Annotated in this window: 52 protein-coding genes and 4 pseudogenes; 34 read left to right on the plus strand and 22 right to left on the minus strand. The window is 64.1% G+C overall.

Translation table 11 applies throughout. The annotated features are described in order from the left end of the window. Positions 1 to 888: 888 nt before the first annotated feature. The 3 genes from AC3A35_RS24490 to AC3A35_RS24500 all read left to right on the plus strand — a co-directional run bounded on the left by AC3A35_RS24490 (position 889) and on the right by AC3A35_RS24500 (position 2,621). On the plus strand, positions 889 to 1,392 hold the full coding sequence (locus AC3A35_RS24490; RefSeq protein WP_487439158.1) for an ACT domain-containing protein: 504 nt from the start codon (positions 889 to 891) through the stop codon (positions 1,390 to 1,392). A gap of 276 nt (positions 1,393 to 1,668) precedes the next feature. Further along, a complete protein-coding gene (locus AC3A35_RS24495; RefSeq protein WP_487439225.1) occupies positions 1,669 to 1,893 on the plus strand; it encodes a hypothetical protein in 225 nt (74 codons plus the stop codon). A gap of 239 nt (positions 1,894 to 2,132) precedes the next feature. After that, positions 2,133 to 2,621, plus strand: a complete 489-nt coding sequence (locus AC3A35_RS24500; RefSeq protein ID WP_487439159.1) for a SixA phosphatase family protein — start codon at positions 2,133 to 2,135, stop codon at positions 2,619 to 2,621. A 442-nt stretch (positions 2,622 to 3,063) separates the two neighbouring features. Here AC3A35_RS24500 and AC3A35_RS24505 read toward each other — a convergent pair whose 3' ends face one another. Beyond that, positions 3,064 to 3,864: a DUF29 family protein gene (locus AC3A35_RS24505; RefSeq protein WP_487439160.1), complete on the minus strand. Its 801-nt coding sequence runs from the start codon at positions 3,862 to 3,864 to the stop codon at positions 3,064 to 3,066. Positions 3,865 to 4,579: 715 nt separating this feature from the next. Between AC3A35_RS24505 and AC3A35_RS24510 the strand changes: the two genes are divergently transcribed. Then, positions 4,580 to 4,960: a DUF7673 family protein gene (locus tag AC3A35_RS24510; RefSeq protein ID WP_487439161.1), complete on the plus strand. Its 381-nt coding sequence runs from the start codon at positions 4,580 to 4,582 to the stop codon at positions 4,958 to 4,960. A 15-nt stretch (positions 4,961 to 4,975) separates the two neighbouring features. Here the strand turns inward: AC3A35_RS24510 and AC3A35_RS24515 are convergent, their stop codons facing one another. After that, complete coding sequence (locus tag AC3A35_RS24515) at positions 4,976 to 5,620, minus strand: SOS response-associated peptidase (RefSeq protein ID WP_487439162.1); 645 nt, start codon at positions 5,618 to 5,620, stop codon at positions 4,976 to 4,978. 113 nt (positions 5,621 to 5,733) lie between these two features. Here AC3A35_RS24515 and AC3A35_RS24520 point away from each other — a divergent pair, with 113 nt between their 5' ends. Continuing rightward, a complete protein-coding gene (locus AC3A35_RS24520) occupies positions 5,734 to 6,816 on the plus strand; it encodes an IS110 family RNA-guided transposase (protein ID WP_487439163.1) in 1,083 nt (360 codons plus the stop codon). Positions 6,817 to 7,393: 577 nt separating this feature from the next. Beyond that, complete coding sequence (locus AC3A35_RS24525) at positions 7,394 to 7,582, plus strand: hypothetical protein (protein WP_487439164.1); 189 nt, start codon at positions 7,394 to 7,396, stop codon at positions 7,580 to 7,582. Positions 7,583 to 7,639: 57 nt separating this feature from the next. Here the strand turns inward: AC3A35_RS24525 and AC3A35_RS24530 are convergent. Then, positions 7,640 to 8,278: pseudogene (locus AC3A35_RS24530) on the minus strand (DUF6904 family protein). 223 nt (positions 8,279 to 8,501) lie between these two features. Between AC3A35_RS24530 and AC3A35_RS24535 the strand changes: the two are divergent. Beyond that, the gene (locus AC3A35_RS24535) at positions 8,502 to 8,894 is read left to right on the plus strand and encodes a hypothetical protein (RefSeq protein WP_487439165.1); all 393 of its coding nucleotides are present in this window, start codon (positions 8,502 to 8,504) and stop codon (positions 8,892 to 8,894) included. A gap of 171 nt (positions 8,895 to 9,065) precedes the next feature. Here AC3A35_RS24535 and AC3A35_RS24540 read toward each other — a convergent pair whose 3' ends face one another. Beyond that, complete coding sequence (locus tag AC3A35_RS24540; RefSeq protein WP_487439166.1) at positions 9,066 to 9,431, minus strand: peptide-methionine (R)-S-oxide reductase; 366 nt, start codon at positions 9,429 to 9,431, stop codon at positions 9,066 to 9,068. A 554-nt stretch (positions 9,432 to 9,985) separates the two neighbouring features. Between AC3A35_RS24540 and AC3A35_RS24545 the strand changes: the two genes are divergently transcribed. Genes AC3A35_RS24545 through AC3A35_RS24565 form a run of 5 tightly spaced genes read left to right on the plus strand, consistent with a single transcriptional unit; the run spans position 9,986 to position 15,838 of the window. After that, on the plus strand, positions 9,986 to 12,547 hold the full coding sequence (locus AC3A35_RS24545) for a response regulator (RefSeq protein WP_487439167.1): 2,562 nt from the start codon (positions 9,986 to 9,988) through the stop codon (positions 12,545 to 12,547). Then, positions 12,544 to 12,933, plus strand: a complete 390-nt coding sequence (locus AC3A35_RS24550; protein ID WP_487439168.1) for a response regulator — start codon at positions 12,544 to 12,546, stop codon at positions 12,931 to 12,933. Before AC3A35_RS24545 ends, AC3A35_RS24550 begins: the two co-directional genes overlap by 4 nt. Beyond that, positions 12,930 to 13,328, plus strand: a complete 399-nt coding sequence (locus AC3A35_RS24555) for a response regulator (protein ID WP_487439169.1) — start codon at positions 12,930 to 12,932, stop codon at positions 13,326 to 13,328. Before AC3A35_RS24550 ends, AC3A35_RS24555 begins: the two co-directional genes overlap by 4 nt. Beyond that, complete coding sequence (locus AC3A35_RS24560; protein ID WP_487439170.1) at positions 13,321 to 15,654, plus strand: EAL domain-containing protein; 2,334 nt, start codon at positions 13,321 to 13,323, stop codon at positions 15,652 to 15,654. Before AC3A35_RS24555 ends, AC3A35_RS24560 begins: the two co-directional genes overlap by 8 nt. Before the next feature lie 34 nt (positions 15,655 to 15,688). Beyond that, complete coding sequence (locus AC3A35_RS24565) at positions 15,689 to 15,838, plus strand: hypothetical protein (RefSeq protein WP_487439171.1); 150 nt, start codon at positions 15,689 to 15,691, stop codon at positions 15,836 to 15,838. A 172-nt stretch (positions 15,839 to 16,010) separates the two neighbouring features. Here AC3A35_RS24565 and cysN read toward each other — a convergent pair whose 3' ends face one another. Together cysN and cysD are read right to left on the minus strand one after the other, a co-directional pair. Next, complete coding sequence (gene cysN / locus AC3A35_RS24570) at positions 16,011 to 17,930, minus strand: sulfate adenylyltransferase subunit CysN (RefSeq protein ID WP_487439172.1); 1,920 nt, start codon at positions 17,928 to 17,930, stop codon at positions 16,011 to 16,013. Beyond that, positions 17,930 to 18,829, minus strand: coding sequence for a sulfate adenylyltransferase subunit CysD (gene cysD / locus AC3A35_RS24575; RefSeq protein WP_487439173.1), 900 nt, complete (start codon positions 18,827 to 18,829; stop codon positions 17,930 to 17,932). Before cysD ends, cysN begins: the two co-directional genes overlap by 1 nt. A gap of 269 nt (positions 18,830 to 19,098) precedes the next feature. Here cysD and AC3A35_RS24580 point away from each other — a divergent pair, with 269 nt between their 5' ends. Beyond that, positions 19,099 to 19,434 (plus strand): hypothetical protein, encoded by a 336-nt coding sequence (locus AC3A35_RS24580; RefSeq protein WP_487439174.1) that lies wholly within the window; start codon positions 19,099 to 19,101, stop codon positions 19,432 to 19,434. Here AC3A35_RS24580 and AC3A35_RS24585 read toward each other — a convergent pair. After that, positions 19,337 to 19,564, minus strand: coding sequence for a PAS domain S-box protein (locus AC3A35_RS24585; protein WP_487439175.1), 228 nt, complete (start codon positions 19,562 to 19,564; stop codon positions 19,337 to 19,339). The genes AC3A35_RS24580 and AC3A35_RS24585 overlap by 98 nt on opposite strands. Between AC3A35_RS24585 and AC3A35_RS24590 the strand changes: the two genes are divergently transcribed. The 10 genes and pseudogenes from AC3A35_RS24590 (at position 19,533) to AC3A35_RS24635 (ending at position 29,983) form a co-directional block, all read left to right on the plus strand. Continuing rightward, positions 19,533 to 21,341 carry a sensor histidine kinase gene (locus AC3A35_RS24590; RefSeq protein WP_487439176.1) on the plus strand — a complete coding sequence of 603 codons (1,809 nt, stop codon included), beginning with the start codon at positions 19,533 to 19,535 and terminating at the stop codon, positions 21,339 to 21,341. The genes AC3A35_RS24585 and AC3A35_RS24590 overlap by 32 nt on opposite strands. 19 nt (positions 21,342 to 21,360) lie before the next feature. Further along, a complete protein-coding gene (locus tag AC3A35_RS24595; RefSeq protein ID WP_487439177.1) occupies positions 21,361 to 22,053 on the plus strand; it encodes a methyltransferase in 693 nt (230 codons plus the stop codon). Further along, complete coding sequence (locus AC3A35_RS24600) at positions 22,050 to 23,282, plus strand: hypothetical protein (protein ID WP_487439178.1); 1,233 nt, start codon at positions 22,050 to 22,052, stop codon at positions 23,280 to 23,282. The genes AC3A35_RS24595 and AC3A35_RS24600 overlap by 4 nt, the downstream gene beginning before the upstream one ends. Further along, the gene (locus AC3A35_RS24605; protein ID WP_487439179.1) at positions 23,273 to 24,118 is read left to right on the plus strand and encodes an arginase family protein; all 846 of its coding nucleotides are present in this window, start codon (positions 23,273 to 23,275) and stop codon (positions 24,116 to 24,118) included. Before AC3A35_RS24600 ends, AC3A35_RS24605 begins: the two co-directional genes overlap by 10 nt. A gap of 40 nt (positions 24,119 to 24,158) precedes the next feature. Continuing rightward, a complete protein-coding gene (locus AC3A35_RS24610) occupies positions 24,159 to 25,202 on the plus strand; it encodes an ABC transporter substrate-binding protein (protein WP_487439180.1) in 1,044 nt (347 codons plus the stop codon). Between the two features lie 10 nt (positions 25,203 to 25,212). Continuing rightward, positions 25,213 to 27,750 carry an ATP-binding protein gene (locus tag AC3A35_RS24615; RefSeq protein ID WP_487439181.1) on the plus strand — a complete coding sequence of 846 codons (2,538 nt, stop codon included), beginning with the start codon at positions 25,213 to 25,215 and terminating at the stop codon, positions 27,748 to 27,750. A gap of 34 nt (positions 27,751 to 27,784) precedes the next feature. Further along, positions 27,785 to 27,922 (plus strand): annotated as a pseudogene (locus AC3A35_RS24620) (HrpB1 family type III secretion system apparatus protein); the annotation flags it as partial. Continuing rightward, complete coding sequence (locus AC3A35_RS24625; protein WP_487439182.1) at positions 27,865 to 28,254, plus strand: Uma2 family endonuclease; 390 nt, start codon at positions 27,865 to 27,867, stop codon at positions 28,252 to 28,254. The pseudogene AC3A35_RS24620 and the gene AC3A35_RS24625, both read left to right, overlap by 58 nt. 340 nt (positions 28,255 to 28,594) lie before the next feature. Continuing rightward, the gene (locus AC3A35_RS24630) at positions 28,595 to 29,023 is read left to right on the plus strand and encodes a YybH family protein (RefSeq protein ID WP_487439183.1); all 429 of its coding nucleotides are present in this window, start codon (positions 28,595 to 28,597) and stop codon (positions 29,021 to 29,023) included. A 495-nt stretch (positions 29,024 to 29,518) separates the two neighbouring features. Beyond that, the gene (locus tag AC3A35_RS24635; RefSeq protein ID WP_487439184.1) at positions 29,519 to 29,983 is read left to right on the plus strand and encodes a hypothetical protein; all 465 of its coding nucleotides are present in this window, start codon (positions 29,519 to 29,521) and stop codon (positions 29,981 to 29,983) included. Positions 29,984 to 30,417: 434 nt separating this feature from the next. Here the strand turns inward: AC3A35_RS24635 and AC3A35_RS24640 are convergent. From AC3A35_RS24640 to AC3A35_RS24690, 11 genes and pseudogenes are all read right to left on the minus strand, one after another. Then, positions 30,418 to 30,581: pseudogene (locus AC3A35_RS24640) on the minus strand (transposase); the annotation flags it as partial. A gap of 87 nt (positions 30,582 to 30,668) precedes the next feature. Beyond that, positions 30,669 to 31,304: a sigma-70 family RNA polymerase sigma factor gene (locus AC3A35_RS24645; RefSeq protein WP_487439185.1), complete on the minus strand. Its 636-nt coding sequence runs from the start codon at positions 31,302 to 31,304 to the stop codon at positions 30,669 to 30,671. 2 nt (positions 31,305 to 31,306) lie between these two features. Then, positions 31,307 to 31,564, minus strand: a complete 258-nt coding sequence (gene nrtS, locus AC3A35_RS24650) for a nitrate/nitrite transporter NrtS (protein WP_487439186.1) — start codon at positions 31,562 to 31,564, stop codon at positions 31,307 to 31,309. 298 nt (positions 31,565 to 31,862) lie between these two features. After that, entirely contained in the window at positions 31,863 to 32,471 is a 609-nt protein-coding gene (locus AC3A35_RS24655) for a DsbE family thiol:disulfide interchange protein (protein ID WP_487439187.1), read from the minus strand. After that, the gene (locus AC3A35_RS24660; RefSeq protein WP_487439188.1) at positions 32,468 to 33,406 is read right to left on the minus strand and encodes a F510_1955 family glycosylhydrolase; all 939 of its coding nucleotides are present in this window, start codon (positions 33,404 to 33,406) and stop codon (positions 32,468 to 32,470) included. Before AC3A35_RS24660 ends, AC3A35_RS24655 begins: the two co-directional genes overlap by 4 nt. A 66-nt stretch (positions 33,407 to 33,472) precedes the next feature. Next, positions 33,473 to 34,216 (minus strand): cytochrome c biogenesis CcdA family protein, encoded by a 744-nt coding sequence (locus AC3A35_RS24665; protein ID WP_487439189.1) that lies wholly within the window; start codon positions 34,214 to 34,216, stop codon positions 33,473 to 33,475. Positions 34,217 to 34,379: 163 nt separating this feature from the next. After that, positions 34,380 to 34,961: a TlpA family protein disulfide reductase gene (locus tag AC3A35_RS24670; protein WP_487439190.1), complete on the minus strand. Its 582-nt coding sequence runs from the start codon at positions 34,959 to 34,961 to the stop codon at positions 34,380 to 34,382. Continuing rightward, a complete protein-coding gene (locus tag AC3A35_RS24675) occupies positions 34,958 to 35,623 on the minus strand; it encodes a c-type cytochrome (protein WP_487439191.1) in 666 nt (221 codons plus the stop codon). Before AC3A35_RS24675 ends, AC3A35_RS24670 begins: the two co-directional genes overlap by 4 nt. 86 nt (positions 35,624 to 35,709) lie before the next feature. Next, complete coding sequence (locus AC3A35_RS24680; protein WP_487439192.1) at positions 35,710 to 36,309, minus strand: SCO family protein; 600 nt, start codon at positions 36,307 to 36,309, stop codon at positions 35,710 to 35,712. Then, complete coding sequence (locus tag AC3A35_RS24685) at positions 36,306 to 36,800, minus strand: copper chaperone PCu(A)C (RefSeq protein ID WP_487439193.1); 495 nt, start codon at positions 36,798 to 36,800, stop codon at positions 36,306 to 36,308. The genes AC3A35_RS24680 and AC3A35_RS24685 overlap by 4 nt, the downstream gene beginning before the upstream one ends. Positions 36,801 to 37,091: 291 nt before the next feature. Further along, positions 37,092 to 37,490: a hypothetical protein gene (locus tag AC3A35_RS24690; protein WP_487439194.1), complete on the minus strand. Its 399-nt coding sequence runs from the start codon at positions 37,488 to 37,490 to the stop codon at positions 37,092 to 37,094. 1,193 nt (positions 37,491 to 38,683) lie between these two features. On the opposite strand from AC3A35_RS24690, the gene AC3A35_RS24695 reads away from it, so the two are divergent. The 11 genes and pseudogenes from AC3A35_RS24695 (at position 38,684) to AC3A35_RS24745 (ending at position 53,303) form a co-directional block, all read left to right on the plus strand. Next, positions 38,684 to 39,886: an EAL domain-containing response regulator gene (locus AC3A35_RS24695; protein ID WP_487439195.1), complete on the plus strand. Its 1,203-nt coding sequence runs from the start codon at positions 38,684 to 38,686 to the stop codon at positions 39,884 to 39,886. Next, positions 39,883 to 40,353: a chemotaxis protein CheW gene (locus AC3A35_RS24700; protein WP_487439196.1), complete on the plus strand. Its 471-nt coding sequence runs from the start codon at positions 39,883 to 39,885 to the stop codon at positions 40,351 to 40,353. The genes AC3A35_RS24695 and AC3A35_RS24700 overlap by 4 nt, the downstream gene beginning before the upstream one ends. Further along, complete coding sequence (locus AC3A35_RS24705; RefSeq protein WP_487439197.1) at positions 40,350 to 41,861, plus strand: CheR family methyltransferase; 1,512 nt, start codon at positions 40,350 to 40,352, stop codon at positions 41,859 to 41,861. Before AC3A35_RS24700 ends, AC3A35_RS24705 begins: the two co-directional genes overlap by 4 nt. A 28-nt stretch (positions 41,862 to 41,889) precedes the next feature. After that, positions 41,890 to 42,432, plus strand: a complete 543-nt coding sequence (locus AC3A35_RS24710) for a chemotaxis protein CheW (RefSeq protein ID WP_487439198.1) — start codon at positions 41,890 to 41,892, stop codon at positions 42,430 to 42,432. A gap of 88 nt (positions 42,433 to 42,520) precedes the next feature. Further along, a complete protein-coding gene (locus AC3A35_RS24715; RefSeq protein ID WP_487439199.1) occupies positions 42,521 to 44,299 on the plus strand; it encodes a methyl-accepting chemotaxis protein in 1,779 nt (592 codons plus the stop codon). Continuing rightward, on the plus strand, positions 44,296 to 46,710 hold the full coding sequence (locus AC3A35_RS24720) for a hybrid sensor histidine kinase/response regulator (RefSeq protein WP_487439200.1): 2,415 nt from the start codon (positions 44,296 to 44,298) through the stop codon (positions 46,708 to 46,710). The genes AC3A35_RS24715 and AC3A35_RS24720 overlap by 4 nt, the downstream gene beginning before the upstream one ends. After that, complete coding sequence (gene cheB / locus AC3A35_RS24725; RefSeq protein ID WP_487439201.1) at positions 46,707 to 47,810, plus strand: chemotaxis-specific protein-glutamate methyltransferase CheB; 1,104 nt, start codon at positions 46,707 to 46,709, stop codon at positions 47,808 to 47,810. The genes AC3A35_RS24720 and cheB overlap by 4 nt, the downstream gene beginning before the upstream one ends. Positions 47,811 to 47,827: 17 nt before the next feature. Next, positions 47,828 to 50,521, plus strand: a complete 2,694-nt coding sequence (locus AC3A35_RS24730; protein WP_487439202.1) for a response regulator — start codon at positions 47,828 to 47,830, stop codon at positions 50,519 to 50,521. A 646-nt stretch (positions 50,522 to 51,167) separates the two neighbouring features. After that, a pseudogene (locus AC3A35_RS24735) lies at positions 51,168 to 52,201 on the plus strand (IS110 family RNA-guided transposase). Positions 52,202 to 52,550: 349 nt separating this feature from the next. Then, complete coding sequence (locus tag AC3A35_RS24740; protein ID WP_487439203.1) at positions 52,551 to 52,922, plus strand: hypothetical protein; 372 nt, start codon at positions 52,551 to 52,553, stop codon at positions 52,920 to 52,922. 6 nt (positions 52,923 to 52,928) lie between these two features. Further along, positions 52,929 to 53,303, plus strand: coding sequence for a hypothetical protein (locus AC3A35_RS24745; RefSeq protein WP_487439204.1), 375 nt, complete (start codon positions 52,929 to 52,931; stop codon positions 53,301 to 53,303). Between the two features lie 396 nt (positions 53,304 to 53,699). Here AC3A35_RS24745 and AC3A35_RS24750 read toward each other — a convergent pair whose 3' ends face one another. The 4 genes from AC3A35_RS24750 to AC3A35_RS24765 all read right to left on the minus strand — a co-directional run bounded on the left by AC3A35_RS24750 (position 53,700) and on the right by AC3A35_RS24765 (position 56,690). After that, positions 53,700 to 54,134, minus strand: a complete 435-nt coding sequence (locus AC3A35_RS24750) for a TA system VapC family ribonuclease toxin (protein ID WP_487439205.1) — start codon at positions 54,132 to 54,134, stop codon at positions 53,700 to 53,702. Between the two features lie 3 nt (positions 54,135 to 54,137). Then, positions 54,138 to 54,377 carry a DUF6364 family protein gene (locus tag AC3A35_RS24755; RefSeq protein WP_487439206.1) on the minus strand — a complete coding sequence of 80 codons (240 nt, stop codon included), beginning with the start codon at positions 54,375 to 54,377 and terminating at the stop codon, positions 54,138 to 54,140. Between the two features lie 211 nt (positions 54,378 to 54,588). Next, the gene (locus AC3A35_RS24760) at positions 54,589 to 55,878 is read right to left on the minus strand and encodes a two-component system response regulator (RefSeq protein WP_487439207.1); all 1,290 of its coding nucleotides are present in this window, start codon (positions 55,876 to 55,878) and stop codon (positions 54,589 to 54,591) included. Positions 55,879 to 56,462: 584 nt separating this feature from the next. Further along, on the minus strand, positions 56,463 to 56,690 hold the full coding sequence (locus AC3A35_RS24765) for a hypothetical protein (protein ID WP_487439208.1): 228 nt from the start codon (positions 56,688 to 56,690) through the stop codon (positions 56,463 to 56,465). Positions 56,691 to 56,731 lie beyond the last annotated feature (41 nt).

The raw sequence follows: 56,731 nt of genomic DNA on the forward strand, positions 1-56,731 counted from the left end.
TGACCGGCAGGTGTCTGGGTCGAGCTGACGCCCGACAGACCGGTCAGTTGGGGTGATGACCGGCAGCAGTTGGCCGGGTCCTGAAATTATCACGATCAATTTGATCGCCGAAAACCATCCATTCGATTCCACCTGGCACGAGAAATTTAGATGTAACCGCCACGGGCAGCTGATGGCCGAGGCTGTGTAAAAACGTGACGTTCATCACCAGCCGTGGGAAACGCGGTTCAAACGGACGACGTCTACGCGTTTAAAGTGGGGACTTTTACCGCTCATGCCGGTCAACTAAAGGTATGGGTGGGAATTTCTTCAGCCAACGAGCCCGATTTTCACGTTTTTACACAGCCTCGGCCGGGTCCTGACCTCGCCGAACGATATTCCAATGGCCGGTGCGACTTCAAACCTGCCGCTCAGGCGCCCACATCGCGTTGGCGTAACGAACGGCAGCTTCCACTGCGTCGGATGTTGCGACGAATGGCCGCTTCGAAAAAGCTCGACCGGCAGGTCTGAGTCCTCCTGCATGTCATGCCTCGCAGGCGCAGCCTTGCACTGCTGCTAGGTGAAAGCCGTCGCGTACCTTAGCGTAAGATTTCTTCCGTTTCGTGCGCGGACCCCATATAGGTCGCCAATGACTTCCGGTATAGCGCGAATTCCGATGGAGACCCATGCGCAAATGCACGCGGCCCGGCGTTGCCCGAATCGGCCTTCTCGCCGCCCGGCAAAGGCGTGCTGTGCCCCGGCCGGCCCGATCCGGTCGGCTCGCCTCGCTTCCGGCTTCGCAACGGGGCGCAGGTGCGCTGCGCCCTGGGGGGTGCCAATTGTCCACTGCGGACGTGGCATGTCGGGGCGTCGCTTGCCCCGCGCGTTCGCAGCAACCCCAGGTACGACATGGATATTCCCGCCCGCGGGGCTATATTCGAAAAGGGCGGTGCGGCGGCACCGGCAATCAGCAGCCAAGGAGGAGATGTCATGGATCTACTCGTAGAGCGTGTGGACGTCTGGGCGGCGACCATCGAGGACCGGCCCGGGGGATTGGCGGAGGCGCTGTCTGCGCTGAAGGACGCGGGCGCCGATCTGCAGTCGATCATCGCGCGGCGCTCGCCGGGCGAACCCGGCAAGGGCGTCGTATTCGTCACGCCGCTGGTGGGCGACAAGCAGATCGCAGCGGCCGCGGAGGCCGGATTCAACGTCACGCGAACGTTGCACTCGGTGCGCGTGGTGGGCCCCGATCAGCCGGGGGTCGCCGCGGAGCTGATGCAGAAGCTCGCCGACGGCGGCATCAATCTCAGCGGGTTCTCGGCTTCGGTGATGAACAGGCAGTTTATCGCGTATGTCGCGGTCGACTCGCTGGAGGACGCCAACAAGGTATTGAGCATCCTCGAACGCGCCTGAACCGGCGGTGTCGCCGGCGCGGGGTGTGGGGGGTCGGTGCGCCCGGAGTTGCGGGGAGGGCGGCATGCACCCGTTGCGCTTGCGGACAGTGCCCGGTCCTCGCAAGCGAGCCGGATCCCGCCTCGCGGATGTGTCGCCGGGCCGGACCGAATGCGGGGCGGCCGTCATGGCCCGGTGGTTCGGCGATGACCCGCGCCGCGGTGTCGTCCCCTATTCCGTCGCCTCCGCCGTCTCGCCGGCCGCAGGTGACGCGCGCAAAGGCGTACCGCACTTCGCGTGGCCGCCGGCCTTGCCGGCGCAGAGCCGCTGAAGATGCTGGCCGGGGTGCCCTTGTCCCGCTGGCCTCCCGGTTCATTCCGCGAACGGCTCGTCGCTCTTGGGAGCGTCTCGATGAAGACCCGCATCAAGACGAAGCGACTGCTCGCGGCGACTTCGGATGAATTTCGGGCCACATTGCTCGGTTTCGAACTCCCTGAAGAGGATGATGAAGACAATGAATGATTGATGCGTAGCTGCGGGAGCCCTGCTGCGCAAGCTCGGCGTTTTTCGCGGCATCTGACCCCCTCCAGGCCGCCTGCGGCACACCGCAATAGCGATCCGGGCCGGACGTTCGCTTGCCGTATCGCACCGGCCATCAGGCGAGCGGCTCTCGGAATACGCGAGGCAGGGAAGCGGGTACAGTGAGCGGGTTGGTTGGCAGATATCGGGAATGGGCTCTCCCCACACGGAAGGGAACTGGCATGAAGACGCTATTCATCATTCGCCACGCCAAGTCGAGTCGGGACGATACGGCGTTGGCCGACCGGGACCGGCCGTTGGCCGATCGGGGCAAGCGCGACGTGGTCGAGATGGGGAAGCGCTTGGCGAAGCGCGACGTGAAGCCCGATTTGATCATGTCGAGCCCGGCGGTGCGCGCGCTCGCGACGGCCGAAGTCATCGCAACGAGTCTCGGTTGCAAGCGCAAGGACATCGTGGTGAATGATCGGCTCTATGCCGGCGAGGCGGACGACTTGCTCGACGTCATCCGGGAGATTGGCGACAAGCACCAGCGCGTGATGCTGGTCGGTCACAACCCCGAGATGACCGAACTTGCGCATGACCTTTCAAGCGAGATATCCCAATTGTCGACGTGCGCCGTCGCCGAGTTCACGTTCGATGCCAAGTCGTGGTCGGATGTAGGAAAGGTCAGGCTTGCGCACGCGGCGCTCGACTATCCGAAGAAAGCATAAGGCCAGCCATCGGTGCCGACGAGGCGCTGAAGCTGGCCGAGGGGCGACGATGAGGAAAATCGGTGCATCGTTAGCCATTATGACTGCTCCACAACTCCTACGCCAAATGACCGGTTGCAGAAGCGCAGTTGTCGCCAGTACGGACTGGCGGCGTGGCTCGCCATCGGCCTTATGCAAAGCTTTCCATAAGGCCGAGTTGCAGGAATTGACCATCCGGCAGGTTTCAAGGTGCAGCAGTCGATCAGGTGGCGGCTTTGTGGATACGGCGTGCGGCAGCTGCTGGCTGGAAGTGTGAGTTCGAGGCGGGCACCATGAAGCTGACGTTCGCAAGGCGGCGAGCGGCATGCTGACCAGCCCCTCCGGCCGAGAACGTTGCGGTCATCCTGAAAATCCGATTGACAGCTTTAAGAGCAGGAAGCCGACTTCGACCTTGCAAACATCATCAGGCGAAGAGCTTTGGGCCGAGTGCTAACGGCGCCCGCAAGATAATCCTCAATGTGCTGCGCGAGGCCTTGTCCCACGGGTTGTCCTCAGGCAGGTCCTCAACAGGAAACCCTGCAGCACCCAAGCCAACCACCGCGTCTGACCGACAGTGGGATAGCCACCTCGAGTCCGATAGGCATTTCTCCAGGCTTGGGCAATCGGATAATTGCAGCAACACGAGTCTTCGCTGCTCCCGGACGAGCCGTGCGTCGGCGGAGCCTGCAGCCGCGTCGCGTCTATACTGCCTCGCCAAGATGGCCATCAGCGCAGATACGCGCTTGCCAAACTCCCTCTGCTCGGCTCTGGCCAAATCCATTATTTCGTCGGCCAGATTGTCCCAGTCCAACTTCGCCACCGCACGGTTTCGAAGCGCTTGGGCTTGGTCCACCGCCCATGCAGCAGCATCACCTGAGTAGGTTGGCCACGCTTCGCGGGCCACGTCGGGCATCGCCTCCCATTTCGGGTCGCGCGGGTAGGACAGGTCCTCCGACACTTCGAACGCCCCGTTCGCAATCCCGAGTCGCCGACCGGTGTCGCGGGACTCCGGAACCGACTGTCGGTAAATCAGCTCGGGGTCCAGGCGGATGTCGCCCGGCCAGCACACCGCGCCGCTGGCGACGAACGCCTGGGCGAACAACTCCCGCTCCCGCAGTGATGTGAAAACGCCCGAAGAACGTCCCACTAGGCCGGACATCTCGAAGAGGCCAATCTCGCCACTCTCGAACATTACCCTCAGCGTGTAACCGGGCAAGGCTTCCACTGCGACAACGTCGAGTCGCGAAGCAGGGCGCGAAGGATTGCTATCAGCGGACCGCTCCACGCGTGCGACGCGGGCGCTCCCCTCGAGAGGCAGTTGCACGACACCAAGCTTCAGTCCCAGGACGCCGAGCAAACTGCTGAGCTCTTCAATAGTCCCCGTGGACGTGCCGAGCTCGATGCCCTCGATAACCGGGGCGGGGACCCGATAGACCAGCTGATACCGCTCGTTTCTCCGCTTCTTCTGTTGCTGCTGGTAAATCGCCTCGATGGCCGAGTCGAAGGTCTTGACCTTTCGGATCTTGGGGCTCTTGATGGAGCAGTACCGTCCGCGCGGATTGTCACCGAAGGCCCAGCCGGCTTCGTCCGTGCTCCACCCGCGTGTCCCCCTGCGCTGCGGGGGGCTGTTGTGATTGGCGCATCGGAGTCTTCGACGAAGTATCCGAAGACGTAGACGACGAGGTAGCCCTTCATTTGGTGGCACCTGAGTTGGACGTTGCGGGGAGCGCTGCGGGCAAGAGGCCGGCTTCACGTTGTCGCCCTCGGACGGGAGGGGGCCGCGATCCCTGGCTTTCGGCCCGGACAGCAATCATAACCGGAGGACCAGCGAAATCCATGCTGCATTACCCGGACCGCTTGAGGAATGTCTGAAGTGCGGTATCGTTGAGCCGCGACATCTGCGTTTGACGGTCTTTCGAAGCGTAGAAGAGGAGATGTGAATGGACACGAAGCATGGGCCCGCCGGCCCGGATGAGAGGCTGTTCGAGCTCTACGACGAGGTCGCCCGGGCTGCTCTCGAGCGACCCGCGATCTTGAAAGCCGGCGAGGAGGCGCTACGACGCTTGCTGCCGGTGGCTCAAGGCAACTCGGGTCAGTGCAGGGTGGTCGCCGGTTTTCTTCTTGGCCTGTACAACGGGCAGCGTTTCCGTTTCGACCTCACCGATTTGAGGCTCCTCGACCGACAGGTATTCGAGGACTGCTTGACGGTGCTTCGCATGGATTACGCCCCGGCCCGGGAAGTGCACAGCTACTTCCCCAATGGCAGTGAGATCTTCGAGCGCCTGGTGCAGGACTGGCGTCTGGGTAAGCGCGAAAGCTGACCGTCAGTCTGTCGGTCAGGCCGCAGCCGTCAGGTGATCGGCGGGGTAGGGCAGCATGAACGAGGCTGATCGGTCGGCGGGCGCATCGAGCCAGTCTTCGTATCGGTCCTCGGGCAGGATCACCACCATGCGCTTCTCGTCATCGGGCTTGTGGTAGTTGCGCATGAGCGGATGCGCGTCGGCGTTGATGGTGAGCATGGTGAAGCTATGGATATCTTCTCCTGTTCTGGACCTCCACAATGCCCACAGGCCGGCGATGCCCATCGGTTTGCCGTCGGCCCGAGCGATCCTGGTCGGAACGGCTTTCCCGGAGCGCCAGTCCGGCTCGTAGATCGCCTCGGCCGGGATGATGCAGTGTTGTGCCCGCTTCCACACATCCCGAAAGCTGGGCTTGGCCGCGACCGTCTCGGATCTTGCGTTATACGTGCGCCTGGCGATCTTCGTGTCCGGTGCCCAGTGAGGTACCAGGCCGAAGGAGCCGAGGAGGGCCTCGCGAGGCGGTACCGCATCATCCCCGACCTCTCCGAACTCGTCTCGCCGAATGAAAGGCGCCAGGTACCCGGGCCACACGTCGTACTTCCACGATGCGAGGGCATCCTCGATCGCGAACTGGACCTGGAGCGTTTGACTGTCCTCCACGGACTGGTAGTGGCTGCACATGAGTGACTACAAGGGGACTTACCACTTCCGCCGGTGGCCTGTTCGGCCCGGCATCGAAGTGCCAAGATTGAAGTGTTGAATTTCAATCTGGAGAAGCGAAAGGGGAAGTCCAAATGAATGCTACGACGGTTGGGGTGGATCTGGCAAAGAACGTGTTCGTGGCCTGCGTGGCCGACGCGGTGGGTCGTGTGATCGAGACGCGTGAGTTCAATCGCGCGGGTTTCCTGGCGTGGCTGTCGACGTTGCCCCAGGGCACGGTGGTGGGTATGGAAGCCTGTGGTGGGGCGCACTGCTGGGGACGAACGATGCAGGCGCTGGGGCTCGAGCCCCGCTTGATGGCAGCCGAGTTCGTGCGTGCCTATCGCAAGCGCCAGGCGGTCAAGAACGACCGCGCCGATGCGGCGGCGATCGTGGCCGCGCTGTGCGCGCCGGGCATGCGTTTTATTCCGATCAAGACTGAAGCCCAGCAGCAGCGGCTCGCCTGGCACAGCTTGAGGCTGGGCTGGATCGAAGAGCGCACCGCGCTCTTGAATCGTATCCGCGGCGCGCTCGCCGAGTTCGGCATGGTGGTCGAGGCCGGAGCGGCCCGCCTGCGACGCTGGCTCGCCGAGCATGAGTTCGACACCGCACAGCCGGCCCCGATTCGTCTCCTGATCCAGAACGTGCGCGATCAACTCGACGCACTCGATCTTCGCGTCGCCGACTGTGATCGGCAGATTGCCGTCCAGCAGGCCGAAGATCCTGCCGCCCGACGTGTGCGCGATCTGCCCGGCGTCGGGGGGCTCACCGCCGACGCGGTCACTGCCAGCGTGGGCAATGCGCAGCTGTTTCACAACGGGCGCCAATTCGCCGCTTGGCTCGGGCTCACCCCGAGCCAGTACTCGAGCGGCGGCAAACCCAAACTCGGACGCATCACCCGACGCGGTGACGACTATCTGCGAACCTTGCTGGTGCAGGGCGCGAGGAGCGTGCTCGCGGCCACCTTGCGCAAGGCCCGCCGCGCGCCCGACGCGCTCACCCGTCTGCAGCAGTGGTTCGTGAGCCTGAACGGCCGGGTGGGTTACCACAAGACCCTGGTGGCGATCGCCAACAAACACGCCCGCCAGTTGTGGGCGGTATTGGCTAAGGGCGAAGACTACAACCCCGAGGCCTGGCGCCAGTGGGGCGAAGTGGCCGCGCCGAAACCGTCCGTGTGAGCATGGTGCGGTACGTTCAGTAATGACAGCCTGACTGCGCAGCAGCGATAGGCAAAACAGGTCAGACCGACCGGCTGAGAGCCTGGCTAACCTGATGGCCGACCAACAAGGGGGTCGCGGCTGATCCCCGCGCCCCGGTCGAGCCGACGAGTGATTGAGGCCAGCCGGTGCGGTTAATCGCAGGGCCCCGGCGCACATGCGTCGAACAAGGCCGATTGGGGAAAGGCAGTCTGTTCTGTCCTTGTCCATCGCGATGCCGTCAGTCGAGAACCGGTCACGCCCGGGCGTGATCAGCAGGAGATGAAGATGAGCGCATGATCAACGGGCGGCTCGGCCTGCGGCCGGTCTGCAAGGAAGAGGTTGACGGGAAGTCCCTTGGGGAAGTTTAGGACAATGAGGTTGAGATGTTGTTTCCAAGCTTGTCAGAATGGTAGCGAGCTCGAGCGGTGCGGGGGAGGGCTAGGATCGCACACCGTCACGCGATGCCCACGGGGCGATGGATGCCCCGCAAAGTAGGCGCGAGCCCGGCGCGTGACTACCGCGACACTGCACGCTGGGCGGAAACGCTGCATCGGCAATGCAGGATGTCGACGGTCTGCTATGGATGTCGGGCCGGCGGGACCGGGACCGCGCCGTCGTGTTGTTTGGAGACCGGGTTGCCGATGCGCTGACAGGCCATCGGATCGGCGGTCCGCTGCGGCAAAACGATGCGCTGCGACAGGCCATTCTTGCCGTCGCACTCAAGGCCGGGATCGAAGCCTCCTAATTGTGGGTGGGTGACGACGTCCATTTGCAGCGAACATCGCAGTAGAGCTCGCTCACCCTACCATTCGAAATCTGGCCAAGTCTCTCCCTTTCCCACGAATGCCTCGGGCGTAATAACACCGCGCGGGGCGCTGACGCCCGGCTGAAGCAGTAAGCTGTACATTGGATCAAACGTCTCCAGCAGCTTCGGAAGTACCTTCAGTCGCTGTTTGGCGGGCAGTTCGATGAAGTAGATGCACCGGCTGTCGAGGACAGTGTCGAGATGCGTGTAGGTCGCGGCTCCAATGCACCGGATCCGATGGATAACTTCGTCAGCAAACACCGGCATGGCCCCGCGAACGGCAGATTCCACAACGTGCTCAAGCTCGTACATGATCACCTGGTCGAGCTTGTTGGTCGGGATATAACCCATGGCCCGGCGCAGAACACCAATCTGGACCAGAAGCGCAGGCCATAGAATCTCGACCCCGTAGATCCGGCAGCGGTCGCTTTCGGAGTCGCTGCGGTCCTGGCTGCGGTGGCCTTCGAAAGCCTTGCGCAGATCATAGGCCAGCCCCATGACGAAGCCTTCCTTGTCCTCGATCTAGTCGCTCCCGTCAACGATATGAACGATGAACGAGCGTAGACGATCGAGTGCAGCAAAGTCGCCCCATAGCGCGATGCCCGCATGATGCGGCGTTAGTTTGTATTCCAGCATCTTCCTTATCCGTTTGGGTGCCTGCCTTTGTGTGCGCAATACCGCAATATACCGCTCATTTGTCGCATCATCGTTCGTTCCGGTTGGTCATTCTGCATGTTCCAACTGTCATTAAGGGTTTGCTTGTCGTGGATAAACATGAGACCTGCTGGTGTAAGGGGGTGGTGCCGGCAAGCGACCAATTCCCAGAAGCGATGATCGCGATACTGTCGAGGAGGGCGCCGTGAGACCTTTGCAAAACGACGTCGGACGACTCGTGCGGCGGCGGCCGGCGATCTTCGAACGCCTCACAAGCGCGGCCCGCCGCCGCGGTGCGGCGGTCGAAAACAGCTTCATCGTCACTTCCGCGCGGGCAGACTGCAACAAGCTCATCTGCTGCGGGGCGGACCGCTGCCTGCTCGTCCGCGGTCCCCGGTGTGGCGGCGAAATGCGGATCATCGCCTTCATTACCGAAGGCGCGGCGATTCGCGAGGTCCTCGGCCATCTGGGCGAATCCACCTCGCCGCCGCACCTTCTGCCGGCACGCGGGCCGCCCCTGTGGGAGATGCCAGGCGGGTTCGATCCCCAGTTTCAACCTGCATCGGACTACGAGTTCGATCAACGGATCGCGTGCTAACTGCTAACCGGTCAAAAACCGACGAGCGCGCATCGCCCGCCTTGAGGAGTTCGTGCCTGAGGGCGTCCAAGCGATCAAAACCACCGCTCGCACGGTCTCAGGCACGATGCAGCAGACTCCCAAACGGGGGTTTCAGGGCTTGCGCTCGTCAATTCCGCGATTGACCACGGTTCAATGGCCCCGGATACTCTTGGAAAATGGCATTGAATTTCCTATCCTTGAACACCCCCGGCAGCGTGGAGTGGAAGTTGGGCCAGCCGGTGCCGCTGTCGTGAACAAGGCCAGATCGCACGCGACGCACACATAGGGGCCCTTGCGCTTCTCGTCGTTGAGCGGGCTGGTCCACGGCGCCTCGGTGCCCTCCCGGCGCAGCACGTCGAACTGCGCCGGCGAGAGCAGCGCCTTCCATTCGGCGTCGGACTTCTCGATCCTCCCGATCATCGCCCCCTCCGCCCCGTCATTGCGCGCGGCGAAGCTGCGCACGAAGGGATCGCGCGCGGCGCCGATCAGGCCGGTCAGGACATAACGTTGTTTCATGGTCCTTCCTCCTTCCGGCTCGGGTCCGGTACCACACTCCCTGTATCCGACAGCCGGATCGCCCCTTTGTCACCGCCGGGTGCAACGGCCCTCAATTCAGGATGAGGTTCGCGTCGGGCGGCGGCGCCGACGGCGGATCCAGTGCGGACGGCAACGAACGATCACGGTGACGGGCCATGCGCGCAAGGCGGCATTCCGGCAGGTTTTTGCAACGCAACAAACGGCCCACGGATGCGGTCGCCAGGAATCGGGGCCAGGCCGGGCGGCGGCATGCCGGCGCAAGCCCGCCAGCACTATTGCTTTAGTATTATTTCTGCGCACAAATGGCGTAAAATAAGAATAATCCGATGGACGCATGGCGTTGCGGCCAGCATTCAGTAAGACTATTCTTAGATTGAGGATAGCTCACAGCCGGAGTCTCCGTAAGGGCCAGGAAGAAACGCTGCAACGCAAGATGCATCCCCGTCCGCTCGCGGTCGCCCGGGAGGCACCATGCCCGGCAGGCGTCGTCTCCTTGCGGCAAGCGGCGGTTTTGCACACAACGGGAGTGGCGGTTGAGCATAGGCCAGATGGGGCTCGAGTTCGGAAACGGTCGCGCGGCCTTCCTCGCCACCGTACCTGCGGGGCGGAATCACCGTCAGCTCGCACTCGCCGCCGTCGCGCTGTCGTTCGCGTTCTTCGTCGCCGCGGCGCCGTTTGCGAAAGTCCAGCTGGCGCAGGTGTGGGCATTCATCCCGGTGTATCAGTCCGCACTCGTGGTCAATAACCTGATCACCGCGGTGCTCGTGTACGGCCAGTTCAGGATCCTGCGCTCGCGGGCGCTGCTCGTGCTCGCCGCGGGCTATCTGTTCACCGCCTTCATGGCGATCGCCCACGCGCTGAGCTTTCCGGGCCTGTTCGCGGCCGGCGGCCTGCTCGACGCCGGTCCGCAGACGACGGCGTGGCTGTACATGTTCTGGCACGGCGGCTTCCCGCTGTTCCTCATCGCCTATGCGCGGATCAGCGAGTGGCCCGCAGGCGACGCTCATCGCCACCGGGCCGGCCGCGAAATCCTGCTCAGCCTCGTCACGGTGCTGCTACTCGTGTTCGCTGCGGTCCTGCTGGCGACGAGCGGGCGCGCGCTGCTGCCGAACATCATGAGCGGCAACCGGTACACGCCGACGATGATCGTGGTGGTCTCGAGTACCTGGGCGTTCAGCCTGCTGGCCCTGGCCGCGCTGTGGCGCAAGCGTCCGCATTCGGTGCTCGACCTGTGGCTGATGGTCGTCGCCTGCGCCTGGCTGTTCGATATCGCCCTTGCCGCGATGCTCAATGGCGGCCGCTTCGATCTCGGTTTCTACGTTGGGCGGATCTATGGCCTGCTCGCGGCCAGCTTCGTCCTGGTGATGCTGCTGCTCGAGAACGGGGTGCTCTATACGCGACTCGAGCAGTCGCATGCGCGGGAGCGTGAAAGGTCCGCCGATGCGCGGCGGCTCGGCACCGAACTCGAGGCCGTCAACCGCACGCTGGCGGAACGGAACCGCCAGTTGGAGGAAGCCAGCGTGCGCAAGTCCGAGTTTCTCGCCAGCATGTCGCACGAACTGCGTACCCCGCTCAACGCGATCATCGGCTTCTCGGACGTCCTCAAGGATGGCTTGAGCGGCCCGCTGAGCGAGCAGCAGCGCGACTACGTCACCGACATCTACACCAGCGGGCGGCACCTGCTGGCGCTGATCAACGACATCCTCGACCTGTCCAAGGTCGAGGCCGGCAAGATGTCGCTCGACCTCGAGGTGGTCGAGGTCGGCATGCTGCTCGAGAGCAGTCTGTCGATCATCCGCGAGAAGGCCGCGAGTCACCGGATCGAACTGGTGCGGCAGATCGAACCCGGTCTCGGCGCATTGCAGCTCGACCCGCGCAAGACCAAGCAGATCGTCTACAACCTGCTCTCGAACGCGGTCAAATTCACCGCCGACGGCGGCCGTGTCCGCCTGTCGGCACGCCGCGTCGGACGCGATGCGGTCGTGCACTGGCACTCCACGCAACCCGCGCGGGTCCGGGGCCCGCTGCCGGACAGCGAGTTCGCCGAATTCCTGCAGATCACGGTCGAGGACGACGCGATAGGCATCTCGCCGGCCGACGCGTCGCGGCTGTTCCAGCCCTTCTGCCAGCTCGACGCATCGCTGTCGCGCCGCTACGAGGGCACCGGCCTCGGGCTGGCGATGGTGATGAAACTCGCCCAGCTGCACGGGGGCAGCGTGGCGCTCGCGAGCGAACCGGGGCGCGGCAGCTGCTTCACGGTGTGGCTGCCGTGGCGCAGCGTAGTGTTCGACAAGGTCAGCCGCCCGCCGCCGGTGCAGCCCCGCGACGACGGCCGCCCGCTGGCGCTGGTGATCGAGGACGACCCCTCGGCGGCCGAGCTGCTGCGCCTGCATCTGGACGGCGAGGGCTTCCAGGTCGCGCTCGCCGGGGATGCCGAGGCGGTGCCGCTGTGCGTGGGCGAGCGCCGGCCGCAGCTCATCGTGCTCGACGTGCTGCTGCCCGGCATCGACGGCTGGACCTACCTGGCCGCGATCAAGCGTGCCGGTTCGCCGTGGGTCGACATCCCGGTGGTGATCGTCTCGATCGTCGCCGATGCGCGCAAGGGCTATTCGCTCGGTGCGGCGCAGGTGCTGCAGAAGCCGGTGAGCCGCGACGAACTCACCGCGGCGCTCGATCGCGTCGCGCTGCGCAGTCCACCGGCCCCGGCGTTGACCGTGCTGGTGATCGACGACGACCCGAAGGCGATCGACCTGCTGACCGCCTGCCTCACCGGCATCGTCGGCCGGGTGTTGCCGGCCCATGGCGGCAGGCAGGGCATTGAGCTCGCGCGCCGCGAACGGCCGGACCTGATGATCCTCGACCTGCTGATGGCCGACGTCAGCGGGTTCGACGTCGTCGAGGCGCTGAAGGGCGACCCCGAGACCGCCGCGATTCCGGTCATCGTTGTCACCAACAAGGACATCACCGCGGAAGACAGGCGCCAGATGAACGGCCATGTGAGCGCCATCCTCGAGAAATCCGCGTTTACTCGGGAACGCTTCGCCGCCGAGGTTCGCCGGGCCCTGTACAACGAATGGCAGCGTGAGGTCACATGATGACAACGACCGTGCTCGTGGTCGAGGATACCCCGGCCAACATGAAACTGGTGGTGATGCTGCTCGAGCACGCCGGCCATCGCGTGCTGTGCGCGGAGAACGCGACCGACGGCATTGCCCTGGCGCGTGAGCAACTGCCTCCACTGGTGCTGATGGACATCCAGTTGCCGGGCATGGACGGACTCGCGGCCACCCGCATCCTGAAGGCGGACCCGGCCACCCGCGACATCCAGGTGGTCGCGCTGACCGCCTTCGCGATGACGGGCGAGGAGGAGCGGATCCGTGCCGCCGGGTGCGACGGCTACATCGCCAAGCCGATCGACTACAAGCTGTTCCTCGCCGAAGTGACACGGCGGCTGCGGCCAGCCGGAGGGCCCACGCCGTGACCGAAGCCGGATCCAGGACCGTGCTCGTCGTCGACGACGATGCGTTCAACCGCAAACTGCTCGAAACGATCCTCGCGCTCGACGGCTACCAGGTCCGCAGCTGCGATTCGGGCATGGCGGCGCTCGCGGCGATCGCCGAGCACTTGCCGGACGCGATCCTGCTCGACGTCATGATGCCGGGCATGGACGGCTTCGAGGTCGCACGCCGGCTGAAGGCACACCCGACGGCGAGCAAGGTGCCGCTGATCATGGTCACCGGTCTCGACGACGAAGCCTCGCGCAGGCGACTTGCCGGCGCGGGGGTCGACCAGATCCTGACCAAGCCGGTTGATCGCTGGCAATTGAAGACGCGGCTGGCGGCACTGCTCCACCGTGCAGGAGACCCTGATGACTGATGCCAAGCTTGCCCGCGATCTGCTTGCCGCGCCGGAGAAGCTCGAACGCCTGCTCGGCCTCCATGCGATGCTAAGCCGCATCAACCGCAGCATCGTCCGCGCCGAGAACCCGCACGACCTCTATCTCACGGCCTGCCGCATCGCGGTGGAGGACGGCGGCTTCACCGCCGCCTGGATCGACATCGTCGAACCCGGGAGCGAGCGCATTTTCGCGGTCGCCCGGGCCGGCGCACCGATCATGTCCGCGCGCGGCCCGGACCACGCCGGAGCCGAACGCGCCGGCCCGCAACCGAGCCTGAGCGCAATCCGCGACCGGCAGCCGTGCGTGATCGACGACGTCGGCGGCGACGAGCGCCTGCAGCCCTGGCGCACCGAGCTCGACCAGGCCGCGGTCCGGGCGCTGGCCGCCTTCCCGCTGACCCAGGATGGCGACACCATCGGCGCCTTCGTCATCGCCGCCGACGAAGCCGATGCCTTCGACGCCGAACGCACCCCGTTGCTGACCGAAGTCGCCGGCGATGTGTCCTTCGCCCTCGAGGTCATGCGCCGCGAGGAAAAGCGCGCCGTGGCCGAAAGCAAGATCCAGTACCTCGCCTACTACGATGCACAGACCGGCCTTCCCGGCCGCGAACTGTGGATCCAGCGCTTCGCCGCGACCTGCGCCGCGCGCAGCCCGGTCGCGGTGTTGGCGGTCAACCTGCGCAGCTACCACGGCGTGCTGCAGGGCCTGGGCCAGGCGCAGGGCCCGGACCTGGCCCGGACCGTCGCCGCCCGCCTCGAACAACTGTTGCCGACCGCCGCGGTCGGGCGCATCACCGAATCGGAGTTCTGCGTCGTCGTCGACGATGCCGACGCCCTGCACCTTGTCGAGGAAGCGGCCTGGTCCATCGGCACCGCACTCGCCAAGGCGATTCACGTCGGCGGTCACGAGGTCTTCCTCGACCCCTTCATTGGCATCGCGCTATTCCCGAACGACGGCGATGCGCCCCACGAAACGCTGAATGCGGCGCTGGTCGCCGCCGGCAGCCCGCAGGACTCCGCCGACCGTTACCGTTTCTACGCGCCCGAGCTCGACCGGCGCTCACAGCAGCGGCTCGAACTCGAAGCGGCGCTGCGCCATGCCCTCGAACGGGGCGAGTTCCTGCTACATTACCAGCCGCAGGTCGATCTCGAAAGCGGCCGCATCGTCGGTGCCGAGGCCCTGGTACGCTGGCAGCGCCCGGGCAGGGGACTGGTGCCGCCGCTGGAGTTCATCCCGCTGCTCGAAGAGACCGGCCTGATCGTGCCAGTGGGCGCTTGGGTGCTGGAGGAAGCGTGCCGCAGCGCAAGGCGCTGGCAGGATGCCGGTCTGCCGGCGCTGCGGATCGCGGTCAATCTGTCCGCCCGCCAGTTCCAGGATTGCGACATCAGCGCCCTGGTGCAGAAGGTGCTGGGCGAGACCGGGCTCGAGGCGCACTGGCTGGAACTGGAAATCACCGAGAGCATCGTGCTGCGCAATGCCGACGCCGTCACCCGCACCCTGAACCAGCTGCGCGGGATAGGGGTCAGCCACTCGCTCGACGACTTCGGCACCGGCTACTCGTCCCTGAGCTACCTGCGGCGCCTGCCGGTGTCGCGGATCAAGATCGATCGCAGCTTCATCACCAACGTCACCTCCGATCCGCACGACGCCGCCATCGTCCGCGCGGTGGTCGGCATGGCGCACAGCCTCGGCATCAGCGTGATCGCCGAAGGGGTCGAGACCGAGGGCCAGCTCGGTTACCTGCGCGGCCTGAGTTGCGAGGAGATCCAGGGCTATTACTTCAGCCGGCCACTGCCGGGCGACGACTTTGTGGCGCTGCTGAAGAGCGACCGCTGCCTTGCGCCGAAGACGAGAACGGTCGGCTCCGAACGCCTCCTGCTGCTGGTCGACGACGAGCCGAACGTGCTCGCCGCCGTGCGCCGGCTGTTGCGCCCGACCGAGATCGAGGTGCTCACCTGCGCCAGCCTCGCCGAAGCCTTCGAAGTGCTCGCGACCCGACAGGTCGGCGTGATCGTGTGCGACCAGCGCATGCCGGCGATGACCGGAACCGAGTTCCTGCGCCGGGTCCGCAAGCTCTACCCCGCCGTGATCCGCATCGTGCTGTCGGGCTATACCGAACTGAACTCGGTGATCGACGCGGTCAATCGCGGCGCGATCTTCAAGTTCCTGACCAAGCCATGGGACGACCAGGTGCTGCTCGAAAGCCTGCGCGACGCCTTCCGCATGTACGAGATGGACCGCGAAAACCGCGAACTGTCGCAGCGCATCGAGGAGTTGATGGCGCGCGGACGAGCATCGCTGTGACCGCGCGCCTCACTACGGCCGCCAGCACGCGCAGGTGCGAAACGAATGTCGGGTGTGCGCCTGCTCACTGGGCCTCAGGTACAGCGCCTTCGCCGAGTATTGCTATCCCGACAACCACAGCAATCTCGCGCGCTATCGTTACGACGGCCACCAGTTCATGCTGGGAATGGACGCGGCATTCTGAGGCGCCCCTCCCGCTACGTCTTCCGTTCAACCTGGTGTAGCGTTGTAGTCTGTTCGGAACCGAAGCGACGGTTGGCGCGGATGACCTTTTGCAGGACGTCGCGGGCAAGTGAAGGCAGCCGGGCATTGCACCCGGCGCCGAGCTTTTCTGCCGGACGAGCGACTCCCGCGCCCTATCGAACGGGCTTTTCGTTCAACATCCCCCGACCTTCAAGGAACGCCAGGATCTCGTCAGCCGCGGCTTCGGCCGTCAGGCTGGTGGTATCCACACGGATCTCGGCGCGCTCCGGCGGCTCGTAGGGAGAGTCGATACCGGTGAAGTTGTTCAGCTCGCCCCGACGCGCCTTTTTGTACAGGCCCTTGGGATCGCGCTCCTCGGCCACGACCAGCGGCGTGTCGACGTAGATCTCGACGAACTCGCCGTCTTCGAGGAGCCCTCGCGCCATCTGTCGCTCCGCCCTGAACGGCGAAATGAACGCGGTCAGCACAATCAGCCCCGCATCCGCCATCAGCCTTGCCACCTCGGCCACGCGGCGGATGTTCTCAACCCGATCCACATCGGTGAAGCCCAGATCCTTGTTCAGCCCATGGCGGACATTGTCGCCATCCAGCAGATAGGTATGCCGTCCCCGCGCCAACAACTTCTTCTCCAGCACGTTGGCGATGGCGGACTTGCCCGCCCCCGACAACCCGGTAAACCAGAGCACGCAACTGCTCTGCCCCTTTTGCGCGGCACGCGCACGCTTGTCCACGTCGAGATGCTGCCTATGAATGTTGTGCGCGCGGCGCAAGGCAAAGTGCAGCATCCCGGCACCGACGGTGCTGTTGCTCAGGCGATCGATGAGGATGAAGCCACCGGTATCTCGATTCTCGACATAGGGGTCAAAAGCGATCTGGCGGTCGAGACTCAGGTTACAGACGCCGATCGCATTGAGCACGAGCTTCTTGGCGGCGATGTGCTCCAGGGTGTTCACGTTCACCTGATACTTGATATCCGTGATCGTGGCGCTCACCGTCCTGGCGCCAATCTTCAGCAGATACGGCCGCCCCGGCAACATCGGCTCTTCATGCATCCACACCACCGCAGCCTCGAACTGGTCCGCCACCTCCGCCGATGCATCGACGGTGGAAATGACGTCTCCGCGCGAAATATCGACCTCGTCGGTCAGCGTCAATGTGATCGACTGGCCAGCTACCGCCATCGGCAAGTCGCCATCGCGGGTCACGATACGCGCCACCGTGCTCTCGCGACCGGACGGCTGAACGCGAATGCGGTCACCCGGTCGGACAAGCCCACCTGCCACTGCCCCGGCGAAACCCCGAAAATCCAGATTCGGCCGATTGACCCATTGCACCGGCATGCGCAATGGCTTCCGCTGCATGCGGTTGTCGTCAATCTCCACCGACTCGAGGTAGCCCATCAGCGTCGTGCCGTGATACCAGGGCATCTGGACGCTGGGCTCGATGATGTTGTCGCCCTTGAACGCGGACAGCGGAACATAGGTGACGTTCTCCAGCCCGATCTGGGCGGCGAAGCTACGGTAGTCCTCGACGATCGAGCGAAAAGTCTTCTCGGCGTAATCCACCAGGTCCATCTTGTTGATGGCAACGACAACCTGGCGAATCCCGATCAGCGACGCCAGGTAGCTGTGCCGCCGCGTCTGGGTCAGGACACCCTTGCGGGCATCGACCATCAGCACCGCCACATCCGCAGTGGACGCGCCCGTAATCATGTTGCGGGTGTATTGTTCGTGCCCCGGTGTGTCGGCAACAATGAACTTGCGCTTGTCTGTTGAGAAAAAACGATAGGCAACGTCGATCGTGATGCCCTGCTCGCGCTCTGCAGCCAGACCATCCACCAGCAACGCGGAATCGATCGCATCCCCCTGTGTACCCCATTTTCTGGAGTCCGCCTCAACGGCCGCGAGGTGATCCTCAAACAGCATTTTTGACTCAAACAGCAGGCGACCGATCAGCGTGCTCTTACCATCGTCCACGCTACCGCAGGTAATGAAGCGCAGTAGGCTCTTGCGTTCATGTGCACGCAGATACTCGTCGATATCGGTCGCGATAAGCTCGGATACATGTGCCATCAGAAGTACCCCTCCTGTTTTTTCTTTTCCATTGACGCCGCCGAATCATGGTCGATGACCCGCCCTTGGCGCTCGGAAGTTCGGGTCAGCAGCATTTCCTGGATGATTGCCGGCAGGGTATCCGCCTCGGACTCCACTGCACCGGTCAATGGATAACACCCCAGGGTGCGGAACCGCACCTTGCGCATCATGGGCTCCTCACCCGGCCTGAGTGGCATCCTCTCGTCATCGACCATGATCAAGGCGCCGTCGCGCAGCACCACCGGGCGCAATGCCGAGTAGTAGAGCGGCACGATCGGCACCTTCTCCAAGTGGATGTACTGCCAGATATCGAGTTCAGTCCAGTTCGACAGCGGAAACACCCGTATCGACTCCCCCTTGTGCTTGCGTGTGTTGTACAGCTTCCAGAGTTCCGGGCGTTGGCACTTGGGATCCCAGCGATGCTGCGTGGAGCGGAACGAAAACACACGCTCCTTTGCCCGTGACTTCTCCTCGTCACGTCGTGCGCCGCCAAATGCGGCATCGAAACCGTATTTCTCGAGGGCCTGCTTGAGCCCCTCGGTCTTCATGATGTCCGTGTGGATCGCCGAACCATGGACAAATGGGTTGATGCCCTTGGCCAGACCATCTGGATTGATGTGCACCAGCAGCTCGAACCCCAGCTCATTCACCATGCGTTCGCGAAACGCATACATGTCGTGAAACTTCCAGCCGGTATCCACATGCAACAAGGGGAAGGGTGGCTTGGCCGGGTAGAAGGCCTTCATCGCCAGGTGCAGCATCACCGCGCTGTCCTTGCCGATCGAATACAGCATCACCGGATTGTCCGCCTCAGCGACAACCTCGCGCATGATATGGATGCTTTCGGCTTCAAGTCGCTGCAGGTGGGTCAAAGTCATTTTGAATCTCGGTCTAAGGAGCTGGACCCGAGGCCGACGCCCACGCAACAGCGCCACATACCCCAAGCCGCAAAGCCCCGTTTGCTCTCAGAGAGGAACTGGTTCCCGAAAGCGTGCCATTAAACAGGCTTTCGACCACATCGAATACAAGAGTAATCGCTGGAGGCTGCTCGGCTTCGGCACCTTCTGCCTGACCCGCTGCCATGTGTGACCGGGACTGCGTCTCGTGCTGTGTAGTGCGCTGCGAGGAGGCGCGCTACGAATGCGTGATGGACTCGACGCCGATCGCCGCTCCCGACGACCAGGGCTCGAAGACGAGCGCGCAGGGCGATCCGGAAATGGGGCCGATGCCGATCCAGTACTTCACCGACTGCCAGAGGGCGCAGGTCCGGCTGCTGCTGAACGCGGCGCCCGGCGCGCCGGCGTTCATCATCTCGCTCGTCGTCTACGGCGTGCATCCTCACGCCATCTTCAACCTCGACTTCGCGCCGGCGCAGCCGGTCGGCGTCAACGTCGCGACGCCGGCCGCGATCGTTCCCGGGCGCAGCACGCCGGTCGCCGGCGCCAACAATCCGTACATGTTCTACGCCGTCGCCCCGAATTGAGGACACTGGGGTTGTGGCCGGTGACTTCCTCGGCGGTGTACCCGGTGAGCAGGGTAAAGCTCGGAGTGACACCGATGATGCGGCCAAAGGGGTCGGTGATGACGATGCCTTCGCGCGCGTTCTCGAACACGCTGGCCGACAGCCGCAGGCGTTCTTCCTTGGCGCGCAGGGTGGCCTGCAACTGGTTGAAGCCGTCGATCAGCGTGCCGATCTTGTCCGCGCGGACCACCGGCAAGGGCGCCAGTGGCGGGCTGCCCTGCGTCATCGCGCGCAGGGCGCGCGCGCTGCGCGCCAGCGCTTCGTACAGCCGCCGCCCATCCACATGGCGACGACATGGCGACGGTAACGCCCAGCAGGACCGCGGCGATGCCGAGATCCTGCGACTTCCCCGTCGCGCCGCGCCTTGCGCAGTTTCTCGCCTGTGGGCTCTTCGGCTTTTTTCGGAGGACATGATGCCCCTCGTCCATGGTGCGCCGCGGCTAAAGGATCACGGCTATGCAATTGTGGCGGGGGCGGGAGCAGGGCGCCGCCGCCGATGCGAAGCCGATGCCGCGGAGTCGAAGCGGGGCGGCGACGTTCGGAAAATCTTATTGGCATTTCGCTGCCCTGCAACCCATAATGGGCCGAGAGGGGTGTCTGACATGGCTACAGCGAGCGAGCAGGCTGCAAGGATTCTCATCGTCGACGACGAGGCGGCCCAGTTGCAGGCCCTGTGCAACACGCTGCGCGACCACGGCTACGAGACGGCCGGCTGCAACTCAGGCAACGCGGCCCTGGCAGCCCTGCGGGAGGGGAGTTTCGATCTCCTGCTCACCGATCTGATGATGCCCGAGATGGACGGCATCGCCTTGCTGCAGGCCGCGCGCGCAATCCAGGCGGATCTGGCCGGCATCGTCATGACCGGCGAAGGCACGATCGCGACCGCGGTCGAAGCCATGAAGGAAGGCGCCGTCGACTACATCCTCAAGCCGTTCAAGTTGAGCGCCATCCTGCCGGTGCTGGCCCGCGCCCTGGCGATGCGGCAGCTGCGCATGGAGAACGCCCTGCTCGAGCAGCGCCTGCGCAGCCGGGCGGCCGAGCTCGAAATCGCCAACAGGGAGCTCGAGGCCGCAAACAAGGAGCTCGAGGCCTTCGCCTATTCGGTGTCCCACGACCTGCGCTCGCCTCTGCGCGCGATCAACGCGTACTCCCACGTGATCGAGGAGCGGCTGGGCGACAAGCTCGATGAGCTCAGCCAGCGAATGTTCGAGGTCATGCGCGACGGCAGCCGCCGGATGGGGATATTGATCGACGACATCCTGGAGTTTTCCAGGCTCGGGCGCCAGGCCATGACGCTGGGGAAGGTGGACATGACCACCGTCGTGCATGAAGCGTGGGCGGAGATGAGCGGCGGTACGCCGATGGAAGCAGTGAACCTCTCCGTACCGGACCTCCCGTCCGCCTGGGGCGATCGGGCCCTGCTGAAGCAGGTCTGGATCAACCTGCTCTCCAACGCCGTGAAGTACAGCGGCAAGGCTGAGCGCCCCGAGATCCACGTAGGCGGCGAGGAAAGCGAGGCGGAGGTCGTTTATCTCGTTCGCGACAACGGCGTCGGCTTCGACATGGAGTACTACGACAAGCTGTTCGAGGTCTTCCAACGCCTGCATTCCGCCGCCAGTTTCCCGGGTAGCGGCGTGGGCCTGGCCATCGCGCATCGGGTGGTCACGCGCCACGGCGGCCGGATCTGGGCTGAAGGCAAGGTGAATGTGGGCGCGACTTTCTCCTTCAGCCTGCCCCGGCAAAGGGGGGGCCGGGTGAGCCGCGCACATGCCGGTGAGCCGGAAGCGCGCCCGCCGGTCGAACGTGTCGATCCGATTCGTCCGGAGGCCGAGCGGTCGGCGTCCGAGAGCAAGAGATCGTTCTGCTGACGAGAGGGCCAAGGGAGACATGTCCGTCATCAACATATCGAAAATCGATCGTTGGCAGGAGGCGCGGCAGAGGGCCTTCAAGTCGGTGCCCGCAACGGGAAAGACCATCACCTATCTCGGCAAGACGTTCCTAGTGTACAGGAACACCTTTTGGCCCTTCAGGGACAGCCAGCCGCTGGTCAGAAGTCTGCGGGTCGAGAAGGGCGAAAGCGTGCTGGACGTGGGAACGGGCTCAGGGGTCATCGCTGTGTTCGCCTGCTACCAGGGCGCGGAAAGGGTGGTTGCGGTGGATATCAACCCAGCGGCGATCAGGAGCGCCACATGCAACGCGAAGCTGCACGGCTTCGATCGGATCATGGAGCTCAGGCGCTCGAACCTCTTCGAAGGCGTCAAAGGAGAGCAGTTCGACGTGATCACCGCGAACCTGCCCTTCAGAAACAAGCCGGCGCACGATCTCGTCGCCCGGTCCCAGTGGGATACCGACTTCAAGACCAACAGGCGGTTCTTCAGGGAGGTCGGGCGACATCTCAAGCAGGACGGCCGAATCTACTTTGCCCAGTCGAGCTTCGGTCATATGCAGGAAATCCGGCGACTTGCCAGGGTGGCCGGCTTTTCGATCCGGGTGGTCGGAAGCGCGCTCGAAGGCACGAACGGGGCAAAGCGTTTCTTTGCGTGCGTCCTTCGCCGGGCGCCGCGATCCACGCCGGCATGACGGATCTGATACGGGCGATCAATGCCCTCCGCGACGTGCCCCGATCGGACCTGGGCCCGCGGGTCAAGAGGGTGGCCGTCATCCTGACGAGTCCCAGGTCGGGGTCGAGCCTGGTGAAGAGCGTTCTGGCCGCTCACCCGGATATCGCATCGATGGATGGCGAGATCGAGCCGTTCCTGGCCTTGACGGAAAACGGCTTCGGCTACAACTCGGACAGCGATGCGATCCGCATGGTGTCGAACAAGGGCGCTTTGGCGGACAACGTCCTGGACGATCTGACCGTGCCCTCGGACACGCTCCCGCCGCCGGACGAGTTCAGGGCGCGATGGGAGAGGAGGCTGCTGCTGCAGTTTCCGGGCGTGTTCGCCGAGGCCGGCCGGCATGCCGACCTTGCCCGGTCGCTCGTTCGGGTGGTGGAGGACATGGCGGTGCTTCGCGATTGGGACGAAAGGGCGCTGCAGGCGCTGGTCCTTTCCAGGGTCTTCAGGAACGACCCGTGGAGGATCCACTATTACGACGGCTACCTGGATTCCTGCGCCAATGTCCTCTTCAGAGAGCCTGTGAAGATCGAGGAGCCCCCCTTCGTCGTGCCACGGATCAAAGGAAGGCGGTTCGCGGCGGACGACGCCGAGACCAAGACCCTGCTCTTCAAGGCCCCGCCCGACGTGTACCGGATCGGGATGTACGAGCAGCTCTTTCCCCATGCCGACGTGAAATACATCCATCTCACCAGGGGCTACGCGCAATCCGTCAACGGGCTCATCGACGGATGGCTCAGCCCGATGGGGTTCTTCTCCCACAAAGTGGGACATGCCGGTCGCCTGGACATCAAGGGCTACTCCGATCTCGTCGGCTTCGGCAGGGAGTGGTGGAAGTTCGACCTGCCGCCCAACTGGCGCGCATTCACCCGCACAGACCTGGACGAGGTCTGTCTCAATCAGTGGATGTCGGCCCACGACGCGATTCTCGCCAGCGGCGTACAGGCCTTGCGAGTCGGTTTCGAGGGATTCCTGCTGGACCCTTCGGGCGCGACGAGGAGGATGACCGACTATCTCGGCCTGGGGAAGATGAACGTGCCCCCGGTGCTCCCGGCGGTCATGGCGATCGCGCCGCCGCGAGCGGGGCGCTGGAGAAGGCGCAGCCAGCTGCTCAGGCTTGGGGAGCGGACGGAGGTCAGGGACATGATGCGATCGCTCCAGTACGACCTGGACCCCAGAACATGGCTATAGACAAGTACCGTAAGCTGATCGTGCCGTTTCTCATGGGGCAGCGGCGGGACGGGCTTTGCCGGATCGGGGAGATCGACGCCGATGAGTGGGAGACGCTGCAGGTTCCCGGCTTCGAGGAGACGAGAATCACGGATCCCAACGAGCAGCTGCGGCGAATGGGTGGCATCTATTCACGCCTCTCCGATGCAATCGGCGAGATTGCAGTCGAGGGCTCGGTGCCGGTCAGCCTGGCGGGGGATTGCGTGTCGTCGCTCGGTGTGCTCGGCGGACTGGAAAAAGCCGGGAAGCGGCCCCAGCGCATCCTCTGGCTCGATGCCCATGGGGATTTCCATGTCTGGGGAACGACCCAGACCCAGTACATCGGGGGAATGGCGCTGGCCTTGCTCGTGGGGCGGGCCGACCGGCGCAGGGGAGAGCGGGATGTGGTGTCGTCCTTCAGGGCTGCGATCGGGTGCGATCCCTATCCGGAAGAAAGAGTGCTCTTGTCCGACGCGCGGGATCTCGATCCCGGCGAAAAGGAGGCGCTCCGGGCCTCGAGGGTGATCACATGCCCCATTGCGGACGTCCCCGCGCGTCTGGAGCCGGATCAGAGCCTCTATCTTCATTGGGACACCGACGTGCTGGATGCGGAAGCCGAGATGCCCGCACTCAAGTACCACGTCAAGCGCGGACCTTCCCGCGCGGAGATCGGCGCGCTCTTCCGGTCGCTCCGCGACGCGAATATCGTGGCCGTCTCCGTCTCGGCGTGGCACGAGGAGAAGGATTTTGACAACCGGACCGCGACCGCCTGTCTGGAGTTGCTCCGGGAGCTGGGCTTGGGCATGGGCGGTTCTTGAGCTTGCAGTGTGGCGTGGGTGAGCTGACCGAGGGAGCGTGATGATGACGTCGAAAGCGACAGAGCCCGAAGATCGAAGGATTTCGAAGCGCGTGCTGGCCGGCCTGGTCGTGGTGGCCGCAGCGCTTCTGGCGACGGCGTACGTGTGGCGCACGCAGGCCTCCCGGTCGGTGGCGCCGCTCCAGCACGTAAGGATCGCCAACACGGCCTACGCCGGCACCTGCCCGGTGCTCGTGGCCCGGGAGCAGGGCTACTTCAAGGACGAGGGGCTGAACGCCACGCTGCAGTCCTACACCACCGGCAAAGCTGCATTGGATGCGACGCTGCACGGGGCGGCCGACCTGGGGACGTCGGCCGAGCTTCCGATCGTGTTCGCGGCGACGAAGGGGCTGCCCGTGAGCGTCATCGCCACCATATCCGCGGCGGAGCAGGATTACGGAATCGTGGGCAGGCGGGATCGCGGCCTCGCCGTGCCGGCCAGCCTCAAGGGCATGCGCATTGGCGTCACGCTCAATACGTCCGGCCAATTCGTGCTCGACGCATTCCTCAACCGTCAGCGGCTGTCGTCGGACGACGTGGAGATGCGCGATCTCAAGCCCGAGGAGCTCGCCGGGGCGATGGCGGAAGGGCAGATCGATGCGGCGTCCACCTGGGAGCCTTACCTGCGCGAGCTACGCGAGCAGCTCGGCGAGAACGCGGCGACCTTCTCGGTCGGAGAAGTCTACGACTCGCTGTACAGCATCAGTGGAACGCGGGACTACGTGGCCAGCCACCCCGAGATCGTTGAGAAGGTCCTGCGAGCCTTGGTCCGCGGCGCACAGTACTGCAGGCAGAGGCCGGGAGAGGCGAGCGACATCGTTGCCGAGAGCCTCCAGACCGATGCAGCCAGGCTTAAGGATCTGTGGTCGTCATATCGATTCGCCGTCAGCCTCGACCAGGGTCTGCTGCTCGCCCTGGAGGACCAGACGCGATGGGCGATCAAGAACAAGCTGACCGAAGGAGCCGGCATGCCGAACTATCTGGATCACCTCTATCTCGAGGGTTTGCAGGCCGTGGCACCGGCCTCGCTCACCGTGATCCATTGAGACCGTCAGGATGAATATCTCGACGCGGTTGAAGGTTGCCGGAACGTTCTCTGCGGGCGTCGTCGTGGCGATCGTCGTCATCCTGTTGTGGACGACGCAGCAGGTGAAGCAGGGGCTCGCCGAGAACGAGGTCGCCGCCGACGTGCTGAGCGCCGTCACCGCCATCAGGTATCTGACGCTGGAGCACGTGCTGCGCCACGAGGAGCGTGCCCAGGCCCAGTGGCGGCTCCGGCACGCCTCGCTGTCGAACCTGCTTGCGCGCACGACCGAGTTCTCCGGCACCGAAGAGCAGGAAATCGTGAGCGGACTGCGCGAGCTCAACGAGGAGATCGGCGACTTGTTCCCCCTGCTCGTGACGACTCACCAGGAACGGGAGGCCGACGCGAGGCTCGGCCCGGTGCTGGAGGAGCTGGAGGCGCGGCTGACTGGCCAGATCACGAACAAGACTCAGGCCATGATCGCAGGGGCGCTGAACCTGTCCGAGCGCAGTCGCGTGGGCGTTCTCGCGGCGCAGCAGCGGGCCGGCGTCGCCATTGCCGCGTTTGGCGGCGGCGTCGTGCTGATCGTCGCTGCGACCCTGTATCTGGCATTCCGGAGCATCGCGCGCCCGCTTGTGAGGCTGCGCGACGGCACCGCCATCGTTGGCGCGGGTGCGCTGGATTTCCGGCTCAACATCAGCACGAGGGACGAGATCGGGGATCTCGCCCGAGCGTTCGACGCCATGACCGAAAGGCTCAAGGGGACGACGGTCTCGCGGGACGAGCTGGTCAAGGCCAACGCGATATTGCAGGCCGAGATCCTCGTGCGCCAGCAAACCGAAAGAAAGGTCCAGGCGAACCTCGAGCGCCTCAGCCTGCTGCATCAGATCACGCGGGCAATCGGTGAACGCCAGGATCTGCACAGCATCTTTCAGGTAGTGGTGCGCAGCGTCGAGGACCAGTTGCCTGTCGATTTCTGCTGCGTATGCCTCTATGACGCGGTCAGGAACCTCCTTACCGTCGCCGCTGTCGGCGAACGAAGCGGAGCGCTCGTGGAGGTGCTCGCCATGCCGGAGTACGCACGGGTCCCGGTGGACCAGAACGGTCTGTCGCGCTGCGTCCGTGGGGAGCTCGTCTATGAGCCGGACATCGGCACGTCGGCGTTTCCTTTTCCGCAGCGGTTGGCGCGCGGCGGGTTGAATGCCCTGGTTGTGGCGCCGCTTGTCGTGGAAAGCCAGGTTTTCGGCGTCCTCGTGGCCGCCCGGCGCGAGCCGTGCAGCTTCGTGAGCGGTGAATGCGAGTTCCTGAACCATTTGTGCGGACATGTCGCGCTCGCCTCCCATCAGGCGCAGCTCCACGGCGCTCTGCAGCAGGCCTACGATGATCTGCGGCAGACCCAGCAGGCCGTGATGCAGCAGGAGCGTTTGCGGGCCCTCGGCCAGATGGCGAGCGGCATTGCCCACGACATCAACAACGCGATGTCCCCCGTGGCGCTCTATGTGGAGTCGTTGCTGGAGCGGGAGCCAAATCTGAGCGCACGCAGCCGCGACTACCTCACCACCATCCAGCGCGCCGTGGACGACGTGGCCCAGACGGTGGCACGCATGCGCGAGTTCTACCGGCCGCGCGAGTCGGACTCGATGCTCGTCACGACCCAACTCAACGTCCTTGCGCAGCAGGTCATCGACCTCACCCGCGCCCGCTGGAGCGACATGCCCCAGCGGCGGGGCGTCGTGATCGCGATGCAGACCGACTTCATGCCCGACCTTCCAGCCATCGCCAGCAGCCAGGCCGAGATACGGGAAGCGCTCATCAACCTCGTCTTCAACGCCGTCGACGCCATGCCGGAAGGGGGCTCCCTCACGCTGCGGACGACGACGAGACATTCCGCGGGCCATCAGCGGGTCTGCCTCGAAGTCATCGACACGGGGAGCGGCATGGACGAGGCCACGCGCATCCGCTGCCTGGAGCCGTTCTTCACCACCAAAGGGGAGCGCGGAACGGGCCTGGGCCTGGCGATGGTCTATGGGGTTGCCCAGCGCCACAGCGCGGATCTCGAGATCGAGAGCACCGTGGGGCAGGGGACCACCATCCGTTTCAGCTTCCCGGTGCCAGCCGTGGTCCGCGACACCGCAGGGCCGGAGGAAGCCCACGTCATGCCCGCGCGCCAGCGGATTCTCATCGTCGATGACGATCCGTTGCTGCTCAAGTCGCTGCGCGATACGCTGGAGGCGGACGGCCACGCGGTCTCCCAGGCGAACGGCGGGCAGGTCGGTATCGACGCCTTTCGCACGGCGCAAGGGGATGGCGAGACATACGACGTGGTGATCACCGATCTCGGCATGCCGAACGTGGACGGACGCAGGGTCGCCGAAGGCATCAAGACCTTGTCGCCCTCCACCCCGGTCATCCTTCTCACCGGCTGGGGGCAGCGGCTGGTGGCCAACGGGGACGTGCCGCCCCACGTGAACTGTGTGCTCAGCAAGCCTCCGAAGCTGCAGCAGCTGCGTTTGGCCCTGGCCCAGTACGGCCGCCCCGCGGCGTCGGAGACCTCTGCGCTCGAGCCCTGACCGGCCCGGTTCCCAGGGGCTGACGTCGGTGGACATGGTCGACGAAGCGGAGGCCGTGCTCATGGTCCTGCACCGGCTTCGCCCCCACATGCGCTCGTTCGAGATCTTCAACGCATGGACCATGATCAAGCGCGGCCGCTACCAGGATGCCTCGTACGTACTGCGCAGCTTCGACGCGGTGCCGGAAATGCGGCCGATGCCTACTTCTACCCCGACGTGATGGTGACGTGCGACGAGCGCGACCGCCACGCCGATTTCGCCATCGAACACCCCGTGCTGATCATCGAGGTGCTGTCCGCGACCACCGCCGCCTGCGACCGCGGCGCCAAGTTCGCCGCCTACCGCAAGCTCGAAAGCCTGAACGAGATCGACGGCCTGCTGCTCCCCTGGAAGGTCGATCTGGTGCTACGTCAGCACATCGACAACCCCGCTCTCCTCGGACACATCGAATGCATGAACCACCCCGCCCGAAGCACGCGTTTAGGAAAGCCTACCCGCCGCTAGGCCTTACGCCAGCACATTACGACACCGCTCGGAGTGACGGCGCTCATCAGCGCTGAAGGCTTCTCTTGCCCTGAGCCCATTCCCTGTGCGCTGATAGTTAAGCGAGGCGCAAACGCTGCCCATCGGGAACGGGCGACCCGCCATCGCGGCCAGCGCTGAATGCATTCCCATTTACATGAACGTGTATGCCAACCCACGGGCGGCCCAGTCCAACAGACGTTTATCCGCCATGCTGCGCACGCCGGAAAGACGCCCGCGGCAATCGCCACATGAACTGTCGATCTGGTCTCGCGCCGTTCGTCTACAGGGTACCAAGGTCAACTCGAAAAGGAGGAATGTCATGAGTGCGATGACGGATAGAACTGAGATTGAAGCGGTCTTTGAGCAGCTGAGGAGAGCGCACGCGGACCACGACGCGGACACGATCGCCGCATCCTATGCAGCGGATGCTGTGATCTACGACCTGGCGCCGCCGCTTGGACGCCAGGGAATGACCCGCGACAGCGTAGCGGCCTGGCTGGCCGGTTGGGAGGGGCCGATCCTGATCGATATGCGCGACGTGGTTCTCACCGTCGAGGGTGAGTTGGCGTTCTTGTCGGCGTTCTCCAGAATGCGGGGGCGCCAAGGCGGCGAAGATCAGGACATGTGGTATCGCTCGACAACATGTCTTCGGAAGGCAAGCGGGCGATGGCGAATCGTCTGCGATCACGCGTCCGTGCCTTTCTACATGGATGGCAGCTACCGGGCGGCCGTCGATCTGAAGCCATGAGGAGCAGTAGCGATGACCTGGTGCAGCCAATCCGTTTTGCAGACCGAGATCCACAACCTGATCGAGAGAGGGGTGTGGCCGGGATAAAGCCGCTTTCGCCTCCGGTGTCGGTGTCTGGTCCCGTGCCGATCGTCCCGCCTGAGAAGCGTCCTCTGGTGCCCTGGTGCAGCGCCTTCCGGCTGATGAGCGCATCAGGCATTTCAAGCGCCTGGACGCGCTCGGCGCTTTTTCGTGAGCGTCACGCTATAGCCCTGTCCTATCACTTATAGTGACTGTCACGCCAAATGCAATTGGGTATTTTCGGTGACAGTCACTATAATTTAATTGCTAGATAGGGGAACGAAATGAAAGAACTCCAGGTGGCACGTGAAGAGCTCCAGACGAGGAGACTCGATGTTCTCGGCTCTCTTGAGCTTCGCAGGACGGGGGGCAGGGTGCTTAATGACCCTTACATGAACGGATATTTGTCAGCGCTCGATTTTGCGGTGTCAGTCCTTGATCACAGGATTGATGCTGTTAGCTTTGGGGCTGATCATGGCTAAGCAGAGTGAGGACACGGTAACGGCGGAACTTCCGGTTGTTCCCGTGAAAAAGCGGGGGAGGCCGGCAACCGGTAACGCCTTGACGCCTGCAGAGCGTAAGCGCCGTCAGCGTGAACGCATCGATTCGATGGTGTGGTCTATTCCGGAGAATGGCGGACGGGCTCCGTCCGAAATGCCTTTGACTGCGCTCCTGGAAGGGCTGGCGCAAGCCGTTTCTGCCGGCGCTGCTGGTCTTGCTCGGGCTTTGGCGGATGAACTCGTGGCGCGGTCTGTGGCCAATCAAAAATACGACAGTCACGGCGTTCCGATCGGAGGGCTACCGGACAAAATGTCCGGTAGTTGTCCCAGCGCCTCGGGCGCCGGCTCAGGCACCGGCTCAGGCACCGGCCCAAGCACCGCCTTTGACTTTCCGGTTTAACTCTCCAACCTTCCCCCGTCTTTTCAGCACAGCGCGGCCGCACTTCCCGCCGTCCTTCCACACTCATCGTAAAACTGACTCCGGTTTGAAAGCCCGCCCTTCAGGGCGGTAAGCCGGGACCCCGGCCTGAAGGCCGGTTCTGGATAGTTGCTGGTGTTCTCCTTGCATTGGTTGCGGAAATCCGGCGCTCGGTGATCGAGTGACCATGGCTGCATGGTAAGGATCCGCACCCAACGCAAGGGTGACCCGGAAATTTCGAATGCGTCAGGGCGTCGCTGCAGCCGGTGGTGGCGATGAGCCCCGCCCCGCCCCGTACCGGCTGCAGCGACGCCCTGACGCCAGTCAGAACCTGGCTTCGGCCCACAGCCAGAACTTGTCGGTGTCCACCGACAAATCCTGGGCCCGGTAGGCGGCGTACTTGGCCCTCACCGAAGCTCGAGCAGATGCCGGAACTTCAGAATCGTGCTCTCGTCGGGCATCGCATCATCGGCCAGATCCACCCGGGAAAACGACGCATCGACTCGATCTCGTACAGCGCGTCCTCCACCGCCGGATCCGACAGCGCATACCATTGCTGCATGTAGTAGATCCGCAGCATCAGCGAGGCGAAGGTCGTCTGTTTCATGGCAGTGCCGCCATATATGGCTTATGCATTATACCGGCTCTGAATAGATCAGAGCTTCCCTCAACATGTTCGGCACTCCCCTTTCACGAACCAGGTCGACTCGAGGCAGCTGCGCAGGCTGGTGCGCGCGCGGTGCAGAATGACATGGCAGTTGTTGGTGGTAATGCTGACCTCAGCGCAGATTTCTGCGGTTTCGAGATCGAGCATCTCGCGCATCATGAACACGCGCGCGATCTTCTCCGGCAGGCGATCCAGGCAGGCTTCGAAGATGGCCCAGAACTGTTTGTTCTCGAAGGACTGCTCCGGCGCGGCCCACGCGGCCGGGCGCGAGTTCGTCTGCCACCGGCCGTTTTCACGGAACAGCGCATCGAGCACGGCGTCGGGGTCATCGTCGCCGTCATTGCCGAGCACGCTGCTCAGCGAAACGGTTTTCCGCCCGCGGCGCAGGATGTCGACGATCTTGTTGCGCAGGATGCCGAAGACCCAGGTCTTGAGCGTGGCATCGCCGGCGAAGCGGGCGACCCCGATCAGCGCGGCCTCGAACGCTTCCTGGACCGCATCTTCGGCCATGGCCTTGTCCCGCAGCTGGAGCCGGGCGAAGCGCAGCATGTCGTGGTGCAAACCCGCGACTATCTTCGGGTCGGTCAGTTGGCTGGCGGCACTGCCGCCTGCGCCGAGGGAACTGGCTGGATTCATGGTCATGTCCTGCGCCGAAGTTCGTTGCTCGCGGCACTGTAGCTGGACACACAGTAGGGCACCTGATAATTGAGCATCAGATGCCAGAGGTTGATTGAGTCGCCGGCCAGGATCTGGGGACTCTGATTGATCAGGTTCAATGCCGTCCCGACCACCAGCGCGACCTTGGTCGCAGCCTTGACCGCATGGCCTTTGCAAGCGGCTTCGAGCAACGAGGGCAGGGAGACCTTGCGGGCAATGCCTGATTCCGAGCGTGTCATTTTCGTCGCATGCCGTGAGTTCGAGCAGGCGGTTGCCTGCGCTGTCGTCGGTCGTTGGCACCCCAAGGATTCTTACAGCGCACTGCGCGGCCGGTCCGAAAGCCCGTGCAGCACGCCGTGTCCGGCAGTCCGGCCGCTGGCAAGGCAGCCTCTGCGGCCAATGCCACGCGCACGGGCCGCGGCGCGGCGGCGAGGCCGGCGCCGGCGCCGGCGCCCAGTGCCTGGAGCATGTTTCGTCGTCTCCACATCGTCGATCCTCCTTGCCGGCGGCGCCGGTGGCCGTGGAATCGGCTCGCGCTCAGGGCTTGCCCGTTGCACGCAGGCGCTCGACCATCGGCATCAGCTCCGCGCTGACGAACTCGGGCGTGAGCGGCCCGATGTACTTGTAGGCGATGCGCCCATCGGGGCCGATGACGAAGGTCTCGGGCACGCCGTACACCCCCCAGTCGATGCCCACCCGGCCATCGACATCCACGCCGGTGCGGGTATACGGATCGCCCCATTCGGCCAGCCAGCGCGCGGCGTCGTCGGGCTGGTCCTTGTAGTTAAGACCGTGGATGGGGACCAGCCCGCGGGCCTTCAGGTCCATCAGCACCGGATGCTCTTCGCGGCAGGCGACGCACCACGAGGCGAAGACGTTCACTAGCGACACCTCGCCCTTGCCCAGGTCGGCGCTCGATAGACCGAGCGTCCTGCCCGCGACCGGCGGCAGGTCGAAGGTCGGCACCGGCTTGCCGATGAGCGGGGAGGGCACGTCGCGCGGATTGAGGGTCAGGCCGAGGGCGAGGAGTACGACCACGGCGAGGAAAATGGCAACGGGCAGCAGTGCGCCCCACCGGCGCCCGGGCGCGGCACCGCCCACCTTCAGGGCGCGCGCATAGAGGTCGTCGTGCGTGTCGGATCTCATGGCTTGCTCGTCTGCGGCCCTTCACGGTGATCCACGCCCTGTCCCTGGCGCGCGATCGACTCCCAGCTCTTGCCGCCGTCGCGGCTCACGAAGGCGCTGCGCTTGAAGGTCGCGATGGCGTACTCGTCGCGTCGGGCGGGGTTCTGGGCGATGTAGGCGACCGCGTCATCGGCGAGTGGCGGCAAGGCCACGACGCTCGCCTGGGTGCCCTTCCAGTCCATCCGGCGCAGCGTCGGCGAACCATCGTGACCGGCGTACCACAGCCGCGTGCCGTCGAGGTCGAAGGACACCGCCAGGGTCTGGCCCGAAGCCGTGCGACGGAAACTCTCGGCCGAATCGGTGGACAGGAACAGGCCATCGCGGGTCCCGACCGCCACCACTTTCGGGTCCTCCGGATGCACCGCGACGCTCATGGGCTCGCCGGCGAGGCCGCGCCCGGCGGCTTTCGTCCACGCGAAGCCGTCGTTTACCGTGTAGTGGATGCCACCCGATTTCATCCGCGAGTTGGCACCATGGTTGAACACATACACCGCGTTGGTGGCGAAGCCGGTGGCGAGCAGGTGGAAATCGGCCTCGCCTTCGAGGCCGAGCTTCTTCCACGTCTTGCCGCCGTCATCGCTGCGGATCAGGCCGAAGGGATTGATCAGACCCGAGCCTTGCGCCGGATGGCCGCTGCTGTAGAAGCGTTCGCGGGTGGCAGAAAAACCCATGTAGTCGTGCTTGGGGCCCGGTGCCTTGGACCACTTGCCGCGTTCGTAGACGGCGAGGCCGTGATGGCTCGGAATGTAGAGGCGCGCGCCGTCGGCGCTCCAGGCGAGGCCGTGGACGTGGGTGAGCGCCACGTCGGCCCAGGCACTGCCGCCACTCAGGAACAGGAATGCGGCGAAGCCGCGAAGCATGGCCGGAGCCCGTGCCATCAAGCGTTTATTTGTCATCTCATCCTCCAGTTGCATTGAAGATGGGCAGCGACCCGTTCGCCACCCAAAAAAACGCTGCCGCGTTCATCCGATCTGCCCGAGCACGGGGAACCGCTCGAGGAGCCAGTAGCTGAGCTCCGACAACTTTCCCGTCACCATCGCCACGCCCATCGCCACCATCACGACCCCGGCGGCGACCTGCAACGGGCGCCCGGCATGGCGCAGCACCTTGAGGCGGCCGACCAGCTCGTGCATGAACACCGCGGACAGCACGAAGGGCACGCCCAGCCCCACGGCGTAGGCCGCGAGCAGCCACATGCCGCCCGACACCGAGCCCTGCATGGCGCTCGCGGTCAGGATGACGCCAAGCACCGGCCCGATGCAGGGCGTCCACCCGAAGCCGAAGGCGACCCCGAGCACCAGCGAGCTCGCCGGGTGACCGCGGGCCAGATGCGGATGGAAGCGGAGGTCCCGGTGAAACCACGAGACCTGGCGGAACAGGCCGAGCATGAACAGGCCGAAGGCGATGACGATCAGGCCGCTGACGATGTTGGCTTCGTAGCGGTAGCGCAGCAGCAGGTGTCCGAGGGCCGTGGCGCTCGCGCCCAGCGCGATGAACACCGCAGAAAAGCCGAGCACGAAATAGAGGCTCATGACCCCGGCGTTGAGCCGGGCGCGCGCGTCCATCTGGGGCGGGGCGCCGTGCAGCGATTGCCCCGCCACGTAAGAGACGTACGCGGGCACCAGCGGCAGCACGCACGGCGACAGGAAGGAGACGAGTCCGGCGGCGGCCGCACCGGCGAGTCCGAGGGTGGACGCTTCGATCATGGCAGCCTATGCTTCCGTCTTGTCATCCGGCGTCGAGCACGCGCCCGACGACAGGTGCCGGCGCTGCGTGGGGAATGAAGCTTTCATCGGTGTGTTTCTCCTTTTCTTCGTAGCGTCCCGTGCGGTGCCCGCTGGTCGCCCATGCTGGGCGCCATCGGCCTGGTCAAGGCTCGGTGCGCCCGTCCAGATGCTTGCGGATTTCCGCGACCTCTGCCGGCGCGTCCCATTCGGCCGGGCCGACCCGCCGCCAGAGCTCGCGCCCTTCGCCGTCGACCAGCAAGGTGGTGGGGATGCCAACGGTGCCGAGGCTGCGCGTCACCTCGGTCGAGGGGTCGATGTAGAGCGCGAGTGCGCGGATCCCGTATTGCTGGTAGAACTCGCGCACGGCCGGCGGGCTGCGGTCGATGGACAAGGCCACCACCTCGAAGGCGGGACCGCCCAGCTGCGCCTGCAGGCGGTCGAGGGACGGCATTTCCTTGCGGCACGGCACGCACCAAGTGGCCCACAGATTCAGCAGCACGACCCGCCCGCGAAAATCGGACAGCGAGCGGCTGTTGCCGCTCGCATCCTGGAAGCGGATCTCCGGCAACGGCGGCGATGCAATCCCCGCGCGGGCCGCTACCGTGCCGGGTGCGAAGCGCTCGTACCCAAAACGCCCTGCGGCGATCACGACGGCGATGGCGGCGAGGACGGCGAGCGCTCGCGCGAGCTTGATTGCGCCGCGCTTCGAATTCGTCATCGTCATTGGCACGCGTTCCGGATGAAGGCGGAAATCTCCCCGGGCGCCGCGAACACGACTTGGGCGCGATCACCCCCCATGCCGGCGCCGACGAGGACCGGCTCGCCCTTGCGTGGGCCCCGCGCGGACGAGTCGGTCTTGAAGCGCAGGTTGAACTCCCAGAAGGGGTAGCTGCTGCCCTCGCCGAGGGTGACGTGATAGGTGTCCCCGCAATGGCGGATGGCGCTCACGCGCTGTCCGGCTTCGGCGGTCTTGAGATCCGGCAGACCCGGCGTCCGGGGGGTGGCGACCTTCCCCTCCGAGACCGCGCGCAGGTAGGCGATCAGGTCGCCGCGGGCGCGGGCGTCGGGCAGACCGCGGAACGCCATCGCGTTGCCCGGAATGAAGGCGGCCGGATCGCGCAGCCAGGCGTCCAGCGCTTGCTCGCTCCACACCACCGCCGACTGGCGCAAGGCGTCGGAGTAACGCTGAAAGCCCTCGGCGGCGCCCACCCGCCGGCCATACACGGCGGCGAGGCTGGGGCCGGTGCGGTGATCGCCGGCGACGAACGAATGGCACGCGGCACAGGCGCGGAAAACTTCCGCGCCGCGGCCCGCATCGCCGGCCGCCGTCGAGATCAAGGGGGCGCACAGCGCTGCCAGGGTCGCAAACGAACACGGTATTGTCATGTGGGATTCCTCCAGGCAGTTCGCGCGTCGCCGCCGCTTCACCCTCGGGCGAGCGTTCGGCGCAGGCGTGGGGAGATGGCACGCTTTCATGGCTGCAGCAGGAGCCTCAGGTCGTGGGCGATCACGTCCGGCCCGGTGTCGCCCCTGAAGTACAGGCGCAGCCGCCCTTGCGGGTCGAAGGCAAAGATGGCGGCCTGGTGGTCCACGGTGTAGAACCCCGCCGCGTCCGGCGTCTGGTGCGCGAAAAAGAGCTTGAAATCCGCTGCCATGCGCGCCACTTCGGCCTCGCTGCCGAGCAGGCCGATGAAGCTCGGGTGAAACGCCGGAACATACTCGCCCAGCACTTTCGCCGTGTCGCGCGCTGGGTCGAGCGTCACGAACAGCCCCTGGACGCGCTTGCCGTCGTCCCCAAGGCGATCGACCGCCTGCGCCATCTTCGCCATCGTCATCGGGCAGGCGTCGGGGCAGTGGCTGTAGCCGAAGAACAGCAGCACCGCCCGGCCACGGAAATCCGCCAGCGTGCGTGGCCTGCCGGTGTGGTCGGTGAGGCTGAAATCCCGCCCCCAATCGACGCCGGTGATGTCCGTGGCGCGAAACGCCTCCGTGGGCGCACCACCGGGTCCACAGCCGGCCAGGGTGGCGGCAAGGAGCAACGCCGATGCGAATCGCAGCCGCCGTGCCGTCATTCCCTCTCCCCCTGCGGCGGAGCCTGCAACACCGGGGCGTCCACCACCTCAACCGAGCGCCGGCCGGCGGCGTCCTCGACGGTGAAGCTCAGGCGTACGCGCTGGCCCACGGTCAGGGGCTGCTTCAGCCCCATCAGCATCAGATGCACGCCGCCGGGCTCGAGGCGCACGACCTGCCCCGCGGGGAGGTCGAGGGTATCGAGCCGGCGCATCCTCATGATGCCGTCGTCGATGCTCATGCGGTGGATCTGCCCCGCGTCGGCCACCGGCGATTCCACGCCGACCACGCGCAGGGGAAGCGCCGCCCGGAAGCGACCGTAAGCGGCCGCCACGGTCTGTCCCGGAACGGTGGGGCGCACCCAGGCGTCGCTCACTCGCAGCACGGGCGCGGCTGCCGCATGCGCGGCCAGGAACCACAGCCCGAACGCGGCTGCCGCCAGTGACCGCCACGTGGTCCATCGACGCCTGGACATGGTTTCGGGCTCGATCATGGTGTCCTCCCGGGGTCGGTCGGACTCATCTGCGCGTGCGCCCTAGGTCGCTTCGGCCGCCACGCCACCCGGATGGGGTCGCAGCGGAGATCGGGCGCGCACCGCGCGGCCCGATCGAGCCCCACGGAATACGTCAATGGCTCGGCGTGGACGAACCCGCTCAGCCCCGGCCGGGGCCACAACAAGTATCGTGCAGACATGCTCCAACTCCTGAGTCTGTCGGCATGCGCGGCGGGCACATGCGATCACCCTGCCGCAATGGTTGCGGCAGGCGCCTGGATCAAGCGGGAGTCAGAGAGAACGGGGCGGGCGCCAGACCCCGGTGGGGCCGCGGGAGGGAACGGAGGTTTCCGTTGCCACGGCGAGCGTGCCGGGCGTGACGTCAACCCGCGCCGGGGTCGGAACCTGCAGGTGGTAAAGGCTTCCGGTCTTGCACTGCTGGCCGGGCTTGCACGGATTGCTCTTGCCGGGCTGGGGGGATTCGTCGTTCGCTGCCGCCCCGATCTCGCAACAGGAATGGACGGCGGCGGTGACCTCTCCCGCCGGCATGGTCCGCATGGGGCAGGCTTCCGGCAGACCAAGCGCTGCCCACGCATACGCGGGGAGCGTGCCGATCAGCAGGAGGGCGATCAGTCGCCGGAAAAAGTGCATGGCTGGAGGACGGACCGGTTTTGTTCGGCGATTGTGCATTGGCGCGTCCGCGGCGGCGGCAGGAAAGCCTGCGCACCCGCGAACCTCGGGAGATGTGACACAGGACGAGGCCGGAAGTTCAAGCGCAGGCGCGCACCCCTTCCAATGGAAGTGGCATAGGCTGAATCCGAACGAGTCAGGTCCGATGTGGCGCGCGGCTTGCAGCAGGCCATCGCGCTCGGATGAATGCCGCTCACGGAGCGCTTCTAAAATACGGTGTGGGGCCCGTTTAGAAATTACATCGCAATATGATCCTAGATGATAGTCTATGCTTGCATGATGCATTGACCGGGTGATGCCATAGTGCTCGACACCGCACCAGCCAAGGTGATCCGATTGACTGTCACAGCGAATTCCGTGCGGGAGATGAGAGTGCAAGCGCTAACGGGCCACTCTCGTCGTCGGCTGCGAAGGACCGTCGGACAACTTCGCTCACACCCTCGTGGTCGAAGTGCGGGCACTGACGGATCTCATCGGGTTGTATGCCGCGTCTTTTGGGCCGGGGGCACCACCCTTGTGTGTGAAGTGTATGAACGCAGCCCAGACGCCAGACTGCGTGCTGTTGCGGGCGAGGCGACCGGACGACAGCAGTTTCGCGCGTCGGACACGGACCGCCACGTCGTTCAAGGCGCCCCCGTCGGCGTCGATGACAACCAAGTCCGCGCGCGATCGGCTAAAGCCCGATTGCGCTGTCCCGCCTCGTATCATGCAGCCAGCAAAAGAAAATGCGGCAAGGGAGCGGTGCGCAAATGCGCTGATCCAAACACTTCGTGTCTGGCAAAAGCGGCATCTGCCCGTGGAGCTAATGCTCGCCTGCAATCGACGGAGGCCCAAACTTCAGGTATCGCCCAACGTGTTCGGCCGACATCGAACTCAACTCCCGACCGGCCTGTTTCTTCACTCGCTGCCTTCGCCGAGTGACCGGTACGCCGGGATCGGAGCGAAGGGAGTGAACATTGATGTCCGAGGATCAGGTGGTCCACGCGCGGTTGATCCGCCGGAGCGCCGGGTAGGCTACGAGGTCGAGCCGTTGTTCGGATCGATCAATGATTGGTGCATCATCCGGTCAAACATGACCTTTCCCTGTCTCGATTCAAAGCAACCAGCGCATTGGCTGTGTATGCGAGGGGGGTCAGGTCGAGTTGCTCATCTCGCGGCAGAATGACGGACGGCAGAAGGTTGGAGGAACGGGAATGAGAACTCTGATTGTTGATGATGAGATTTTCATGCTCAGACTCCTCTCGCACCAGCTCAACGTGCTCGGATTTGTTGACGTTCAGACATTTCAACGGGCAGCGGACGCCCTTCACATGCTGGAAAGCGGCCTGGACCCTGTTGGGTTGATTCTTTGCGATCTCCAGATGCCGGAAATGGACGGTGTGGAGTTCGTCCGTCACCTTGTTCGCATCGGTTATCTCGGTACCTTGATACTGGTTAGCGGAGAAGATGTCCGCATCCTGCGAACTGCCGAAAAACTTGCCCGCGCCCACCGGCTCGACGTCCTGGGGTCGTTGCAGAAACCGGTCGCACTGGCGAGCCTGCGGGAACTGGTCTCCCATAGTCTCGCGTATAGCCACTACGTCCAGCGTGGAACTCACAAGACATACGGTGCCGAACAACTGAAAAAGGCGATCGCCAACGGGGAACTGGTCAATCACTATCAACCGAAAGTAGCACTCGCCACGGCAGCGTTCGTTGGCGTCGAGACGCTGGTGCGCTGGCAGCACCCTGACGACGGACTGGTCTTCCCGGATCAATTTGTCGCCGCGGCGGAGGAGAACAGACTGATCGACGACTTGACCTACGTTGTTCTGACTTCGGCGCTTCGACAGTTGCGGCAGTGGAAGGATGACGGATTATCGTTCCACGTTGCGGTCAATATATCGATGGATAGCCTTGGGGCGCTCGACTTTCCGGAACTCGTCGCAGGTTTGGCCCATGATTGCGGAGTACCCTTGAACGAGATCGTCCTCGAGATCACCGAGAGCCGTCTGATGAAGAATCCGCTTGCCCCACTTGACATTCTGACGCGGTTGCGGCTCAAGCATATTGACATCTCGATTGATGACTTCGGGACGGGGCACTCCTCACTCGCACAACTGCATGACATCCCGTTCAATGAACTCAAGATCGATCGCGGCTTTGTCCACGGGGCCTGGCGAGATCCATCGCTCGGTGCGATCGTCGACGCAAGTCTAAGCATGGCCTGCAAACTCGGCATGCGAACGGTCGCCGAGGGGGTCGAAGACCGAGAAGACTGGGATTTCGTACGCGCGGCGGGGTGTGAGCTTGCGCAGGGCTGGTTCATCGCCAAACCGATGCCGCCTGCCGCACTGCGCGACTGGATTGTCGCCTGGGAGTCGCGCCGCCGCGAACTGGCCGAGCCGGGGGCATGAACGATCCCGAGCCCCTGGTCGTGTTTACTTTGGACGCGCAGCGTTACGCCGTGCCGCTTTCCAGGGTTGTGCGCGCCGTCCGTGCGGTGGAAATCACCCGGTTGCCGGACACCCCCGACATCGTTCTCGGCATCATAGACGTGCACGGCTGCCTGATCCCGGTCGTCGATACACGCAAGCGCTTTGGTGTAACACAACGGTCAATTGGCCTGCAGGACCAGTTCATCATCGTACGCACGGTGCGGCGCACGGTCGCGCTGGTCGTGGATGCTGTTGCCGACATCGTGGCCAGCGATTGGGCGCGGATCGTGCCGGCCGAGGACATCCTGCCTATGCTGAGCCAGGTTTCCGGAGTCGTCAAACTCGCCGACGGCATGATGCTGGTCCACAATCTGGACCGCTTTTTGTCGCTCGACGAGGAGCACGCACTGGACCAGGCGATCGATAGCGCGGAGGCGGCACCTTGAGCGGGGGAGCGCCCGCTGCGCGGCTTGCCCGCCTGGCCGAGTTGCTCGGCGGGCGCATGGGTCTCGATTTTACCTCACGCCGTCGATCCGAGCTTCAGCGTGGTATCTGTTCTGCGGCCCCCGAACTCGGATTCGCTGACGCAGACGAATGTGTCCGCTGGCTTCTGTCGGCACCGCTCAACCCGCGCCAGATTGAGATTCTTGCCGGCCATCTGACCACCGGAGAGACCTACTTCTTTCGTGACCAAGCGCTCTTCGAGGTGCTCGAAAAGCAGGTGCTGCCCGCGCTGATCGATGCGCGGCGTGGCCGCGAGCAGCGCCTTCGCATCTGGAGCGCAGCATGCTGTTCGGGCGAGGAAGCCTATTCGCTGGCAATCACGGTGCGCAACGCGTTGCCTGACCTCGCGCACTGGCAGGTGATCGTGCAGGGCTCCGACATCAATCCGCGTTTTCTTCGCAAGGCGGAGAGCGCGGTGTTCGGCGAATGGTCCTTCCGGGGGACCGCTTCCGGCTTCAAGGAGCGCTACTTCGTACCTACTGACGACGGGCGCTGGCGGGTGCGGCGGGAGTTCCGCGAGATGGCGCAATTCTCTCTGCTCAATCTGGCCGAAGACGTCTACCCCGCGCTCTTGAATCAGACCAACGCAACGGATCTGGTCCTGTGCCGTAACGTGCTGATCTACTTCACGCCGGAATGTGCTGCACGGGTGGTGCACAAGCTCGCTCATTGCCTTGTCGATGGCGGTTGGTTGGTGCTCGGCCCCAATGAGCTGCATCACGCAATGGTGCCCGAGTTGGTCCCGGTCCAGTTCCCCGGAGCCATCCTATTCCGCAAGGACGCCTTACCGTCGCGCGCAACCGAAAGCCCCCCAACGCATGGCACACTGGCTTCGCCGTCGACACCGTCCATTTCTCCGGTGGCGCGCTGTTCGATGGCCGCGACCGAATCCGTAGGGGCGGCACCGCAGGCGTCCACGTCGGCTGGAGCGGTGATCCTCGATGAAGAATCCTCGTCAGTGCTTGCGTACGAGCCGGCGCACGACCATTGCGAACAGGGCGGTAATGCCGACACCGCAATAATGCTTGGTGCGGGCGGGGACACCGCGACCGAATGGGCCTTACGCGCCCGTACCTATGCCAACCAGGGCCGGCTCGACGAGGCCCTGACCAGTTGCGAGCGCGCGATCGCCGCCGACAAGTGCAACCCCGTCAGCCATTACCTGCACGCGATCATCCTTCAGGAACAGGGCGCACTGGACGACGCACGGTCGGCATACCGGCGTGCCCTGTATCTCGACCCCCAGTTCGTGCTTGCGCATTTTGGCCTCGGCAACCTCGCAGTTGGCGGGGGCGATCTTGGCGTGGCCGGACGGCATTTCGACAATGCGGCAACGCTCGCGCGCACGTTCGCGCCGGAGGCCCTCCTGCCCGAAGGCGAGGGACTCACCGCAGGTCGCTTGGTCGCGATCATCGACACACTGAAGGACATTCGAAAGGTCCCGCGATGAGCCCTGCACAGAGGATGACCTACCCACGATGACGATACTCAGCACTGACACGGACGCAGTCACGCGTATCCTGCGCGACCGTGCCCGGACCCTTGCCCGGGAGCCCGAAGTCGTACCACCACCCGCGACCCTGATCGAACTGATCGAGTTCGGTCTCGCCGACGAGCGATACGCGCTCGAGACCGTATTCGTGCGCGAAGTCCATCCACTCGAAGGGCTCACTCCGCTACCCTGCACGCCCGCATTCTGGCGAGGAGTGGTCAATATTCGCGGACGCATCCTACCGGTCATCGATCTCAAGAGGTTCTTCGATCTACCGGAGACGGGCATCACTGATCTGCACCTGATCCTGCTCGTCGAAACACATGACTTGACCTTTGGACTGCTCGCCGATCGGATCACCGGTGTGCGTTCCCTGGCGCGTGACACGATCCAGACTTCGCTTCCGACCTTGACGGGGATCCGCGCCGAGTACCTGCTCGGTGTAACCGCCGAGCGGCTGGTGATACTTGATGCCGAGCGCTTGGCCGCGGATCGCCGGATCATTGTTGATGAAGAGGTTGACACCTGATGTCGGCGGCTTACGCAATTGGTTGCACGTTACCGCGTGCAGCACACGCCATCGGGAGGCGTTGAACGTACAAAGAAGGGGGCGACTGATGTTGAACCGGATGCAGAATCTTTCCACGCGCGCCAAGCTGCTGCTGGGCTTTGGAGTCATGATCGGTGTCCTCGCGATCGTAATGGTGACCGCATATCGGGGCATCACGGCGATCGAAACCTCACAGCGGAAACTGTTCGAGACGGATTTTGCCATCGTCACGGAATTGCTGTCGTTGCGAGCCGAGCAGAACCGATCGCGAGCGGGCGTGCTCGAGATGATCCTGACGGACGACCGGGCCTTGCGACAGACTTTGGGGCAGGACCTGCGCCGAGGCACAAGCGAAACCGACGGGCGACTGAAGGCGTTGGCGGAAGTGATGCGGGACGACCCGGTCCTTACGGCCCGGCTGGCCGAACTCGAAAGCGCGCGTTCGACCTATCGCACTGGGCGTGAGCGGCAGATGGAGCTCATTTCCGAGGGAAATCTCGAGGAGGCGAAGCAGTTGAGCGCGGGTCCTCTACAACAGCAATTTGAAACGGTTAGGGTTCTCGCACTGGAATTGAGCGACGCAGCACATACCAGCGCGCGGTCTGCGGTCGCGGAGGCCGGAGCCCGCGCCCGCGATTTGCTCCGCCTGTTCGTCGGTCTCGGTGTGAGCGCGCTTCTCCTCGGCCTCGCACTGGCGGTGATACTGAGCCGCAGCATTGCCGATCCACTGGTGCGGGTGGCCGCCCTGGCCGAGCGCATTGCCGCGGGGGAACTCGACGTTGGCGTCCCGAGGAGCGCGCGCACCGACGAGGTCGGTGTGCTGATGCAGGCGTTTGCGCGCATGACCGAAGCACTCCGGGCGATGGCCGGTGTAGCGGAACGCATTGCGGCCGGAGATCTGGGCGTGCAGGTCGCGCTGCGCTCGAAGGACGATGTGCTCGGGAAAGCCTTCGCGACCATGGTGGAGAATCTGCGTGGGCTGACGGCCGAATTGGGCGAGGGAATTGGCGTCCTGGCGACGTCGGCAAACGAGATCTCGGCCTCGACCGCACAGTTTGCCGCCACTGCGTCGCAAACTGCGGCGGCCGTGGGCGAGACGACGACGACCGTCGAAGAGTTGCGCCAGACCGCCGAACTGTCGAGCCAGAAGGCGCGAACAGTGTCGGACACGGCGCAGAAGGTCGCGCAGGTCGCGCAGGGCGGACGTCAGGCGACCGAGGAGACCATCGAGGGGATGAGCCGCATCCGCGAACAAATGGCCGCGATCGCCGACAGTATGCTGCGGCTGAGCGAACTCAACCAGACGGTAGGCCAGATCGTCGCCACGGTCGAGGATCTGGCGGCGCAGTCGAACCTGCTTGCGGTCAACGCCGCGATCGAGGCGGCCAAGGCGGGCGAGTCGGGCAAGGGCTTCGCCGTCGTTGCACAGGAGATCCGCAGCCTCGCCGAGCAGTCGAAGCAGGCGACTGCGCAGGTACGCACGATCATCACCGATATCCAGAAGGCGACCGGCGCGGCGGTGCTGGTGACCGAGCAGGGGAGCAAGGCGGTTGAGGCGGGCGTGTCGCAATCGACGCGGGCGGGCCAATCGATTCAGTCGCTGGCAGCCGGAATGGGCGAATCGGCTCAGGCGGCGGCACAGATCTCAGTGTCCAGCCAGCAGCAGTTGGTGGGGGTCGATCAGGTGGCGACGGCAATGGAGGGGATCCGCCAGGCGAGCACGCAGAACGCTGACGGTGCCCGCCAACTCGAGGGCGCAGCCCATGAGTTGAAGCTCCTGGGCGAGCGGCTTACGCAATTGGTTGCACGTTACCGCGTGCAGCAAGCGCCAACGGGGGGGCGATGAACGAACAGGAGCGGGCGTTTCTCGCCCGGTTGCGGGCGACCTTCAAGGTTGAAGCGGAGGAGCACCTCCAGGCCATCGCATCCGGGCTACTGGCGCTCGAGCGCACCTCCGATCCGCCGGCGCGCACTGGACATCTCGAGACCGTGTTCCGCCACGCGCACAGTCTCAAGGGGGCCGCCCGCGCAGTCAACCTCGCGGCAATCGAGCGAATCTGCCAGGCGCTGGAATACGTGTTCTCAGCGTGGAAGGAGCGCAATACGGTGCCCGTGGCGGAGGGGTTCGATATCCTCCACGCCGCGGTCGACCTGGTCGGCACCCTCGCCAGTGCGCCTGAAGACGAGGCTTCTGCCGCGCAGGGAACGAAAATCTTGGCGCTGGTTCGGCAGCTCGGGGCCCTCAGTGCAGCGGCTGAACAGTCGGTGTCGAATCCGGGGAAGATGGTGCACCAGCCCGTCGAGGCGCGATGTGCTGAACCCCAGCCTTTGACGGACCGTGAAGTTCAGACATTCCCGATCGGGTCCGAGAACGCCTCCGTGCAGGCGCAGGCTTCCGTACTCGCAATCGCGGCGTCCGAACCGGGGCGGACCGTGCTCGCCGAGACCGTCCGGATCCCCACCGCCAAACTTGACCGCTTGTTGCTCGAAGCCGAGGAGATGCTCGCAGCGAAACAGGCCGCGGCGCAACGTGTCGCCGATCTGCGCCAGTTCGAAGCGGCATTCGGCGAATGGCATACCCGGTGGGAACGCATCCAGCCGCAGGTCCGCGCGTTGCGCAGGGCGGCTGCATCACCGGACACTGACTCAACCGACCGCCCCGTACCGAGTTCTGGTGCGGTGCCGACCCAGGCGGGTTCAACGGCATTGCTCGAGTTTCTCGAATGGAACTGCGACTGCATCCGTTCGCTCGAACGTCGGTTGCTCGCGTTGGGCAAGTCCGTGGCACGCGACTACCGCACGATCGGAAAGGGCGTGGATGACCTGTTGGCCGACTCGAAGAAGCTGCTGATGATGCCGTTTTCGACCCTGTCGGATCTGTTCCCCAAAATGGTCCGCGAGCTCAGCCGTGACCAAGGCAAGGACGTCGACCTGATCCTGCGGGGAGGCGAAGTTGAGATCGACAAACGCATTCTCGAGCAGATGAAGGATCCGCTGATTCATCTGGTTCGCAATGGCATCGATCACGGCGTCGAAATGCCCGCCAAGAGGACTGAGCAAGGCAAACCCATGCGCGCCACGCTCACCATCGCAGCGGTTCCGATCGATGGTAATAAGATCGAGATCCTCGTTGCGGATGACGGCGCCGGGATCGATGTCGCGAGCGTCACCGAAGCTGCGCTCGGGCGGGGAGCCTTGTCCGCCGAGGCGGTGCGGGACCTCGATGAACGAAGAGCACTTGAACTCGTCTTTCAATCCGGAGTTTCGACCAGCCCCATTGTCACCGAGATCTCAGGTCGCGGCCTCGGGCTGGCGATCGTACGCGAACTGTCAGAGAGTCTGGGTGGGCAAGTCTTCATCGATAGTCAGCGCGGTATCGGAACCCGCTTTCGTGTCGTGCTGCCACTGACGCTCGCCACCTTTCGCGGCGTGCTGGTGCGCGTGGCTGACCGGATTTTTGTCGTTCCCATGGTCCAGCTCGAACGTGTTGCACGGATCGCCGCAGGGGAGATCAAGACGGTCGAAAACCGTGAGACGGTCGTGTTCGACGGCCGTCCCGTATCGTTGGTCCGGCTGGCGCAGGTGCTCGAGCTGGGCGATGACAGCACAGGCAACACGCTTGGTTTCGTCCCGGTGATCGTGTTCGGTTCGGGTGATGACCGGATCGCCTTTGCCGTCGATGAAGTACTCAGGGACGACGAAGTCTTGGTGAAGAGTTTCGCCCGCCCACTTGTTCGCGTGCGTAACGTCGCGGGTGCGACCGTACTGACATCAGGTACGGTGGCGCCCATCCTTAACGTCGCCGACCTGATCAAGTCGGCGCGCAAACTTGGTCGTTCAGACGGGACGCCGCGGCGCGCCGAGGTGTCGTCGCCCGCCACCCAGGGCACTCAATCGAAGGTGCTGCTCGTGGAGGACTCGATCACGTCCCGCATGCTCCTCAAGGGGATCCTCGAATCGGCTGGCTATCGGGTGTGTACGGCGGTCGACGGCGTGGAGGCGTATACCCTGCTGCGAAGTGAAGAATTCGATCTGGTTGTGTCCGACGTGGAAATGCCCCGCATGAATGGCTTTGATTTGACAACGCGGATCCGCGCCGACCGCAAGCTGGCCGATATGCCGGTGGTGCTCGTTACCGCGCTGGCGTCGTTGCCGGATCGCGAACGTGGTATCGACGTCGGTGCCGACGCATATATCGTCAAGAGCGGCTTCGACCAAAGCAATCTGCTCGATGTGATCCACAGGCTGGTGGGATGACGGCGAACGGAAAAATTACTGTTCTCGTGGTGGAGGATTCCCCCTCGACACGACTGCTGCTGGTGCACCTGCTTGATTCGGACCCGCGGTTGCACGTCATCGACGCGGTCGAGAACGGGGAGGGTGCGCTACGCTTTCTCCAACACGATCGACCCGACGTGATCCTGATGGATATCCATCTGTCTGGCATGGACGGCTATGAAGTGACCCGCCGGATCATGGAAACCCAGCCGCTCCCGGTTGTCGTGTGCAGCGCGGCCGTTGACCCCAGTGAAGTGGCCTCGACCTTCCGGGCGCTTGAAGCGGGGGCGGTCGCGGTGGTGGGCAAGCCGGCCGGGCTTGGGCACCCGGACCATGCGGAGACCGCGGCCAAGTTGGTGGACACGGTTGCGCTAATGTCGGAAGTGAAAGTGATCAAGCGATGGCCGCGGCAGCGACGCGCGGCGGCCATCATGCCGACAAACGGGCAAACGCATGAGGGGCCGATCCAGGTGGTCGCAATCGGGGCGTCCACGGGCGGTCCGCCGGTACTGCAGACGATCCTTGCCGGTTTGCCGGCGACCTTTCCGGTACCGATACTGATTGTGCAGCACATCTCCGCCGGATTCCTGTCGGGGTTCGCCGAGTGGCTCGGGCACAGCACCGGGTTTCCGGTCCGAATCGCGATGCACAACGAAATACTGTTGCCGGGGCACGCTTATCTCGCCCCGGATGGTTTTCACATGGGCATCGGACCCCCTGGGCGGATCCTGCTTAGTCGCTTCGCACCCGAAAACGGATTACGCCCGGCCGTGTCCTTCCTATTCCGGTCGGTGGCCGAGGTCTATGGGGCGCGCGCGGCGGCGGTCCTGTTAACCGGAATGGGGCGAGACGGGGCATCAGAACTCAAGCGTCTTCGCGATGCCGGTGCGGTTACGGTGGCTCAAGACGCTGAGAGCGCTGTGGTCAACGGCATGCCAGGCACCGCAATCCAACTCGGCGGTGCAGGCCATATTTTACCCCCGGAAAGGATACCGCTCGTGTTGACCGCACTTGTTGAAGGCAAACCACGCCGTCGCCCTACGTCACCGCCGACACCGCCGACACCGCCGACACGATGAGAAAAGAGGACAGATCCATGCAATCGCCCGATTCCAATCCGACTCGCGACATCTACATCCTCGTCGTCGAGGATAGTGCAACCCAGGCCGAGCGGTTGACCTATTTTCTTGATCAACATGGCTATCGTCACGTGGTGGCGCGCAATGGGCGGGAAGCCCTAGACCGGATTGCAGAATCCTCCCCCGCGTTGGTGATCAGCGACGTTGTGATGCCGGAGATGGACGGCTATCAACTATGCCAGCGGCTCAAGTCCGACCGCAATTACCAGCACATTCCAGTGATCCTGCTCACCACGCTTAGCGATCCGGTGGATGTCATCAAGGGGCTGGAATGCGGAGCAGATAACTTCATCTTCAAACCGTTCGACGAACGGTACCTGCTTTCTCGCGTCGGTTACGTGCTGGCGCAGCGGTCCTTGCGCGAAAACGCGAACTGGAGCGAGAGCGCCCAGATGGGCGTGGAGGTCTATTTCGCGGGACGACGTTTTTTCATCACTTCCGATCGCTTGCAGATTCTCAACCTGCTGCTTTCCACTTATGAAGCGGCGGTCACAAATAACCGGGCGTTAACGACTGCTCGCGACGAATTACAGCATCTAAACGAGAATTTGGAGATGGAGGTCCGAGAGCGGACTGCGGCGCTGGAGGAGGCCAATCGCGCGCTGGAGTGCGAACGCGCGTTGCTCGTTCAACGTGTTGCCGAGCGCACAGCGGAACTGGAGCGGGCGCGCGTGGAGGCGGAGCACGCAAATCTTGCGAAGTCGGCATTTCTTGCGACCATGAGCCATGAGATCCGCACACCGATGAACGGGGTGATCGGCATGGCGGACGTACTGGCACATGGGCGACTGTCGGAGCACCAGGCCGATCTGGTCAAGACGATCCGCGAATCTGCTGCCTCACTGCTCGGGATCATCGATGACATTCTTGATTTCTCGAAGATCGAGGCAGGACGCCTCGAGCTTGAGCGTAGTCCGCTCTCAATCGCCGATCTCGTCGAGGGACTCTGCAACTCCTTGGTGCCGATCGCATCGCACCGTGGGGTTGATCTGAACCTATTCGTATCGCCATTGATCCCGGAACGCGTTCTTTCCGACGACATGCGACTGCGCCAGGTGCTCTACAACCTTGTCGGTAACGCGATCAAATTCTCGGCAGGACGCCCGGAGCGACGCGGGCGAGTCTCGGTTAGGGTGGAGGTCGTCGAGGCGGCGCCATTGTTGATCGCATTCAAGATCGTCGACAACGGTATCGGAATCGCGACCGAGAAACTGAGCGACCTGTTCACGCCATTCACGCAGGCTGAAATTTCGACGACGCGTCGCTTCGGCGGCACCGGTCTGGGACTGGCGATCTGCAAACGCTTGGTGACCCTGATGGGCGGCCAAATAGCGCTCGAGAGCGAGCTTGGTGCCGGTTCCGCCTTTACCGTAACAATCCCGTTCGAGCCCGCTGCGGAACAGCCTGAGCGCAGCCTGCCGGATCTCACGGGAATCGACTGCGTGCTGCTTGCCAGTCAGGATCTCGAACTCGATGACCTACGTGTCTACCTGGAGCATGCGGGGGCGCGAGTGATCAACGCGAACGACGACACTGCTGCGACGGCGGCCGCAGCGGTGAGTCCGGGGCCAATCGTGATCATCGAATCGGGCGGCCCACTGCGTCCTTCTACGCCACACGAACCCACGGACATACCGCCGCATCTTCATCGTTTGTTGATTACCCGCGGACGACGTCGAAATTCGCGCGTTGCAGACCCGAATACCGTGCTGCTCGATGGCGATGCGCTGCGGCGCGGGGCGCTTGTTCGTGCGATTGAGGTGGCTGTGGGCCGTGCATCGCCTGAGCGGTCATCCTTGCCCGAAGGGGGGGGACACGACCAGATGCTCGGTGTGGGTCAGCCTGTAGCGATCGCCGATGCACGTGCGCGTGGTCGACTGATCCTTGTTGCCGAGGATGACGCGGTCAACCAAAAAGTGATTCTGCAGCAACTCGCGCTGCTCGGCCATGCGGCCGAAATTGCAGGGGATGGCATCGAGGCCTTGCGGCTGTGGAAGGAGGGCGACTTCGCACTGCTCCTTACCGATCTGCACATGCCCAATTTGGATGGCTACTCTCTCACCCAGGAAATTCGGCGCGGTGAGGCAGGAAGCGGGGTGCGTATGCCGATCCTCGCGTTGACTGCGAACGCACTGCGCGGCGAAGCAAGTCGCGCGCGCGCTGCCGGTATGGATGAATATCTGATCAAACCTGTACAACTACCCGTACTGCGCGCCGCGCTCGACAAATGGCTGCCGACACCGGATCTTCCTACACCGATGCCGACGATGGGAAAGGAGGGGTTCGGGACGAGTGCACTAGATCTGGCGGTGTTGAAGTCACTGATCGGTGAGGACGATGCCACGGTACGAGAATTACTGACGGACTATCTGACTTCGGTGACGCGTCTGGTGCCGCAATTGCACAATGCAGTTGGGGAAGATGATACGGGTACGGTCGCCGAGATCGCGCACAAGCTGAAGTCGTCGTCACGCGCGGTTGGCGCGATGGCGCTCGGCGATTTATGCGCGGACCTGGAGAATGCCGCGAAATCCGGGAAGCGTTCGGTACTGCGCGAGCACCTCGTGGCGTTCGTCCCTGCCCTCTCTGATGTTGAGGGGTGCATCCGCACGGTGCTTGAAGAACCCATGCCGCGAGGTGAAACACCATGAGTCGCCCCCATCGCACGGGCCGATGCAAGGTCAAGAAACGACCCACTAGGGTGCTGCGGCTACCCGCTCCGATACGCTGCGATGGCACCGGTGGCACGATTCGACGGCCGATGGCGAACACCGCAGCTGACGAAAGCGTCAACTTGTACAACAAACCAATAGAGCCTGGAGCGCATCCGCACGGTGCCGCGCCGTCCGCTTCTGATGCCGTGGACACCACGCAGGACGTACTGCAGCGCTTGTCGGTCTCGTTATATCTCTTGGAAGCGGCTTTCGGACTGGATTTCGCTGTCCAACCACACTCCGGGTCGTTTGTTGACGCCGATCCCCAAAGAGTACCAGACACTACACGTGCGACGTATCCGTGGGAATTGTTACACTGCCGTTGGCGAGCCTCCATGTCTGGCCACTTGAGGCGCCCGACTCCCCAGCGTGCGTCACGGATGAACCCCTGATAAGCCCTGCGGGCAATACCGCTAGACATAATGGTTTAGCGCGTGGCGGCCCGACTCCGTAGTTACGTGGATTGGGTGCGGAAGTCCGCATGCAGAGTGAATCAATGGAATGGACGCCCCCACCCGAGTAGGCATTGATGTGCCAGAGTGGAAGCGCTGATCAATCACTCGAAACGAAGGAGGCGTCCACCATGAAGATTACGACAATTGGAATCGACCTGGCCAAGAGCGTGTTCCAAGTGCACGGTGTCGATGAGTGCGGAAAGACGATACTACGCAAGCAGCTCAAACGTGCCCAGGTAGCAGAGTTCATGGCCAATCTACCGCCCTGCCTGGTTGGGATGGAAGCATGTAGCAGCGCCCATCACTGGGGGCGCAAGTTGCAGGGATATGGGCACACCGTCAGGCTCATGTCACCGCAGTTCGTAAAGCCCTACGTGAAGTCCAACAAGAACGACGCGGCGGATGCCGAGGCGATCTGCGAGGCCGTCGCGCGACCGAACATGCGATTCGTGCCGATCAAAAGTGTTGAGCAGCAAGCAGTACTGTCGTTGCACCGCGTTCGGCAGGGCTTCGTCATGGCGCGCACTGCGCAGGCAAATCAAATCCGAGGACTGCTTGCCGAATTCGGCATGGTGCTGCCAAAGGGCGTCCGCGCGCTGAGGACCCGGTTGTGTGGGCTCCTCGAGAATGCAGCCGATGAGTTCCAGCGGTATTTCTGCACCTGATGCGGCGCCTCTATGAACACTTGATGGAATTGGATCGACAAGTGGGAGAGCTCGAAGCGCAGATCAAGCAATGGCACCGCGACTGTGACCTGAGTCAGCGTCTGGAGAAGATTCCGGGAGTCGGGCCACTCACCGCGACGGCGTTGGTGGCATCGATCGCCGACGCGCAGAGTTTCAAGAATGGCCGCCAACTGGCCGCATGGTTGGGTCTCGTCCCACGACAGCACTCCAGTGGTGGAAAGCCGATGCTGCTGGGCATCAGCAAGCGCGGTGACGTGTATCTGCGAACCTTGCTGATCCACGGTGCACGCTCCGCAATTCTGGCAGCGACACGTCATGCGAAGTCAAACCCCTGGCTGAGTAACTTGCTCAGCCGACGAAATCCGAACATTGCTGCCGTCGCCTTGGCGAACAAGAACGCGAGAACTATCTGGGCCTTGCTCGCCCACGACCGCGAATTCCGGGTCGATTACGTGCCAAGATTGACCGCAGTGTAACCAGAACCGAACTCGCGCAGGATCGAACAGGAAGTACTTCCACCGATTGCTCTGGCAATCATGTAGTGATGGCGAAACAGGTAAGACCGTGGTTGACCAAACCCACCCGGGGCGACGCACTTCGAGTGCATTGAATCGATCGGGACCCAACCAACGCATTCCATCAGGGACAGAGGCTTTGCCGCAGCGAAAGTCCGAATGTACGGCTGCAAGCTTGCCTTCTAACTGTCACCCCTTGAATGCTGGGCATACCGGGGGCGTCCATGTACGCCCCGGGTTTCAGACCCGTGCGCTTCACCATGGCCATGACGCCTCGGACCCGCATGGGGCAGTGTCGCCGCCTATCTATATGACTTCGACATTCGCTTTCGAGAGCACTCCGGATGCAGCAGCCGTGTTCTCGGGTGAATTCACCACCGGCGCGCTGTTCGGCGCCGAGACGCAGGCGTTCATGCTGGGGCGCATCCACCGTCATCAGGCCTGGCGGCAGGACGGCCGGGCAGGGCGGCAATGTATCGCCTATGCCGGCTCGGTCGGGCGGTTTCATTTCGGCGAGGAGAGAGACAAGGGCTTTCTGGTGTGGGATGTGGAGGCCGACGGCGCCGTGTGCGTGCTGGAGCCGACCCCGGCGCGCCGCACCATCGACATCGTTTTCGAGGGCCGACCCGACCTGCGAGCGTTGCCGGAGGCGGTCGCGACGCAGAACGTTGCCGGCGCGTAGGTCCGCGTGCGCTGGACGGTGGCCGACGAAGATCGCCATGAAATCGACCGTGCGGCGATCGAACGTGTGCTGGCCGGGGCTGCGCAGACAAAGCTGGAGGGCCGGAACGTGCCGGTGGTGCGCACGCGCGCGGCGGGCATCGCGCAGCTCGGTTCGCTGGCGGACAAGGTTCGCGTCTGGGCCCGGCTCACCGGGGTCGCGACAGGAGGGATGCTCGCTTGCCTGGTGGCACTGCAGGCGGAGGCGCCCGCGGCAATCGCCGAGCGGGTACTGCAAGGTGGTGACGGGCAGGGACCGGGTTCCCCTGCCGACCGGCCGGCGGAGGACGATCTGCCGACAGTAGTCCATGCAGGGGCAGGCGGGCAGGCCCGAACTGGCTGATCTGTGGCGACGCCACAACGGGTCGCGGTTCGAGGACCCAGGGGCAGGAAAGGGCTACGCCGCCGGCGTGAGACCGGAACTCCTTGAACGGAAGCGTCGATCGCGGGATCGCCCTCAACGGTGAGCAGTCTGGCTGCACTGCCGCCGGGCGGCAATGGGCGACCGTCGATCGCCACCCCCAGCACCCGCGAGGGGCGAGTATTTGCGGATGGCATGAATTCTTCATGACGCTTCGCTGGCAAGCGCCTTACGGATTTCCGGTTTCCATGCCCGGGCCGTCCGGGGCGATAGGGGGCTGATCCGGTCGTCTCTTCCGACCTACGCGATGCGACCGCCTTCGTTCATCCTCAAGGGCTTTCGCGGCATCCGCGATGGCCTCGGAAACCGCCCCGGGGGTCAGCCGGAGAGCCGCGTGAACTGGGCTCTTGGCAGCAGACGCTTGAAATCGGCGTCGAAACTGGTCACATGCTCGCCTTGATGGAGGGCGGCGGCAGCCAGCCAGGCATCGGGAATGTCATTGGCAGCGAGCGCCTTGTCGGCGCACAGCTTGCGTAGCGTTGGCCACTCGGCGCCCAACTCGGGTTGTTCCACGCCCGGCGCGCTCAACAGCGCATCGACGAAGCGCAGCGCTTCGGCTATGGGCGTCGGCTGGATGAATATCCGCGGATGCGTCACCAGCCGCAGAAAGCTGGCAATCACCATGGGCTGCAACTTCAGCGGCGTGCCTTGGCCCGCGGCGACGATGGCCTGTTCCAGCCAACTGCGGGCGGCCGCGTGATGGGGGTGGTCGCTGCGCGATGCAGCGACCAGGACGTTGACGTCGGGTGTCATGGATTACGCGTCTTGATCGGCAGCATCCAGCAGGGCCTTGTTGCTCCGTCCGTCGAGCCCGGGAACCAGCCCGCCCTGACCGCGGAAGACCGGCAGGCGAACGGGTTTGGCGGGCGTGCGCTGGGCGCGCAGACGCAACTGCAAACCTTCTTCGATCAGGCGGGTCAGGCTGGTGTGCTGCTGGGCCGCAAAGGCTTTGGCTTCGGTCAGCAACGCGTCGTTCAGATTGAGGGTCGTCTTCATGGCCACTCCTCGGAAAGAGGTTCAATACAGATTTCTGTATTCTATTCCTCGGCCGCCCGGATCGCAATTGAGCTCAGGGCGGACGGACGCCGCGAATCGCGGCGCCCCCAGCTCTACATCGCAGTCGGCATCTCGGGGGCGATCCTTTCACTTCGCAATGTTTGCTCTGAGTTCGTCAGTGGGCTGCTGCAGAGGGGGGAGTCATCGTGAATCATCGTCTTGAAGACTCAGATGTCTTGCTGAAGTACGCCTCAGTAAACGCGGTCGGGGGTAAGCCTCGGCCGAGTAGGTGACCCTGCACAAGGTCGCAGCCCATACCCCGAACGAGGTCGCACTGCATCTGAGTCTCGACGCCTTCAACGATGACTTCCAGATCCAGATGGTGCGCGAGCGAGACGATTCCGCCGACGATCGCAGCGTCCACACCGACAGCAGCGAGGTCGGTGACGAAGCTGCGGTCGACCTTGAGGATGTCGACAGGCATGTGCTTCAGATAGCTGAGCGAAGCGTAGCCGGTGCCGAAGTCGTTGATCGCCAGGCGAACGCCCAGGCGCTTGAGGCGGTGGAGGTTGTCGATCGCGGCGCTTTGAGGATCCAGCCACACGCTTTCGGTGATCTCGACGACGAGGTCGTCGGCCTGCAGGCCGATGCGGTCGAGCGCGGCGGCGACCATGTCGGCGATGCCCCTATCCTGCAACTGGTCGGCGGAGAAGTTGACGGCGACCCGCAAGAAGTGGCCGGCGTCGCGCCACGCCTTGAGCTGCGCGCACGCGCTGTCGAGCACCCAAGCGCCGATCGGCCCGATGAGACCGATTTCCTCTGCAATTGGAATGAACGTGTCCGGGCCGATCAGCCCGTGCGACGGGTGCTGCCAACGCACAAGCGCTTCGACGGCGACCATGCGGCCGGTCGCAGCCTCCATCTCGGGTTGGTAGTGGAGCACCAGTTCGCTGTGATCGATGGCGTGGTGCAGATCGCTTTCGAGTCGCAGATGCTCGCGCGCGCTCCCCTCCATTGCAGCCTCATAGAACGCGAGTCGGTGGCTTGAGCGCTTCGCGCCGACATTGGGGTGCAGCGGTTCAGTGACGTAGTCGCTCGCGCCAACGGCGAAGGCGCGCTCGATTTGCCGCTCGTCGAGTGACGTAATCATGAGCACCGGGAATTCCCCGCTCTGCGGCAGTTCCCTGAGGCGCTTGCAGGTGCTGAAGCCGTCGATGCAGGGGCTCGCCGCGTCGAGTAGCAGGAGGTGGGGGCGGGTGCGCGCGATGCGCGTGATTACTGATGCTCCGCTGTCGGCCTCGTCGACGACGAAGCCGTTCAGTTCCAGTGCATCGCGCAGCGTGGCGCGTGCGCTGTGATCGTCATGGACGATAAGCACGCGCGCATTCGTCGGATCCTCCGGTTCATGCGCATCGTTACTCTGGTCGCCGTCGAGCAGCGCGCCTGTCAGGTCGCCCAGATCGTCGGTGTACTCGTGGGGAAGCTTGGGTCTCGTATGCATGGCGTCTCTCCATTGTGTCTTTCTCGCTTGCTGATGACTGCTGGCTTGGCCCTTTGGGCCTTTTGGCGCCGAATGTCGAAGCGGCGACGGAGCCCGAGGGCTACCGTGAGCAGCGACTGCGAGGAGGACGTACGCTGTGGGCGGCAAGCGGCCCGCATTCATGCGTCGAAACGATGAGGCGCCGACGGGAGGAGCAAACTGTTCAGGGTTGTGCAAGCCGAACTCGGCCGAGCGACAGCCCATGACGATTCCGGGTTCGCAACGCGCGTCGAATGGCGAGTGCCAGGAGCGATGGGGTTGAGCGGCGCTGCGCGCGGCTCAGCGAAAGCAAGACGGCTGCGAGGGGACGGGCAAGCAGGGCAATTGTGGCAGCCCGGCGCCTATGGAAGAGCAAAGTGTCGTTGCGACGGCTCAAAATGTACGCCCGAGTAATCCTCTCTGCAAGCGCTTCGCTTCATCGTTGGCTTGCAGCGCTGCGCGCTGCTTTCTGTTGTCGGAGAACGCTGTGGCCGGGTCGAATGGCCCCGGTCCAGTTCATGGATGATCCCCTTCGACTTGCAGCCCGTTGACTGGCCGCCTGCTTGTCAGAAGGGCAGATCGGTGTCCCGCGCGGTCACCAGCACGGCCATGTGCTGCGCCAGCCATTCCCTGTACTGGGCAAGTTCCCTTGCGAAGCACACGACAGTCGGAAACTCACGTGTCAGCGCCTCGTGGTGCGCGATCCTTTCCCGAAAATGTCCTTCCCATTGATCGAAGGGGAGATGCCCGTACGGGTCCTGTCCGGGCCTGTTTGCAGGTTCGTCGTGCCACATCGCTTCTTTGCTCCTTCGTGTTTCGCGGAGCATCCCCTGGC

It is taken from the genome of Azoarcus sp. Soil_N_20 (assembly GCF_057656155.1).

Bases quoted from the DNA above. Each gene is read 5' to 3' on its own strand.
- AC3A35_RS24490 (WP_487439158.1), top strand. From the start codon at position 889: ATGGATATTCCCGCCCGCGGGGCTATATTCGAAAAGGGCGGTGCGGCG.
- AC3A35_RS24500 (WP_487439159.1), top strand. From the start codon at position 2,133: ATGAAGACGCTATTCATCATTCGCCACGCCAAGTCGAGTCGGGACGAT.
- AC3A35_RS24510 (WP_487439161.1), top strand. From the start codon at position 4,580: ATGGACACGAAGCATGGGCCCGCCGGCCCGGATGAGAGGCTGTTCGAG.
- AC3A35_RS24515 (WP_487439162.1), bottom strand. From the start codon at position 5,620: ATGTGCAGCCACTACCAGTCCGTGGAGGACAGTCAAACGCTCCAGGTC.
- AC3A35_RS24520 (WP_487439163.1), top strand. From the start codon at position 5,734: ATGAATGCTACGACGGTTGGGGTGGATCTGGCAAAGAACGTGTTCGTG.
- AC3A35_RS24525 (WP_487439164.1), top strand. From the start codon at position 7,394: ATGCAGGATGTCGACGGTCTGCTATGGATGTCGGGCCGGCGGGACCGG.
- AC3A35_RS24540 (WP_487439166.1), bottom strand. From the start codon at position 9,431: ATGAAACAACGTTATGTCCTGACCGGCCTGATCGGCGCCGCGCGCGAT.
- AC3A35_RS24550 (WP_487439168.1), top strand. From the start codon at position 12,544: ATGATGACAACGACCGTGCTCGTGGTCGAGGATACCCCGGCCAACATG.
- AC3A35_RS24560 (WP_487439170.1), top strand. From the start codon at position 13,321: ATGACTGATGCCAAGCTTGCCCGCGATCTGCTTGCCGCGCCGGAGAAG.
- cysN (WP_487439172.1), bottom strand. From the start codon at position 17,930: ATGGCACATGTATCCGAGCTTATCGCGACCGATATCGACGAGTATCTG.
- cysD (WP_487439173.1), bottom strand. From the start codon at position 18,829: ATGACTTTGACCCACCTGCAGCGACTTGAAGCCGAAAGCATCCATATC.
- AC3A35_RS24580 (WP_487439174.1), top strand. From the start codon at position 19,099: ATGGACTCGACGCCGATCGCCGCTCCCGACGACCAGGGCTCGAAGACG.
- AC3A35_RS24590 (WP_487439176.1), top strand. From the start codon at position 19,533: ATGACGATGCCTTCGCGCGCGTTCTCGAACACGCTGGCCGACAGCCGC.
- AC3A35_RS24595 (WP_487439177.1), top strand. From the start codon at position 21,361: ATGTCCGTCATCAACATATCGAAAATCGATCGTTGGCAGGAGGCGCGG.
- AC3A35_RS24600 (WP_487439178.1), top strand. From the start codon at position 22,050: ATGACGGATCTGATACGGGCGATCAATGCCCTCCGCGACGTGCCCCGA.
- AC3A35_RS24605 (WP_487439179.1), top strand. From the start codon at position 23,273: ATGGCTATAGACAAGTACCGTAAGCTGATCGTGCCGTTTCTCATGGGG.
- AC3A35_RS24610 (WP_487439180.1), top strand. From the start codon at position 24,159: ATGATGACGTCGAAAGCGACAGAGCCCGAAGATCGAAGGATTTCGAAG.
- AC3A35_RS24615 (WP_487439181.1), top strand. From the start codon at position 25,213: ATGAATATCTCGACGCGGTTGAAGGTTGCCGGAACGTTCTCTGCGGGC.
- AC3A35_RS24625 (WP_487439182.1), top strand. From the start codon at position 27,865: ATGGACCATGATCAAGCGCGGCCGCTACCAGGATGCCTCGTACGTACT.
- AC3A35_RS24630 (WP_487439183.1), top strand. From the start codon at position 28,595: ATGAGTGCGATGACGGATAGAACTGAGATTGAAGCGGTCTTTGAGCAG.
- AC3A35_RS24645 (WP_487439185.1), bottom strand. From the start codon at position 31,304: ATGAATCCAGCCAGTTCCCTCGGCGCAGGCGGCAGTGCCGCCAGCCAA.
- nrtS (WP_487439186.1), bottom strand. From the start codon at position 31,564: ATGACACGCTCGGAATCAGGCATTGCCCGCAAGGTCTCCCTGCCCTCG.
- AC3A35_RS24655 (WP_487439187.1), bottom strand. From the start codon at position 32,471: ATGAGATCCGACACGCACGACGACCTCTATGCGCGCGCCCTGAAGGTG.
- AC3A35_RS24660 (WP_487439188.1), bottom strand. From the start codon at position 33,406: ATGACAAATAAACGCTTGATGGCACGGGCTCCGGCCATGCTTCGCGGC.
- AC3A35_RS24665 (WP_487439189.1), bottom strand. From the start codon at position 34,216: ATGATCGAAGCGTCCACCCTCGGACTCGCCGGTGCGGCCGCCGCCGGA.
- AC3A35_RS24670 (WP_487439190.1), bottom strand. From the start codon at position 34,961: ATGACGATGACGAATTCGAAGCGCGGCGCAATCAAGCTCGCGCGAGCG.
- AC3A35_RS24675 (WP_487439191.1), bottom strand. From the start codon at position 35,623: ATGACAATACCGTGTTCGTTTGCGACCCTGGCAGCGCTGTGCGCCCCC.
- AC3A35_RS24680 (WP_487439192.1), bottom strand. From the start codon at position 36,309: ATGACGGCACGGCGGCTGCGATTCGCATCGGCGTTGCTCCTTGCCGCC.
- AC3A35_RS24685 (WP_487439193.1), bottom strand. From the start codon at position 36,800: ATGATCGAGCCCGAAACCATGTCCAGGCGTCGATGGACCACGTGGCGG.
- AC3A35_RS24690 (WP_487439194.1), bottom strand. From the start codon at position 37,490: ATGCACAATCGCCGAACAAAACCGGTCCGTCCTCCAGCCATGCACTTT.
- AC3A35_RS24695 (WP_487439195.1), top strand. From the start codon at position 38,684: ATGAGAACTCTGATTGTTGATGATGAGATTTTCATGCTCAGACTCCTC.
- AC3A35_RS24700 (WP_487439196.1), top strand. From the start codon at position 39,883: ATGAACGATCCCGAGCCCCTGGTCGTGTTTACTTTGGACGCGCAGCGT.
- AC3A35_RS24710 (WP_487439198.1), top strand. From the start codon at position 41,890: ATGACGATACTCAGCACTGACACGGACGCAGTCACGCGTATCCTGCGC.
- AC3A35_RS24715 (WP_487439199.1), top strand. From the start codon at position 42,521: ATGTTGAACCGGATGCAGAATCTTTCCACGCGCGCCAAGCTGCTGCTG.
- AC3A35_RS24720 (WP_487439200.1), top strand. From the start codon at position 44,296: ATGAACGAACAGGAGCGGGCGTTTCTCGCCCGGTTGCGGGCGACCTTC.
- cheB (WP_487439201.1), top strand. From the start codon at position 46,707: ATGACGGCGAACGGAAAAATTACTGTTCTCGTGGTGGAGGATTCCCCC.
- AC3A35_RS24730 (WP_487439202.1), top strand. From the start codon at position 47,828: ATGCAATCGCCCGATTCCAATCCGACTCGCGACATCTACATCCTCGTC.
- AC3A35_RS24740 (WP_487439203.1), top strand. From the start codon at position 52,551: ATGACTTCGACATTCGCTTTCGAGAGCACTCCGGATGCAGCAGCCGTG.
- AC3A35_RS24750 (WP_487439205.1), bottom strand. From the start codon at position 54,134: ATGACACCCGACGTCAACGTCCTGGTCGCTGCATCGCGCAGCGACCAC.
- AC3A35_RS24755 (WP_487439206.1), bottom strand. From the start codon at position 54,377: ATGAAGACGACCCTCAATCTGAACGACGCGTTGCTGACCGAAGCCAAA.
- AC3A35_RS24760 (WP_487439207.1), bottom strand. From the start codon at position 55,878: ATGCATACGAGACCCAAGCTTCCCCACGAGTACACCGACGATCTGGGC.
- AC3A35_RS24765 (WP_487439208.1), bottom strand. From the start codon at position 56,690: ATGTGGCACGACGAACCTGCAAACAGGCCCGGACAGGACCCGTACGGG.